The 55,516-nt window shown below is 66.3% G+C and carries 53 protein-coding genes (2 of these 53 only partly in view); 17 read left to right on the forward strand and 36 right to left on the reverse strand.

Features of this window, described 5'->3' with window-relative positions:
• A protein-coding gene (locus tag BMY53_RS02700; protein ID WP_143073885.1) for a hypothetical protein crosses the window boundary here: on the reverse strand, positions 1–1,817 show its 5' portion. The gene continues 58 nt to the left of window position 1, outside the view; the window shows 1,817 of its 1,875 coding nt (coding positions 1–1,817); it begins with the start codon at positions 1,815–1,817; the stop codon falls past the left edge of the window.
• Between the two features lie 284 nt (positions 1,818–2,101).
• Positions 2,102–4,222: a hypothetical protein gene (locus BMY53_RS02705; protein WP_143073886.1), complete on the reverse strand. Its 2,121-nt coding sequence runs from the start codon at positions 4,220–4,222 to the stop codon at positions 2,102–2,104.
• Positions 4,223–4,392: 170 nt separating this feature from the next.
• Between BMY53_RS02705 and BMY53_RS02710 the strand changes: the two genes are divergently transcribed.
• On the forward strand, positions 4,393–6,210 hold the full coding sequence (locus BMY53_RS02710) for an ATP-binding protein (protein WP_177200685.1): 1,818 nt from the start codon (positions 4,393–4,395) through the stop codon (positions 6,208–6,210).
• Here BMY53_RS02710 and BMY53_RS25300 read toward each other — a convergent pair.
• The gene (locus tag BMY53_RS25300) at positions 6,131–7,270 is read right to left on the reverse strand and encodes a hypothetical protein (protein ID WP_143073887.1); all 1,140 of its coding nucleotides are present in this window, start codon (positions 7,268–7,270) and stop codon (positions 6,131–6,133) included. The two genes, BMY53_RS02710 and BMY53_RS25300, sit on opposite strands and share 80 nt — an antisense overlap.
• Before the next feature lie 333 nt (positions 7,271–7,603).
• On the opposite strand from BMY53_RS25300, the gene BMY53_RS02715 reads away from it, so the two are divergent.
• Positions 7,604–8,659, forward strand: coding sequence for a bifunctional riboflavin kinase/FAD synthetase (locus tag BMY53_RS02715; RefSeq protein ID WP_092943319.1), 1,056 nt, complete (start codon positions 7,604–7,606; stop codon positions 8,657–8,659).
• A gap of 139 nt (positions 8,660–8,798) precedes the next feature.
• Complete coding sequence (ileS, locus tag BMY53_RS02720; RefSeq protein ID WP_092943321.1) at positions 8,799–11,678, forward strand: isoleucine--tRNA ligase; 2,880 nt, start codon at positions 8,799–8,801, stop codon at positions 11,676–11,678.
• A gap of 83 nt (positions 11,679–11,761) precedes the next feature.
• On the opposite strand, the gene BMY53_RS25305 is transcribed toward ileS, so the two are convergent.
• From BMY53_RS25305 to BMY53_RS02745, 5 genes are all read right to left on the reverse strand, one after another.
• Positions 11,762–12,748, reverse strand: a complete 987-nt coding sequence (locus BMY53_RS25305; RefSeq protein WP_143073888.1) for a hypothetical protein — start codon at positions 12,746–12,748, stop codon at positions 11,762–11,764.
• Between the two features lie 1,732 nt (positions 12,749–14,480).
• Positions 14,481–14,687 carry a YbdD/YjiX family protein gene (locus BMY53_RS02730; RefSeq protein ID WP_092943325.1) on the reverse strand — a complete coding sequence of 69 codons (207 nt, stop codon included), beginning with the start codon at positions 14,685–14,687 and terminating at the stop codon, positions 14,481–14,483.
• A 12-nt stretch (positions 14,688–14,699) separates the two neighbouring features.
• Positions 14,700–16,778, reverse strand: a complete 2,079-nt coding sequence (locus BMY53_RS02735) for a carbon starvation CstA family protein (RefSeq protein ID WP_092943327.1) — start codon at positions 16,776–16,778, stop codon at positions 14,700–14,702.
• 152 nt (positions 16,779–16,930) lie between these two features.
• The gene (locus BMY53_RS02740) at positions 16,931–17,611 is read right to left on the reverse strand and encodes a response regulator transcription factor (protein WP_092943781.1); all 681 of its coding nucleotides are present in this window, start codon (positions 17,609–17,611) and stop codon (positions 16,931–16,933) included.
• 5 nt (positions 17,612–17,616) lie between these two features.
• The gene (locus BMY53_RS02745) at positions 17,617–19,032 is read right to left on the reverse strand and encodes a cache domain-containing protein (RefSeq protein ID WP_092943783.1); all 1,416 of its coding nucleotides are present in this window, start codon (positions 19,030–19,032) and stop codon (positions 17,617–17,619) included.
• A gap of 160 nt (positions 19,033–19,192) precedes the next feature.
• Between BMY53_RS02745 and lspA the strand changes: the two genes are divergently transcribed.
• Entirely contained in the window at positions 19,193–19,693 is a 501-nt protein-coding gene (gene lspA, locus BMY53_RS02750) for a signal peptidase II (protein ID WP_092943329.1), read from the forward strand.
• A 363-nt stretch (positions 19,694–20,056) separates the two neighbouring features.
• Positions 20,057–21,763, forward strand: coding sequence for a hybrid sensor histidine kinase/response regulator (locus BMY53_RS02755; RefSeq protein ID WP_092943331.1), 1,707 nt, complete (start codon positions 20,057–20,059; stop codon positions 21,761–21,763).
• A 35-nt stretch (positions 21,764–21,798) separates the two neighbouring features.
• On the opposite strand, the gene BMY53_RS02760 is transcribed toward BMY53_RS02755, so the two are convergent.
• The 3 genes from BMY53_RS02760 to BMY53_RS02770 form a co-directional block, all read right to left on the reverse strand.
• Positions 21,799–22,785: a quinone oxidoreductase family protein gene (locus BMY53_RS02760; protein ID WP_092943333.1), complete on the reverse strand. Its 987-nt coding sequence runs from the start codon at positions 22,783–22,785 to the stop codon at positions 21,799–21,801.
• 134 nt (positions 22,786–22,919) lie between these two features.
• Positions 22,920–23,708, reverse strand: a complete 789-nt coding sequence (locus BMY53_RS02765; RefSeq protein WP_092943335.1) for an SDR family oxidoreductase — start codon at positions 23,706–23,708, stop codon at positions 22,920–22,922.
• Positions 23,709–23,767: 59 nt separating this feature from the next.
• Complete coding sequence (locus BMY53_RS02770) at positions 23,768–24,700, reverse strand: DMT family transporter (protein WP_092943337.1); 933 nt, start codon at positions 24,698–24,700, stop codon at positions 23,768–23,770.
• A gap of 176 nt (positions 24,701–24,876) precedes the next feature.
• On the opposite strand from BMY53_RS02770, the gene BMY53_RS02775 reads away from it, so the two are divergent.
• Positions 24,877–26,433, forward strand: a complete 1,557-nt coding sequence (locus BMY53_RS02775) for a sensor histidine kinase (RefSeq protein WP_092943339.1) — start codon at positions 24,877–24,879, stop codon at positions 26,431–26,433.
• A gap of 1 nt (position 26,434) precedes the next feature.
• Here BMY53_RS02775 and BMY53_RS02780 read toward each other — a convergent pair whose 3' ends face one another.
• Positions 26,435–26,623: a hypothetical protein gene (locus tag BMY53_RS02780; protein ID WP_092943341.1), complete on the reverse strand. Its 189-nt coding sequence runs from the start codon at positions 26,621–26,623 to the stop codon at positions 26,435–26,437.
• Positions 26,624–26,800: 177 nt separating this feature from the next.
• Between BMY53_RS02780 and BMY53_RS02785 the strand changes: the two genes are divergently transcribed.
• A complete protein-coding gene (locus BMY53_RS02785) occupies positions 26,801–27,370 on the forward strand; it encodes a GNAT family N-acetyltransferase (protein ID WP_092943343.1) in 570 nt (189 codons plus the stop codon).
• A 420-nt stretch (positions 27,371–27,790) separates the two neighbouring features.
• Complete coding sequence (locus tag BMY53_RS02790) at positions 27,791–28,270, forward strand: universal stress protein (protein ID WP_092943345.1); 480 nt, start codon at positions 27,791–27,793, stop codon at positions 28,268–28,270.
• A 148-nt stretch (positions 28,271–28,418) separates the two neighbouring features.
• Here the strand turns inward: BMY53_RS02790 and BMY53_RS02795 are convergent, their stop codons facing one another.
• Positions 28,419–29,177, reverse strand: coding sequence for a Crp/Fnr family transcriptional regulator (locus BMY53_RS02795; protein ID WP_177200686.1), 759 nt, complete (start codon positions 29,175–29,177; stop codon positions 28,419–28,421).
• A gap of 413 nt (positions 29,178–29,590) precedes the next feature.
• Between BMY53_RS02795 and BMY53_RS02800 the strand changes: the two genes are divergently transcribed.
• Together BMY53_RS02800 and BMY53_RS02805 are read left to right on the forward strand one after the other, a co-directional pair.
• On the forward strand, positions 29,591–30,046 hold the full coding sequence (locus BMY53_RS02800; RefSeq protein ID WP_177200687.1) for a universal stress protein: 456 nt from the start codon (positions 29,591–29,593) through the stop codon (positions 30,044–30,046).
• Positions 30,043–30,888: a universal stress protein gene (locus BMY53_RS02805; protein WP_092943351.1), complete on the forward strand. Its 846-nt coding sequence runs from the start codon at positions 30,043–30,045 to the stop codon at positions 30,886–30,888. The genes BMY53_RS02800 and BMY53_RS02805 overlap by 4 nt, the downstream gene beginning before the upstream one ends.
• 35 nt (positions 30,889–30,923) lie before the next feature.
• Here BMY53_RS02805 and BMY53_RS02810 read toward each other — a convergent pair whose 3' ends face one another.
• Both BMY53_RS02810 and adhP read right to left on the reverse strand, forming a co-directional pair.
• Positions 30,924–31,760 (reverse strand): universal stress protein, encoded by an 837-nt coding sequence (locus tag BMY53_RS02810; protein ID WP_092943353.1) that lies wholly within the window; start codon positions 31,758–31,760, stop codon positions 30,924–30,926.
• Positions 31,761–31,792: 32 nt separating this feature from the next.
• A complete protein-coding gene (gene adhP, locus BMY53_RS02815; RefSeq protein ID WP_255370002.1) occupies positions 31,793–32,815 on the reverse strand; it encodes an alcohol dehydrogenase AdhP in 1,023 nt (340 codons plus the stop codon).
• A 607-nt stretch (positions 32,816–33,422) separates the two neighbouring features.
• Here adhP and BMY53_RS25310 point away from each other — a divergent pair.
• Positions 33,423–33,770, forward strand: a complete 348-nt coding sequence (locus BMY53_RS25310; protein ID WP_143073889.1) for a hypothetical protein — start codon at positions 33,423–33,425, stop codon at positions 33,768–33,770.
• An 80-nt stretch (positions 33,771–33,850) separates the two neighbouring features.
• Here the strand turns inward: BMY53_RS25310 and BMY53_RS02820 are convergent, their stop codons facing one another.
• The 4 genes from BMY53_RS02820 to BMY53_RS02835 all read right to left on the reverse strand — a co-directional run bounded on the left by BMY53_RS02820 (position 33,851) and on the right by BMY53_RS02835 (position 37,233).
• Positions 33,851–35,533 carry an MFS transporter gene (locus tag BMY53_RS02820; RefSeq protein ID WP_218151161.1) on the reverse strand — a complete coding sequence of 561 codons (1,683 nt, stop codon included), beginning with the start codon at positions 35,531–35,533 and terminating at the stop codon, positions 33,851–33,853.
• 194 nt (positions 35,534–35,727) lie between these two features.
• A complete protein-coding gene (locus tag BMY53_RS02825) occupies positions 35,728–36,384 on the reverse strand; it encodes a 2-hydroxychromene-2-carboxylate isomerase (protein ID WP_092943357.1) in 657 nt (218 codons plus the stop codon).
• A gap of 76 nt (positions 36,385–36,460) precedes the next feature.
• Positions 36,461–36,706, reverse strand: coding sequence for a DUF1289 domain-containing protein (locus BMY53_RS02830; RefSeq protein ID WP_092943359.1), 246 nt, complete (start codon positions 36,704–36,706; stop codon positions 36,461–36,463).
• Complete coding sequence (locus BMY53_RS02835) at positions 36,703–37,233, reverse strand: YbaK/EbsC family protein (protein ID WP_092943361.1); 531 nt, start codon at positions 37,231–37,233, stop codon at positions 36,703–36,705. The genes BMY53_RS02830 and BMY53_RS02835 overlap by 4 nt, the downstream gene beginning before the upstream one ends.
• Positions 37,234–37,393: 160 nt before the next feature.
• Between BMY53_RS02835 and BMY53_RS02840 the strand changes: the two genes are divergently transcribed.
• On the forward strand, positions 37,394–37,867 hold the full coding sequence (locus BMY53_RS02840) for a thioesterase family protein (protein ID WP_092943363.1): 474 nt from the start codon (positions 37,394–37,396) through the stop codon (positions 37,865–37,867).
• On the opposite strand, the gene BMY53_RS02845 is transcribed toward BMY53_RS02840, so the two are convergent.
• The 3 genes from BMY53_RS02845 to BMY53_RS02855 are packed head-to-tail and all read right to left on the reverse strand — an operon-like array spanning position 37,852 to position 40,324.
• Positions 37,852–38,604, reverse strand: coding sequence for a helix-turn-helix transcriptional regulator (locus BMY53_RS02845; protein ID WP_092943365.1), 753 nt, complete (start codon positions 38,602–38,604; stop codon positions 37,852–37,854). The two genes, BMY53_RS02840 and BMY53_RS02845, sit on opposite strands and share 16 nt — an antisense overlap.
• Positions 38,601–39,872 (reverse strand): MFS transporter, encoded by a 1,272-nt coding sequence (locus BMY53_RS02850; protein WP_092943367.1) that lies wholly within the window; start codon positions 39,870–39,872, stop codon positions 38,601–38,603. Before BMY53_RS02850 ends, BMY53_RS02845 begins: the two co-directional genes overlap by 4 nt.
• Entirely contained in the window at positions 39,869–40,324 is a 456-nt protein-coding gene (locus tag BMY53_RS02855) for a VOC family protein (RefSeq protein ID WP_092943369.1), read from the reverse strand. The genes BMY53_RS02850 and BMY53_RS02855 overlap by 4 nt, the downstream gene beginning before the upstream one ends.
• 167 nt (positions 40,325–40,491) lie before the next feature.
• Here BMY53_RS02855 and BMY53_RS02860 point away from each other — a divergent pair, with 167 nt between their 5' ends.
• The gene (locus BMY53_RS02860; protein WP_255370003.1) at positions 40,492–40,908 is read left to right on the forward strand and encodes a protein-tyrosine phosphatase family protein; all 417 of its coding nucleotides are present in this window, start codon (positions 40,492–40,494) and stop codon (positions 40,906–40,908) included.
• Between the two features lie 131 nt (positions 40,909–41,039).
• On the opposite strand, the gene BMY53_RS02865 is transcribed toward BMY53_RS02860, so the two are convergent.
• On the reverse strand, positions 41,040–42,479 hold the full coding sequence (locus BMY53_RS02865; RefSeq protein ID WP_218151162.1) for a Gfo/Idh/MocA family protein: 1,440 nt from the start codon (positions 42,477–42,479) through the stop codon (positions 41,040–41,042).
• 49 nt (positions 42,480–42,528) lie between these two features.
• On the opposite strand from BMY53_RS02865, the gene BMY53_RS02870 reads away from it, so the two are divergent.
• Both BMY53_RS02870 and BMY53_RS02875 read left to right on the forward strand, forming a co-directional pair.
• Positions 42,529–43,317: a pseudouridine synthase gene (locus BMY53_RS02870; protein ID WP_092943375.1), complete on the forward strand. Its 789-nt coding sequence runs from the start codon at positions 42,529–42,531 to the stop codon at positions 43,315–43,317.
• A gap of 9 nt (positions 43,318–43,326) precedes the next feature.
• Positions 43,327–44,172, forward strand: a complete 846-nt coding sequence (locus tag BMY53_RS02875) for an SDR family NAD(P)-dependent oxidoreductase (protein ID WP_092943377.1) — start codon at positions 43,327–43,329, stop codon at positions 44,170–44,172.
• A gap of 84 nt (positions 44,173–44,256) precedes the next feature.
• Here the strand turns inward: BMY53_RS02875 and BMY53_RS02880 are convergent, their stop codons facing one another.
• From BMY53_RS02880 to rpsP, 6 genes are all read right to left on the reverse strand, one after another.
• Positions 44,257–45,246 (reverse strand): CobD/CbiB family protein, encoded by a 990-nt coding sequence (locus BMY53_RS02880; protein WP_092943379.1) that lies wholly within the window; start codon positions 45,244–45,246, stop codon positions 44,257–44,259.
• A gap of 41 nt (positions 45,247–45,287) precedes the next feature.
• Positions 45,288–46,016 carry an NUDIX hydrolase gene (locus BMY53_RS02885; RefSeq protein ID WP_092943381.1) on the reverse strand — a complete coding sequence of 243 codons (729 nt, stop codon included), beginning with the start codon at positions 46,014–46,016 and terminating at the stop codon, positions 45,288–45,290.
• A gap of 126 nt (positions 46,017–46,142) precedes the next feature.
• Positions 46,143–46,496, reverse strand: coding sequence for a 50S ribosomal protein L19 (gene rplS, locus BMY53_RS02890; RefSeq protein ID WP_092943383.1), 354 nt, complete (start codon positions 46,494–46,496; stop codon positions 46,143–46,145).
• 233 nt (positions 46,497–46,729) lie between these two features.
• Positions 46,730–47,575, reverse strand: a complete 846-nt coding sequence (gene trmD / locus BMY53_RS02895; RefSeq protein WP_092943385.1) for a tRNA (guanosine(37)-N1)-methyltransferase TrmD — start codon at positions 47,573–47,575, stop codon at positions 46,730–46,732.
• A 60-nt stretch (positions 47,576–47,635) separates the two neighbouring features.
• A complete protein-coding gene (gene rimM / locus BMY53_RS02900) occupies positions 47,636–48,253 on the reverse strand; it encodes a ribosome maturation factor RimM (RefSeq protein ID WP_177200688.1) in 618 nt (205 codons plus the stop codon).
• 17 nt (positions 48,254–48,270) lie between these two features.
• Complete coding sequence (rpsP, locus tag BMY53_RS02905; RefSeq protein ID WP_092943789.1) at positions 48,271–48,540, reverse strand: 30S ribosomal protein S16; 270 nt, start codon at positions 48,538–48,540, stop codon at positions 48,271–48,273.
• A gap of 287 nt (positions 48,541–48,827) precedes the next feature.
• Between rpsP and BMY53_RS02910 the strand changes: the two genes are divergently transcribed.
• Together BMY53_RS02910 and BMY53_RS02915 are read left to right on the forward strand one after the other, a co-directional pair.
• A complete protein-coding gene (locus tag BMY53_RS02910) occupies positions 48,828–49,451 on the forward strand; it encodes a GNAT family N-acetyltransferase (RefSeq protein WP_092943387.1) in 624 nt (207 codons plus the stop codon).
• Positions 49,448–49,921 (forward strand): TM2 domain-containing protein, encoded by a 474-nt coding sequence (locus BMY53_RS02915; RefSeq protein WP_092943389.1) that lies wholly within the window; start codon positions 49,448–49,450, stop codon positions 49,919–49,921. Before BMY53_RS02910 ends, BMY53_RS02915 begins: the two co-directional genes overlap by 4 nt.
• A 65-nt stretch (positions 49,922–49,986) precedes the next feature.
• Here BMY53_RS02915 and BMY53_RS02920 read toward each other — a convergent pair whose 3' ends face one another.
• The 7 genes from BMY53_RS02920 to hda form a co-directional block, all read right to left on the reverse strand.
• Complete coding sequence (locus BMY53_RS02920) at positions 49,987–50,997, reverse strand: inorganic phosphate transporter (protein ID WP_092943391.1); 1,011 nt, start codon at positions 50,995–50,997, stop codon at positions 49,987–49,989.
• A gap of 12 nt (positions 50,998–51,009) precedes the next feature.
• Positions 51,010–51,657, reverse strand: coding sequence for a DUF47 domain-containing protein (locus BMY53_RS02925; protein WP_092943393.1), 648 nt, complete (start codon positions 51,655–51,657; stop codon positions 51,010–51,012).
• A 180-nt stretch (positions 51,658–51,837) separates the two neighbouring features.
• Positions 51,838–52,191, reverse strand: a complete 354-nt coding sequence (locus tag BMY53_RS02930) for a DMT family protein (protein WP_092943395.1) — start codon at positions 52,189–52,191, stop codon at positions 51,838–51,840.
• 3 nt (positions 52,192–52,194) lie between these two features.
• Complete coding sequence (gene folK, locus BMY53_RS02935; RefSeq protein WP_092943397.1) at positions 52,195–52,794, reverse strand: 2-amino-4-hydroxy-6-hydroxymethyldihydropteridine diphosphokinase; 600 nt, start codon at positions 52,792–52,794, stop codon at positions 52,195–52,197.
• 33 nt (positions 52,795–52,827) lie between these two features.
• Positions 52,828–54,507, reverse strand: a complete 1,680-nt coding sequence (gene pcnB, locus BMY53_RS02940; RefSeq protein ID WP_092943399.1) for a polynucleotide adenylyltransferase PcnB — start codon at positions 54,505–54,507, stop codon at positions 52,828–52,830.
• The gene (locus BMY53_RS02945) at positions 54,504–55,172 is read right to left on the reverse strand and encodes a histidinol-phosphatase (RefSeq protein ID WP_092943401.1); all 669 of its coding nucleotides are present in this window, start codon (positions 55,170–55,172) and stop codon (positions 54,504–54,506) included. The genes pcnB and BMY53_RS02945 overlap by 4 nt, the downstream gene beginning before the upstream one ends.
• A gap of 20 nt (positions 55,173–55,192) precedes the next feature.
• Positions 55,193–55,516 carry the 3' end of a DnaA regulatory inactivator Hda gene (gene hda / locus BMY53_RS02950; protein WP_092943791.1) on the reverse strand. It continues 354 nt past the right edge of the window, so 324 of the gene's 678 nt are visible here — the last part of the coding sequence; the start codon falls outside the window, past its right edge — the gene reads right to left on this strand; it ends in the stop codon at positions 55,193–55,195.

A 55,516-nucleotide genomic window follows, 5' to 3' on the forward strand; every position in this document is an offset into this window, starting at 1 on the left:
GTCAGATGGTCGGGCTGGCCCTTCAGGTCGAGGCTGTACTCCCGCATCAGGCGAGCCCATTCCGTCCTGACCGCATCGACGAGGTCCTTCGGTTCAAGCCCGCCAGTCTGGAAGCGCGTGTGGATCGCGTCCGCCGCCACCACCACGGCCGCACGGGCATCCACCGGCGGGCATTGCAACGCCACCACCTCCCGAGTGCCGCTGTCCCGGTAGAGCTCGATCAGCCTGGCGATGGCCAACAGCTTGGAAGGCGGAATGGCCCGGCGCGGCTCCAAGGGCACACGGACAAATTCCAAGCGGTTTTCCGTGTCGAGCGTGCTCTGTTCGAAGGCCGGTTCATCGTCCCTGCGCCGCGTCTCAGCCGCACCAGCAATCGTGGCGGACACCATCATGGCGCGCACAGACGCATCGGCCTTGTCAGCCCCCAGCGGTTCATCCGGGCCCAGCCACCAATCGAAGCAGGACTGTGTATCGGTGCCGTGGCGGTGAACCCCTTTCCCCATCGCATCGGGCGACACCCTGCGTTCAGCGTTCGAGGACAGGTCCACCACGGCGGTGATGTTGTGCTGCAGGCAGGCCTGTGCCCATGCCAGGTTCTGGGATGGCCCCATGCGTTCGAGGATCAGCGTCCTCGGCGCGGCCCAGGCGCCATGCAGCGGCGCTGCATGGATCGCCTGGAGACGAGGGTCTGGCGCCAACACCGCCTCCCGCTTGATCCCGTAATGGCCCACGCCACCAGGAATCGGCGCGTAGAGCTCTGGCGACGCCTCGGCAGCCCAAGCGACCGTCTCGGCAGCCAGGCGCGCACCTTCACCCGCATGGCGTCCCATCGCCCGGGTGTCACCCGGCCTGGGCCCCTTCGGCAGCACCTTCAAGCGGTCGTCAGGCCAAAACTCGCGCCTCCCGCCCGCGTTGCGGACTTCGACGATCTGTGTCCGCGAAGGCCGGGACAGCAGCAGCTCACCGAGGGACAGCAGCGAAGCGATGTGCTCGGGATGCCCGATCAGGCTGGAACTGCGGTTGATCCGCAGGGCCATACAGGCGTCTTGTACCGCATTGGCCACGTCTGCCATGTCGAACGGCTTGCGCTCATTCTCGGCGCGTTTAAACGCCTGATGCAGCCGCCAGCCAGCCGCAAGGACCGCAGAGCGGTCGTCACCGTTCGGCGACTGGAAGGCGGCGGTACGACCCGGTTCCGGCGGATGACTGGCCATCTTGTCGAACAGTTCCAGCATCGCGAGCGGAGAGATCGCCCACCCCGGCGCTGCAGCCACGTCCCAGGTACGCGGGGCGGCCAAGCGGTCCGCCTGCTTCAAGGCGCTCCGCAGCGGCCCACCCGACACGGGATCAAAACCGTCGAGCCCGATGCTCTGAGCCTCTGCGGGTGTCCCGATGCGGACCACGTGTGTCACGCCATGCGCCGCAGCCTGGGAGCGCCAGTCTCCGGCCTCCTCCGCTCGCGGCATGGCCATCACCACAACGCCGGACCCCACATGGTTAGCATGCAGTTGGCATTGGACTCGCTGATCCGAGCCCACCCCCGGCTCCAGCAGCGTGTGCGCAAACACCGGCATGTCGGGACCGGCACCGATCTGCTGTTCGCGCGTGGAAGCCGCATCACTGGCCGTATCGCGCTGCAACTCGGCCCAAAGTATCTTGGCTGGGCCCATGTGCTGAGACCAGAGCGCCTGCTCGTCCTTCTCGTCCTGTGAGGTGGCCGGGGGCAGGCGCAAGCTGCGGGTGGGGGCCGGCTCAACTGGGGGGGCGCAACCGGTGTCTTGATGAAGCCCCTGAGAAACTCGGTTGAGAAATCCCATGTTGTGAATTCCTGTTTTCTGTCGGTTGATGGTCAAAAAACACCCCACCCAAACAAACAACTTTCATGGCTCGACTGGAGGTGTCATGCCTGCGTTTGTGGCTCCCAACAGGTTTTCGGTTGGTAATTTGCTCGTGATCCCATCGCGGAATTGACCAAGTCGGCCCCCGGCGTTTTCCACGCGGGGGATCGGGGCTGGACGATGAAGGGCGCCGCCAGGCACTCGCAGCCGCAGAGGACGAGCCCTCGGCTGGCTGATCCCTCCGGGCATGCGGCCCCTGCTGGTTACCAGCGCATGGTTCCCTTGTTTTCCACCAGCATCAGCTCCGTCATGCCCAGCAGGCTGGTCAGATGGCTGGGATGGTTGGCCAGACCGGGGCTGTAATCCCGTACCAGGCGAGCCCATTCCGCCCTGGCCGCATTAACGAGATCCTTCGGTCCCAGCTTGCCAGCCTGGAAGCGCGTGTGGATCGCGTCCGCCGCCGCCACCACGGCCGCGCGGGCATCCACCTGCGGGCATTGCAAGGCCACCACCTCCCGGGTGCTGCTGCCCCGGTGGTCCGAGATCATCCTGGCGATGGCCAGGAGCTTGGAAGGCGGAATGGCCCGACGCGGCTCCAAGGGCACCCGGATGAATTCCAAGATGCGTTCTGTGTCGCGGGCGCGTCGATCAAACACCGGTTCGTCGCTCATATCCCGCTTCTCAGCCGCGCCGGCAATCGTGGCGGACACGATCATGCCGCGCACATGCGCATTGGCCCTGTCCGCCCCCAGCAGGTGCTCCGGACCCGGCCGCCAGTCGAAGCGGCAATGCGTATCGGCGCCGTGGTGGTGAACCCCTTTACCCATCGCATCGGGCGACTGCCGGCGTTCCGCGTTGGTGGACAGGTCCACCACGGCGGTGATGTTGTGCCGCAGGCACGCTTGTGCCCACGCCAGGTTCTGGGATGGCCCCATCCGTTCGAGGATGAGGGTTTCCGGCGCGGCCCAGGCGCCCTGAAGGGGGGCGGCCTTGATCGCCTGGAGTCGAGGGTCTGGCGCAAGCATCGCCTCTTGCTTGACCCTGTAATGGCCGACGCCACCGGGAATCGGCGTGTAGAGTTCTGGCGGCTCCCCGGCAGCCCGCCAGGCCATCACGGCGGCCGCCCGTTTGCCAATACGCGAATGTCGTGCCATGGCCCAACGGTCGATCTGCGAGGAATGCTGCGGCAACTCCTTCATGCGCGCGCCTACGACATAGGGGCGTAGCTTGCCGACATAGTGGAATTGGACGCGCTGCTGCTGCTGCGGACCCCGGGACATCAGCAGCTTACCAAGGGTCAGCAACGAGGCGATGTGCTCGGGATGTCCGATCTGGCTCGAACTGCGATTGCACCGCAACGCCATGCAGGAGGCCTGCACCACCTGGGCCACGTCCTCCATGCCGAACGTCGCCTTCTCGTCCCCCGCCTGCTTCGCGTTTTCCGCGCGCATGAACGCCTGGTAGAGCTGCCATCCCGCCGCAAACACCGCTGAGCGGTCGTCACCGTCCGGCGACTGGAACGCGACGATACGACCCGGTTCCGGCGGATGACTGGCCAACTTGTTAAACAGCCTCAGCATCTCGCGCGGACAGATCGCCGACTCTGGTGATACAGCCACGTCCCAGGTGCGTGGGGCGTCCGTGCGGTCCGCCTGCTTCAAGGCACTTCGCAGCGGCCCCCCCGACACGGGATCGAAACCGTCCATCCCCATGCACTGGGTCTCCTTGGTTGTCCCGATGCGGACCACGTGCGTCACACCATGCGCGGCAGACTGAGAGCGCCATGCGCCAGCCTCATCCGCGCGCGGCATGGCCATCACGACGACACCGGGGCCCACATGGTTCGCGTGCAGTTGGCGCGGGACTTTTTCATGTCGGCCACGAACCGGCGCCAGCAGCGTGTGCGGAACCACGGCCATCTTCGGACCACCTGCAAGCCGCTGCTCCCGGGCGGACGCGGCAGCATTGGCAGTGTCGCGATGCAGTTCGGCCCACATTGTCTTGGCCTCGGCCATCTGGTGAGACCAGAGCGACAGGTCATACCGCGGGGTGGCCGCGGGCAGCTGCAAGGTAGGGTCAGGTACCTGTGCCTCGGCGTGGGTGCCATAGCCGATGTCGCGCTGACGCCCGTGAATGATTCGGCTGAGAAATCCCATGATGTATTCCTGTCGTTGAACCTCAGAAACACCCCAACCGGAAAAAGCCACTTTCACGACTTGATTGAGGGTGTCACGCGCTCTTTTGTGGAGCGCAAAGGGTTTTCGGTTGGCAACGTGTTCGAGATCCCATCGCGGAATTGACCAAGTCGCCCCCAGTTCGCCCGTGGAACGTCCGGCGAGGAAACGCCAGTTACCGCCCACACAAACCAGCAGACGCACAAACAAGCCACAACGGTGCATGTACACGACGCTTCGAGGGAAGTCACCGAGTCATTTCGTCACGGGTTTTCGGTAGAAAGGCGTCACAAACGCGGCGCTCTGCACGAGCGCACGCAACACGCCGAAAAACGGCAACACACGGCTGCCCTCAGCGGCCGAGTCGTATGGGAAAGAGCTTGAACGTTTCTTGGCCGGAAGACGGCGAGACGCCTGTGGCCCTGGAGGTCCGGGCGGAGCGCTTGTCCGCGCTGCAGTCGCTGGTGCGACTGCCTGCGGCCGTGGGCGCGTTGTTCAGCGTCTTGCCGGTGCTGTTGCTCTGGCGTCACCTGGACCCCGCCGAACTGCTGTGCTGGCTGGCGGCGCGCTGGGCCATCTCCGCCTGGCGCGGGCTGGAGGCGCGGCGATATCTGAACGCGCCCGGCACCTTGCACGAGTTGCCGCGCTGGGAGCGCCGCTACCTCGCGGCGCTGCTGCTGGATGGACTGGCCTGGGGCATGGTGGGCGCGCTCTTCGCCACCCCCAACCTGCCAGAGATCGACGGCGCAGTGATGACCATCCTGGTCGGGCTGGCGGCCTTCACCCAAGTCACGCTGAACGCCTGGACGCGCGCGCAGGCACTGTTCTCTTCCCTGGTGCTGGCGCCGCTGATCGTGCGGCTGTGCCTGCAGGGCGGCACGGTGGCATGGCTGAGTGCCGGCGCCCTGGCGATGTTCTGGTTGCTGATGACGCTGGAGTCGCGCCGGGTGGAGTCACGCTCGCTGGAACTCCTGCGTCTGCGCTTCGAGCAGGCCCGGCTGGCGCAGCAAAGCCAGCTGGCCCTGCATGCGGCCGAGGAAACCAGCAGCAGCAAGAGCCGCTTCGTGGCCGTGATGAGCCACGAGATCCGCACCCCCCTCAACGGCATCCTGGGCATGGCCCAGTTGCTGGAGGGCGGAGAGCTGTCGGACCAGCAGCGCCAGCAGGTGGACATCGTGCGCCGCTCGGGACGCCATCTGCTGAGCCTGGTCAACGACATCCTGGATCTGGCGCGCATCGAGTCTGGCAAGCTGGTGGTGGATGCTCACCCGGTAGACCTGCGCGAGGTGGTGGGCGATGTGTGCCGTTTGCTGGGCGAGACTGCCCGGGCCAAAGGCTTGGGCTTTGATTGGCGCGTCACGGAGCAACTGCCTGCGCGGGTCATGGGGGACGCCTCCCGCATCCAGCAGATCCTGCACAACCTGGTGGGCAACGCCATCAAGTTCACCGATGTGGGCGGTGTCAGCGTGGACCTTTCCACCGTGCAGGACAACCGGTCCGGCGCCCTGTTGCGCTGTGCGGTGCAGGACTCCGGCGAGGGCATCCCGGCCGACCAGCTGGAACGCATCTTTGCGCCCTTTGAACAGGTGGTGGCCCACAAGGTGCGCCGCCACGACGGCACCGGACTGGGCCTGACCATCGCCCGCGAACTGGCACGGGCCATGGGCGGTGACCTGCGCTGTGTGTCCACCCCCGGCCTGGGTTCGGTCTTCGAGTTCACCCTGCCCCTGCAGGCTTGCGAGGCGCCCGCCGTGACGGAGCCGGCTCGTCCGCCTGGCGTCGCGGCTCAACCGCCCCGGCTCTCCGGCCGCGTCCTCCTGGTGGACGACAGCATGGTGAACCTGCTGGTGGCCACCACCATGCTGCAGCGCTGCGGCCTGGAAGTGACCACCGCCGAGCACGGGCTGGAAGCACTGGAACAACTGCGCGGCAGGCGTTTCGACCTGGTCCTGATGGACTGCCAGATGCCGGAACTGGACGGGTTCAGCGCCACGCGGGCCTGGCGTGAGGAGGAGGCCCGCCGCCTGCTGCCCCGCACGCCGGTCGTGGCGTTGACTGCCAGCGCCGTCAATGACGACCGGGACCGCTGCACCACCGCCGGTATGGATGACTTCCTGCTCAAGCCTTTTGAGATGGAAGACCTGCTGGCGGTGGTGGGGCGGCATCTGCGTCCTCGCCCGGCGGCGCGGGCGGCATGAGCGCAGGCAGCCGCCCGGGGCGCACCCGGGGCGTGCCTTCCACCATAGCGCGATGTTTCCGTACCTCGTTCAACTGGCCGGCATAAGACGGCGCCTTAGTCTTACTCGGGGGCGTATTCGATTTCGCGGAGGGCGGAAAGGCGCGGGACGGTTGCCTCATTGCTGGCGGGTGGCGTCCCCAGGCTTCCGCCAGCGCCAGTAAAGGCGCCAGCATCGGTGCCGTCCACACCATGGAAGGTCCACGCCGAGCGCGCAGATCCATGGCCAATTCCTTCACAAGAGCCGGCGTGTTTTGAGTGGGGTAGTTGGAATTCTGCAGGAGCCGACGCAATTGCATGGCAAGCAGCGTGGGCGCCGCACGGTCCAGGCCCTGCGCGCTCTGGACAACCACCGAGCACGCTGGCGGCGCCTGGGGGTCCTGTTGGTCGCTCCGTGCCTTGGTGAGCGGCGTCATGACCTTCGCGGCTAACGAGGCCGCCCAGGCCAGAAAGGCGGTTGTCGGCGCCAGTTCAGCGGGCTGTGGCACCCGCATGACGTGCATGGCATGGTGCCAAGTAGCGCCTCTCGCATCCGTTATATGCGCATTCAGGGTGCTGCGCTGCAGCGGTTCTGTCAAGCCCAGGGGCCATTCGACGCTTTCCGGCCGGGACAGTGTGGCACGTATCTGTGTGCCTTCTGCCCGGACCAAGCGGCCATCCAGGATGCTGCCGGCAACGCCGTCCCTCGCTCGTTCCTCGTCGGACCGCACATCAAGAACCAGGCCCGCCTTCGCTTCCCCCAGCGCCACCAGCCAGTCGCGTACCAGGTCGGGATGGTTCCCCGGCGGGGTGCCGCTCATGATCATGCCCGGCCAGATCTCCGTCGCATTGACGATGCGTCGCGAGTTCCCGGAGGGGTACTCGCCAGAAAAGCAGGGGAAACAGTGATGAAATAAAGCGCCCGCCGCGCTATACGGCTCCAAGGCCATGGTGTGCCCGAGCAGGGGCGAGGCAACCTCCAGGGCCTGCCCATTTCCCAGGACGGAAGGCAATGTGCAGACCGAGCCGTCGCCTGGCGGCATGCTCTCATGGCTGCCCGCCGAGGGACTGAGTGCATGCCGACTGGATAGAGACCATGGGTACTCGCCATTGACAGCTCCAACCATCCCCTCGGCCAGCGCCAGGAAACTTCGCATGCGCACAGGGCCATCCGCAGGCCACGGCGAGGCCGCTGGCGCTTGGGCGTTGAGCTGCGCACCAGGAGCATCGGCCACACCCTCCGCATGGAAGGAAGGATAGGTCGGCATCTCCAGCCGTGCCAAGTGCCATCGCATGGGGGATCCTCAAAGTCGGCAATGCGGGCTCAGTCCCCCTGCCGCCCCGCAAGTTCCCCACCCGGCAGATAATCACCCCCCATGCAGGTGTTTCGTGGCTTTCATCATCCAGGCATCGCGCCGCAGTGCGCGCTGACCATCGGCAACTTCGACGGCGTCCATCGCGGCCACCAGGCGATGCTCGCCCTGCTGCTGTCGGAAGCCCGCCACCGGGGCCTGCCCACCTGCGTGCTCACCTTCGAGCCGCATCCGCGTGACTTCTTCGCCCGCAAGCTGGGCAAGCCGGAACTGGCGCCCACCCGCATCGCCACCCTGCGGGACAAGCTCTCCGAACTGGAGCGCTGCGGCGTGGACCAGGTGGTGGTACTGCGTTTCGACGAGGCGCTGGCCAGCCTGCCGGCGCAGGACTTCATCCAGCAGGTGCTGATGGATGGGCTGGGGGCCCGGTATGTGCTGGTGGGAGACGACTTCCGCTTCGGCGCCAAGCGCCAGGGCGATTACGCCACCCTGGACGCTGCCGGCCAGCGCCTGGGCTTCGACGTGGCCCGGATGATGAGCTACGAGGTGCACGGCCTGCGGGTCTCCAGCTCCGCCGTGCGGGAAGCGCTGCAGCGCGGTGACATGGATGGCGCCGCCCGGCTGCTGGGCCGCCCCTATTCCATCTCCGGCCACGTGGTGCATGGGCAGAAGCTGGGCCGGCAACTGGCCGAGACCCGACCGGGTGCGGGAGATGGTTTTCGCACGCTGAACCTGCGTTTCGACCACGACAAACCCGCCGCCCACGGCATCTTCGCCGTGCTGATACGCGGGCTGGAAGGCCCGGACGGCCTGCCGCTCACCGGCGTGGCGTCCCTGGGCGTACGCCCCACCGTGGAAGACGCCGGCCGTGTGCTGCTGGAGGTCCACGCGCTGGACTGGCCCCGCGAACTGGCCGAACGGCTGGGGCCAGGCGAGGCCTACGGTAAACTCGTGCGCGTGGAACTGCTGCACAAACTGCGTGACGAAGCCCGTTTCGACGGCCTGGACGCCCTCACCGCCGCGATCCGGGAGGACGTCCATCAGGCACGCGCGTACTTCGCCCAACAGGTGAACACGCATGCGGCGATGCGCCGTCAGACCACGCGCGACCGAATTTGAACCGCTGAGCCCACCACCGGGCCAGCTGCCGGGGGCTCCAGCCCCACCCGACTCATTCCGCGCGCCACGGCCGTTGCTGCCGCGCCTCCCCTGCTTCCGCGGTGCCTCCGGGCACCGCCTCCTGATTGCCTCGCACCCTATGACCGACGCTGCCGACGCCTCCTCCAACGGTTCTACCGGTTCCAACGGTTCCCCGACCGATTACCGCGCCACCCTCAACCTGCCCGACACCACCTTCCCCATGCGCGGCGACCTGCCCAAGCGCGAGCCGGGCTGGGTGAAGGAATGGGAAGACCAGGGCATCTACAAGAAGCTGCGCGACGCGCGCTGCGGCAAGCCCAAGTTCGTACTGCACGACGGCCCGCCCTATGCCAACGGCCAGATCCACATGGGCCACGCGGTCAACAAGATCCTGAAGGACATGATCGTCAAGGCGCGCCAGCTCGAAGGCTTCGACGCGGCCTACATCCCGGGCTGGGATTGCCACGGCCTGCCGATCGAGAACCAGATCGAGAAGACGTTTGGCCGCGGCCTGCCGCGTGACGAGGTGCAGGCCAAGAGCCGCGCCTACGCCACCGAGCAGATCGACCAGCAGCGTGTGGACTTCAAGCGCCTGGGTGTGCTTGGCGACTGGGACCATCCCTACCGCACCATGGACTTCAAGAACGAAGCCGGTGAGCTGCGGGTGCTCAAGCGCCTGTTCGAGCGCGGTTTTGTCTACCGTGGCCTGAAGCCGGTGTACTGGTGCTTCGACTGCGGCTCCTCGCTGGCCGAATTCGAGATCGAATACGCGGACAAGCAGTCGCCCGCCGTGGACGTGGCCTTCCTGAGCGCCGAACCGCAAAAGCTCGCCGCCGCGTTTGGCCTGCCGTCGCTGGACAAGGAGGCGTTCACCGTCATCTGGACCACCACGCCCTGGACCATCCCGGCCAATCAGGCGCTCAATCTCAACCCCGAGCTGCCTTACGCGCTGGTGGACACCGAGCGCGGTTACTTCCTGGTGGCCGAGGCCCTGGTCGAGAAGTGCCTGGCCCGCTGGGGGATCGAAGGCAAGACGGTGGCCGTCACTGAAGGGCGCAAGCTGGAGATGCTGAAGTTCAAGCACCCGCTGGCTCATGTGGACCCCGGCTTCGACCGTGAAAGCCCGGTCTACCTGGCCGACTACGCCACCGCCGACGACGGTACCGGCGTGGTGCACTCGGCGCCCGCCTACGGCCTGGACGACTTCAACTCCTGTATCGCCCACGGCCTGGCCTTCAAGGACATCCTGAACCCGGTGCAGGGCAACGGCGTCTACGACCCCGCCCTGCCCTTGTTCGGCGGCCTGCATATCTGGAAGGCCAGCCCGGTGGTGGCCGAGGCATTGCAGAACGCCGGCCGCCTGATGGCGCACAGCAAGATCACCCACAGCTACCCGCACTGCTGGCGCCACAAGTCGCCAGTGATCTACCGCGCGGCGGCACAGTGGTTCGTGCGTATGGATGAAGGCGAAGGTGTCTTCACGGTGGACAAGGCGCCCAAGACGCTGCGCCAGTTGGCGCTCGATGCCATCGACGTGACCAGCTTCTATCCCGAAAACGGCCGGGCGCGCCTGCATGACATGATCGCCGGGCGGCCGGACTGGTGCATCTCGCGCCAGCGCAGCTGGGGCGTGCCGCTGCCCATCTTCCTGCACAAGGACAGCGGCCAACCGCACCCCCAGACGCTGGAGTTCATCGAACGCGCCGCGCAACTGGTGGAGGCCGGTGGCATCGAGGCCTGGTCCAAGCTGGACCCGACCGAATGGCTGGGCGCGCAAGCCGAGCTCTACACCAAGGGCCAGGACATCCTGGACGTCTGGTTCGACTCTGGGTCCACCTTCCAGCATGTACTCAAGGGCAGCCATGCCGGCGCAGCGCATGAGACCGGCCCGGAAGCCGACCTCTACCTGGAAGGCCATGACCAGCATCGCGGCTGGTTCCATTCCTCGCTGCTGATCTCCTGCGCCATCAACGACCGCGCGCCCTATCGCGGCCTGCTGACCCACGGCTTCACCGTGGACAGCAAGGGCCGCAAGATGAGCAAGTCACTGGGCAATGGCGTGGACCCGCAGGAGACCAGCAAGAAGCTCGGTGCCGAGATCATCCGCCTGTGGGTGGCCGCCTCGGACTACTCGGGCGACATCGCCGGCGATCAGAAGATCCTGGACCGCGTGGTGGACGGTTACCGCCGCATCCGCAACACCCTGCGCTTCGCGCTGGCCAATGTGTCGGACTTCGACGCCACGCAGGACGCCGTGCCGCTGGACCAGTTGCTGGAAGCGGATCGCTACGCCCTGGCCCGTGCCGCCCAGTTCCAGGAGGAAATCCTGGCGCACTTCCAGCGTTATGAATTCCACCCGGTGGTGGCCAAGCTGCAGGTGTATTGCTCGGAAGACCTCGGCGCGTTCTACCTGGATGTGCTGAAGGACCGCCTCTACACCACCGCGCCCAAGAGCCTGGCCCGCCGGTCGGCACAGACGGCCTTGTGGCACATCACAAACGCCATGCTGCGCTGGATGGCGCCCTTCCTCAGCTTCACTGCCGAGGAAGCCTGGAAGGTGTTTGCACACAAGCAGGCTGGCGACACCATCTTCACCGAGACCTTCTGGCGCTTCGACGCTCCGGCCACCGAACTGATCGCCAAGTGGAGCCGCATCCACGAGATCCGCGATGCAGTGAACAAGGCCATCGAGGACATTCGCACCACCGGGGCCATTGGTGCTTCGTTGCAGGCGGAAGTGACGCTGGGTGTGAGCCCGGACGACCTGGCGCTGCTGCAGAGCCTGGGAGACGACCTGAAGTTCGTGCTGATCACCTCCGGTGCGACGGTGGTGGCCGGCGACGAACTGGCCGTCACGGTCACCCCGTCAGCCCACCAAAAGTGCGAGCGTTGCTGGCACTATCGGGCCGACGTCGGCAGCAACCCGACCCACCCGACGCTTTGCGGACGTTGCGAGAGCAACCTGTACGGCGAGGGTGAAGCCCGCTTCATCGCCTGAACTCGTTGCTGGTCGCACTCGGGGTGGGGAACCGCGCCGGGGTGCTGGCTCGGGGGACCCCAGCAGAAAGAACTGGGGGGATCTCACCGAACCTCGGGCGGCGGGTCTTCAGGGTTTCGCGGTGCCTCACCTGAGGCAGGCCCCTGCAGGAAAGCCTGCTCGACGTAACGGCTCATCCAGTCGGCCACCTTCGTGTTGTGCCCGGAACTCGGGCTGCTCTTTGGCGTCTGGGCCTCCGGTGGAACATCCGTCAATAACCGAAACAACCTTGGCGAGGCTTCGACGGGCGATGGCGCCGCGCCACGGGATGGACCGCTGTCCGCAACGGTCATGCGGCGTTGAGTCATGGGGATATGCGAATCCGGGCGTGAGTACGGATGCGTCGTCGACAGGGAACGCTGAATGGTGGCGCCTGGCCTGTAAGCGTTCGGTCTGGCAGGCGGGCCAGATGCCAGGTCGCTGCCGAGTTCGTACCCACCTGCATCAATGGCCATGCCCCTCCCACGCATGACCTCGCTGGCGGGGACAAGGGCGGGCGACTCCCAGGGTCGGTGCAACGGGGGCCTGGCGGCAGTGCTTGTCGGGACAGTCGCGGCTGGTCTGGAAAGACGCCGATCGGGAGAACGCCCAAATGCCGGATCGCTTCTCAGAAGCTTCACGTCAGCAGCCAGCTGCTCGCACAGCTGTGGAGACTGAGTCGCGAGCTGGTCAACCAGCAGCTGTCGCAACATGATCCCTGGAAGGGTCGGCCTCACCGAATTCCATTTAAACAGGTTGGCCAGGTGCCCGTCCTCAAACAGAAGCCGGGTCAATCCAATGAAGAAGTGTTCCCCGGAAGCTTCGAGTAGCCCTTGGTAGGTCTTGATGACGCCGTCGGGATAAAGGGAAAACGCCTGCAACTTGTCGGTGGGCTGCCTATCTGGCCCATTCGCACCAATTACAACGGTGAAGTGTGGAACGTTACGTGACAGTTTATCCTGAGCCCAACGTTCTCTGATGTCCCCCGCGATGACGCCGTGCCCCGCCGGGAAGCCGGGCGTGCGCGCGAGGGTCGAACCCAGCGCACGCATCAGACGGGGCGCCTGCGATGGTTCGCACCACGTGTTGGGACGGCGCAATTCCGACAGCCAGTGGTGCGCGCGGGGAGACAAGGCGAGTGGTTCGGTCCGAAGCGACGCGCTGCCAATGGCCTCAGCCTGCCCCGGGACAGCCGAAGACCCTGGGGGATCAGAGAAAGCGAATGAGCCCATCGATCCGGGCAAGCTGGGGTAAGGGTGCAAGACAAGCCTCCATAGACGACGCAATGGCCCTTGGTGGGCGCTGCGAATGGCTTCGTTCGACACCCCTCGCGCATCCCCTCGACTGACCGGTGACTGCCTGCGCAAGACCGACGGCGTTGCCCGCCCTCTGGTCAGCGAAAGCAGCCGGCACGTCCTGGGCGCGGCGTGCGCTCACCGACGTGCGCTCACCGACCCGGTTCCAGGGTCCGGAGACCCCTGTTCCGAAGCTAGCCCTTCCCGAAATAAGTGCTCGGCTCGTTGGCTCAGCCAATCGCCAAGCGCCACGTATCCCTCGGGTAGCGGGCTGCTGGCCGCCGCCAGCCTCGGTGATGGGGTCAATAACCGCACCTCCTCTGTCGGCGATGCGGCAGGCGAGGTCGTCACGACCGCGCGTGCACCGCCGGCCGCCCCCATCATGCGGCGTGAGGTGGCCGGGCTGCGTGCGTCCGGGGACGTGAACGGAAACGTCGGCGACACGGAACCCTGACTTGAGGGGCCCGGCCGGTACGCTGTCGGCGCGACAGACCACGGGACAGGTCGGCCAACTTCCAGCTCACCCGCGTCTTCGTCCACATCGTCGTCGATGTCCATGGGGCCAGCATCCAAGATGTTGCTGGTGGGGACGAGGGGCTCCCAGGGGCGGTGGAACTGCGGCCTGGGGGCCGTACTCGTCGAGACAGTCGAGGTGGAGCTGCAGGCGCCCCGAGGCTCCTCGCGCCGGAAAAGCGTCAGCCTGGCGGCCAGGTCTTCGCATGTCCGTGGAGACTGAATGGCCAGTTGGTCAGCAAGGAGACGGCGCCACATCTGCGCTGAGTCGGCCGCCGGCACTCGATTCAGTGCAAACATAATGTTCTCAAGCCCGTTCGGATACAGGAGCGAGGACAAGCCACGGAAGAAGTTGTCCCCGGTTGCTTCGCAAGGCTCTTGGCGCGCCTCCATGATGCCTTCGGGACGATAGATGAAAACATGCATCGCATCGGTGGTCCGCCCATCTTGCCCCTTCATGCCCGTCACGAGGGTGAACTGTGGAACCTCGCTCAGCAGGCCATGCAGAGCGCCAGCGTCTCTCAGGTCCCCCGCGACGACAGCGCGATCCGCCGGGAAGCCTGGCGTGCGGCTGAGGGCCGAACCCAGCGCACACATCAGGCGGGGCGCCTCCGATGGTTCGCACCACATGCCGGGACGACGCAAGTCCTCCACCAGTTGGTGCGCACGCGGTGACAAGGCGTGTGGTGACGCGCCTCCAAGGGACGCAGACTCCGCTGCAGTAGGTGAAGAAGCGGTGAGCTGGGGGAAAGCGAATCCGCCCACCGATCCGGTCGAGTTGGGGTAGTAGTGCAAAACGGGCCTCCATAGCCGAGGTAACGGCCCTTGGTGGTCCCCGCGAATGGCTTCGTTCGACACCCCCCCGCTCACACGCTCACCCGCTCACCCCCCTCGCCCGCCATTGGTCAGTCACTGATGGCGATGACCGACGACCTTGCCCCGCCCTTCGGTCAGCAACAAGGGCCGGCAGACGGCATCAGCAGCACCTCCCGGTGCTGCTGTTGAAGCGCGCCTCCTGCCGCTCCCGGAAAAAGGCTTCGTAGTTCAACGGGGCCTGGTCCGGATGGGTGCGCTGCATGTGTGCCAGGTAGGCGCCGTAGTCGGCGCCCACCATCTGCTGGTGCACACCGCGCGCCATGTAGCGTCCGGCTTGCAGCAATTGGGCGGCGGCTTGCTTGATCATGGCTTCGCCTGATCAGGCATGGCCGGTGGCCGTGGCCCCCGCCGGCAGCGGCTCGAACGGTGTTTCCGTCGTGCTCGGGCGGCGCTCCGCACGAGCGGCCAGGATGGCTTTCACGCTGTAGACCAGCACGCTCAGCACCACGAACATGAACACCCCGCACAGGGCCGCATCGAGGCGGTCGTTGAAGATCACGCGCTCCATCGCCTCCAGGCTCTTGGCCGGGGCCAGCACCTGGCCAGCAGCGAGGGAATCCGCATACTTCTGCGCATGAGCCAGGAAGCCCACCTTGGTGTCCTCGCTGAAGATCTTCAACCAGCCGGCGGTCATCGTGCACACCAGCAACCAGCCGGCCGGCAGGATGGTGGTCCAGGCATAACGGTCCTTCTTCATCTTGAAGAGCACGACCGTGCCCAGCAGCAGCGCCACGGCGGCCAGCATCTGATTGGCAATGCCGAACAGCGGCCACAGCGTGTTGATGCCCCCCAGCGGATCCACCACGCCCTGGTAGAGGAAATAGCCCCATGCCGCCACGCACAAGGCGGTGGCAATCAGGTTGGCCGGCAGGGAATCGGTGCGCTTGAGGGCCGGCACAAAGGTACCCAGCAAGTCCTGCAGCATGAAGCGGCCGGCCCGGGTGCCGGCGTCCACGGCAGTGAGGATGAACAGCGCCTCGAAGAGGATGGCGAAGTGGTACCAGAAGGCCATCATCGCCTTGCCGCCCACCACCTGATGCAGGATGTGGGCCATGCCCACGGCCAGTGTGGGTGCGCCACCGGCACGGGCGAGGATGGTGTTCTCACCCACGTCCTTGGCGGTCTGGATCAGCATCTCCGGCGTGACGACAAAACCCCAGGTGGACAGCGTGGCCGCCACGGTCTCCGGTGTCTTGCCCACCAGCGCGGCCGGGCTGTTCATCGCGAAGTACACACCCGGCTCGATGCACGAGGCCGCCACCAGGGCCATCACGGCCACGAAGGATTCGGCCAGCATGCCGCCATAACCGATGAAGCGCGCATTGACCTCGTTGTCCAGCATCTTGGGCGTGGTGCCCGAAGAAATCAGCGCATGGAAGCCGGACACCGCGCCACAGGCGATGGTGATGAACAGGAAGGGGAACAGGTTGCCCGCCCAGACCGGCCCGTTGCCCGCTGCGAAGCGGGTGAAGGCCGGCATCTGCAGCGGCGGTGCCACCACGACGATGCCGATGGCCAGCGCGATGATGGTGCCGATCTTGAGGAAGGTCGACAAGTAGTCACGCGGGGCCAGCAGCAGCCACACCGGGATGGAGGCCGCTACGAAGCCATAACCGATCAGCATCCAGGTCAGCGCCTTGCCGTCGTAGGTGAACAGCGGCGCCAGCGCCGGGCTCTCATGCACCCACTGGCCGCCCATGATGGCCAGCATCAGCAGCACGAAGCCAATGATGGAGATCTCGCCGATGCGGCCCGGACGGATGTAGCGCAGGTAGATGCCCATGAAGAGCGCCACCGGAATGGTGGCCGCCACGGTGAAGGTGCCCCACGGCGAATCGGCCAGGGCCTTCACCACGATCAGGGCCAGCACCGCCAGGATGATGATCATGATCATGAAGGCGCCGAAGAGCGCAATCACGCCGGGCACGATGCCCATCTCCTGCTTGACCAGGTCGCCCAGCGAGCGGCCGTCACGGCGTGTGGAGATGAACAGCACGATGAAGTCCTGCACCGCACCGGCGAAGATCACGCCCGCCAGGATCCACAGCAGCCCCGGCAGGTAGCCCATCTGCGCGGCCAGCACCGGACCGACCAGCGGCCCCGCGCCAGCAATGGCGGCAAAGTGGTGGCCATACAGCACGTAGCGATGGGTGGGCACGTAGTCCAGGCCGTCGTTGTGCTTCCAGGCAGGCGTCTGGCGGGTGGGATCCAGGCCCATCACCTTGGTGGCCAGGAAGAGGCTGTAGTAGCGGTAGCCGATGAGATAGACGCACAACGAGGCCACGACGACCCACAGAGCGCTGACCGCCTCGCCGCGCGCCAGCGCAACGGTGGCCAGGGCGAACGCGCCGAGAACAGCCACGCCCGCCCAGGCGAGGTGACGACTCCAGTTGGACATGATGTCTCCTTATTGAGTGCGGCCGTGGAGGGACGGCGCGCACGCTGTATGCCAAGGCGGCAGTGTCCGTGCCCGGCGGGGCCACGGCATCCGTCCATTGGACTAGCCCGAGGGCGTAGGACCACGTAAGGGTCGACCCGGACTGTGCGGCCTCAGGCGCCGTCCCGATGCAGCCCGCGGGCGTGTTCCACCGCATAGCGGATCAGCTCGGCCTGCCCTTCCAGCTCCAGCTTGCGCTTGATGTTCTGGCGGTGGGTCTCCACCGTGCGGACGGAGAGGTTCAGCGTCTTGGCGATCTGCTTGCTGGATTCACCGCGGCCGAGCGCGGTCAGGATCTCGCTCTCCCGCGGGGACAGCAGGGGACGCGGCTGCTGGCTGCGAAACATGCGTTTGGCCACGCCCGGGCTGAGGAAGGTGCCGCCTGCAGCCACCGCATCGATGGCCGCCACGATCTCGCCAGCGGGGGCGTCCTTCAGCACATAACCCCGTGCGCCGGCTTGCAGGGCGCGTTGCACGTATTCGGGGTTGTCATACATGCTGTACATCAACACCTGCAGGTCGTGCCGGCGCTCCAGCATGGTCTGCGCCAGCTGGATGCCGTTGTGGCCCTTGAGCCCCACGTCCAGCAGCACCACCTGCGGCTGGGTGGAGACCATCATCACCATGGCCTCCTCCGCCGAACCGGCCTCACCCACCACCAGGTAGCGCGATTCGCCTTGCAGGCGTGAGCGCAGCCCCTCACGCACCAGCGGGTGGTCATCCACCAGGAGAATGCGTACCGGGCCCAGACCGGCGGTCGTGGTGGCGGCCGTGGTGGCAGTGGCGGAAGGCATGTCGTTCATCCCAAGGGATTGTCGCGCGCCAGGCGGCGGATCGCAGCATCGCGCACCAGCGCCTCCAGCTGCGTGCCATGGCCCGGGCTGGACTGCAGGTCAAGCTGCCCGCCCACGGAGGCCATGCGCTCGCGCATGTTGCGCAGGCCGATGCCTTGGTGCGGGTCGCCACGCTCGGCGGCCACCGGGTCGAAACCGACCCCGTCGTCCAGGATGCGCAGCAGCACGGCCCATGAGTCGGAACGATCAGGGGCCGGTTCGAACTCCAGCGTGATTTCCACGCGACGAGCCGCGGCATGCTTGACCACATTGGTCAGCGCTTCCTGGGCGACCCGGAAAAGCACCGTGTTGAGCAGTTCGGGCAGCTCACGCGGCATCCCCACCACCTGCACGCCCACCCGTGGAGGCCCGGCCTCGTCGAATTCGCGGGCCAGGTGGGCCAGCGCGGCGGGCAGGCCCAGGGTGTCCAGCAAGGCAGGCCGCAGGCGGTGCGACAGGCGCCGCACCTCGACCAGGCTGTCGTTGAGCCGCTCGAGCGCACGGGGCAGCAGCAAGGTGTCGCCGTTTTGCTGGGCGGATTCGATGAGCAGCTTGGTGGACACCAGCGTCTGGCTCACCCCGTCATGCAGTTCGCGGGAGAGGTGGGCGCGTTCATCTTCCTGGGAGCGCACCACCTGATGGGCCAGTGCGCGCAGCTTGGTCTCTGCCACGCGATGCTCGCTGAGGTTGAGGGCCAGGGCGCTGGCACTGATCAGCGCCACACCGAAGACGGCGATGGCGGCAATCCACCACATGGTCTGCGCGATGTTGGCCTGCGCCTCGTGGTCCAGCTGCTGCAGCGTGGCGCGCATGCCATCCAGGTAGAGACCGGTGCCGACCATCCAGTTCCAATGCTCCATGGCCACCACATAGCCCAACTTGGGCGCCGTGTCCCGCGAGGAGGGTTTGCGCCACAGGTATTCCACATAGCCCCCGCCCGCCCGGGCCTGGCCGATGAGCTGCTGGATGGTGGGGCGGCCCAGAGGGTCCCGCAGCTCCCAGAGATTGCGCCCGACGAGGTCTGGCTGGCGGGAGTGCATCAACACCTTGCCCTGCAGGTCGTAGACGAAGAAATAACCGTCCTCGCCGTAGTCCAGGGCGGAGAGCAGGCGCAGCGCCTCGCGCTTGTCGGCTTCCACCCGATCGGGCGGGTTCTGCGCCGGCACCGACCCATGCGCATACAGCGGCTGCAGGGTGCTGACCGCCAGCTCCACGTAATGGCGTAGTTCGTCCCGGCGCGCGTCCATGTAGGTGCGCTCCATGGCGGCATGCTCCTGGGCGAGCAGTTGCCGCTCCTGCTGACGGACCGCCACCGCGATCAGCAGCAGCGAGGCCACCAGGGGCAGGATGGCCAACAGCAGGATTTTCAGTCGAAGTCTCATGGCAGACGCACTGTAGCGGCAGGCGCTGTCCGGGCCGGCGGTACAGTTACGGGTTTGGCCGGCGCCGATGGGGTGCGGGCCGTACCGTGCCACGCCCGGCGCTCCCTGCCTGGCCACGCGCATCCCGTTCATTTTCAGCGGTCGCCCGCCCGCATCTGTCATGGCCAAGTCTTCGTCCGCTGCCCCCTCTTCCGCCCGCCTCGTCCAGTGGCTGGGTCTGGCCCTGCTGGTGATCATGGCGGACCAGTTCACCAAGGTACTGATCCTCAACAGCTTCCAATACGGGGACAGCCGCTACGTCACCAGCTTCTTCAACCTGGTCCGCATGCACAACACCGGAGCGGCCTTCAGTTTCCTGGCCGGGGCCTCGGGCTGGCAGCGCTGGTTCTTCGTCGTGCTGGGCCTCGCGGCCACGGTGTTCATCGTGTGGCTGCTGCGCCGCCACGGCCACCAGACCCTCTTTGCCACGGCACTGAGCCTGATCCTGGGCGGCGCCATCGGCAATGTGGTGGACCGGTTGCTGCACGGCTACGTGGTGGACTTCCTGCAGTTCCACTGGAGCCAGTGGTACTACCCGTCGTTCAACGTGGCGGACAGCGCCATCACCGTGGGCGCTGTCCTGCTGGTATGGGACGAGCTGCGGCGGGTCAAGCGCAACTGAGGCCATCGCCCCGGGGACACACCTGGCCCGCATGAGCGCCCTGGGCAGCCTCCTTGCGGGGCGCCTTCAGATGTAACCAAAACAGGGCCGATCGAGCGATAGACGCCCTCGCCGTGCGAGGTGCGCCAGCCCGCCGGATGGACACAGAAGCGGCCGATCTGACAAAGAAGATAAAAAGCTCATCGCAAACCGGCAACACCGGGGAAGCCCGCCGTGACGGGCATCGCGCTCTTGGCCACACTCGCGAACAGGCACCCCGGCCGCGTGACGGAATAGGCATGATGAAGGATGGACAGTCGGCCCGGGGCAGCGACAATGCCTGCGACCCGAATGTAACCACGCGGCCACGTCCCCACCGCCCCCATGCTCGACTTCTCTTGTCTGACCCACTACGACTGGCTGGATGTGCCAATGTGGGTCTATGACCAGGAGCGCCTTCGCAACCTTTGGGCGAATGCCGCCGCCCTGAGCTTCTGGCGCGCCGACAGCGCCGAGGAATTTCTCTCCCGCGACCTGACCGACACCAGCCCCGCCGTGGCCGAACGCCTGGCCGTGGCCGCCGCGGACCATGCCCAAGGCAAGGTGGTCCGCGAGCAGTGGACGCTTTACCCGAAGGGGCAGCCCACCACGGTGATGCTGGTCTCCCGTGGCATCCGCACCCCCGACAAGCGCCAGGTGATGCTGTTTGCCGCGGATTCGCTGGTCAGCGGTGTGGACAAGAGCCTGCTGCGTGGCGTCGAGGCGCTGCAACACACCTCCGTGCGCATCGCCGTGTTCTCGCTGCGCGATGGCAGTGTGCTGATGCGCAACCCGGCGGCGGCCATGTGCTTCAACGGCCTGCGCAAGACCATCGGCGCCACCGATTTCAGCGCCATGTTCCCCGACCCGGAACTGGCTCGGCGCATCGTGGCCCAGGCTCGCGCCGGCCAGACCTTCAGCGCTGAGCTGGAACTGCACACCGCCAACGGGCGGCGCTGGCACGCGGTAGATGCCCGCCCCATGCGCGACCCGGTGAGCGGCGACGTGGTGCTGCAGCTCAACGCCCGCGACATCAGCGATTTCAAGACCACGCAGGCCCAGCTGGAGGCGGCGCGCGAAGCGGCAGAAGCTGCCAGCCAGGCCAAGAGCTCCTTCCTGGCCAACATGAGCCACGAGATCCGTACGCCGATGAACGGCGTGCTGGGCCTCACTGAGCTCGTGCTGCAGACGGAACTGAACGAACGCCAGCGCAAGTTCATCGAGCTGGCGCACAGTTCGGCCAAGGGCCTGATGGTCATCATCAACGACCTGCTGGACATCGCCAAGATCGAAGCCGGCCGCGTGATCATCGACCAGGCACCATTCAGCCTGCAGGACTGCCTGCGTGAAGCCCTGCACCCCATGCTGCTGCAGGCACATGAAAAGGGCCTGCAGCTGCATGCCCGCATCCAGCCGGGCGTCCCGCAGCATCTGCTGGGTGATGCGCTGCGGTTGCGTCAGATCCTGGTGAACCTGGTGGGCAACGCACTCAAGTTCACCGAGACCGGTGAGGTGCGGGTGGAAATTGCACGCGCCACCGCCGCCGACGACGAGACGGCCGGTGTGGGTGGCCCGCTGCGCCTGCGCATCGCGGTGCACGACACCGGCATTGGCATGACGCCGGAGCAGATTGCCCAGATCTTCAGCCCCTTCACCCAGGCGGATGGCAGCATCACCCGCCGCTACGGCGGCACCGGACTGGGCCTGACCATCGTCAAGCGTCTGGTGGAGCTGATGGGGGGCGAGGTGCAGGTGGAGAGCCAGCACGGCTCGGGCTCCTGCTTCAGCTTCGAAGTGAAACTGGCGCAGCCGGTGGTGCTGGACGAGGTGCTGCGCACCGAAACCGTGGATCTGCCGGTGGACACCGACGACACCGACAGCGACGGGCTGGCGCCCACCGTGCCGGCCGGGCTGGATGAACTGCCCTCAACGGTGGGCATGGGCATCACCCGCATCAGCACGCCGCCCTCGGCCGTGGATGATCCGATGTCCGCGGACACGGTGGCGGCCGACTTCGACCAGCTGCCGCCGGCCCAGCAACAGCACGCCTGAGGGACAGCAGGCCTCAGCAGGCGCCGCCGCCGGGGTCAGTTCAACAGCAGGATGCTGGCACCCGTGGTGCTGCGACTTTCCATGTCCCGATGGGCCTGCTGCACATCGTCCAGCGCATAACGCTGTTCCACCTCGATCTTCACGCTTCCGTTGTGAACCATGCTGAACAGCTCGTCTGCCATGGCCTGCGTGGCCTCGCGAGAGCTGAGATGCTGGAACAGCGACGGACGGGTGAGGTACAGGCCCTTGGCCGCCAGTGCGCCGATGGGCACCGGTGGCACCACACCGGAGGCGTTGCCGAAGCTGACCATCAAGCCAAAGGCACGCAGGCAGGCCAACGAGCCCTCGAAGGTGGAGGCGCCCACGGAGTCGTACACCACCTTCACGCCCTCCCCGCCGGTGATCTCCTTGACCCGGTCGGCGAAGTTGTCTCGCTGGTAGTTGATGGCGACGGCTGCGCCGTGCCGCAGGGCCAGTTCGCACTTGGCGTCGCTGCCGGCGGTGGCAATCAGGCGCAACCCCAGCGCCTTGGCCCATTGGCACGCAATCAGGCCCACGCCACCGGCGGCGGCGTGAAACAACACAAAATCCCCAGCCTGCAGGCCCCCCTGCGGCAGCGTCTTGCGCAACAGGTACTGCACGGTCAGGCCCTTGAGCATCATGGCGGCCCCCTGCTCGAAACTGAGACTTTCCGGCAGCCTCACGACGCAGCGCGCGGGCAGGACGCGGGCGGTGGCATAAGCCCCGATGGGATTGCTCGCGTAGGCCACGCGGTAGCCGGGCTTGAGGTGGGTCACGCCCTCCCCCACCGCCTCCACGATGCCGGCGCCTTCCATGCCCAAGCCGGAGGGCATGGGCAGGTTGTAGACACCGCTGCGCTGGTAGATGTCGATGAAGTTCAGGCCAGCGGCCCGCTGACGGATGCGGACCTCGCCGGGGCCCGGGTCACCGACCTCCACCGCCTGGATCTGCATCACTTCCGGTCCACCGGCCTGGGCCAAGCGCACGGCACGTTCGCTCATGAAGTCTCTCCTCTGCGTCACTCGGGGATGGCGTATCCTGCCAGGGTCCCGGAGAAGCTGCAGGAGTGGCCGCGGACAGCCCCTGCCTGGTGGATCAGCCGGCCGAAGCGGTGGCTGAGTCAGAAGCTCCCGGGTCAGAAGCTCCCGGGATACGCGCCACCATCCAGCAGGATGTTCTGCCCCGTCAGGTAACCGGCATGGGCGCTGCAGAGCATGGCGCAGAGGGCGCCGAACTCGCTGGCAGAGCCGAAGCGCCGGCTCGGGATGCCGGCCATGCGGGTCTCACGCACCTTGTCCAAGGGCTGGCCGGATTTCTCCGCACCGGCCACCAGCGTCTTCTGGAGCCGTTCAGTGTCGAAGGCGCCCGGCAGCAGGTTGTTGATGGTGACGTTGCGGCTGGCCAGTTGCGGTTGGCGGGCCAGCCCGGCCACAAAGCCGGTGAGGCCGCTGCGTGCGCCGTTGGAGAGCCCGAGCACATCGATGGGCGCCTTCACCGCGCCCGAGGTGATGTTGACGATGCGGCCAAAGCCGCGCTGCGCCATGCCGTCCACCGTGGCCTTGATCAGCTCGATGGGAGTGAGCATGTTGGCATCCAGCGCTGCGAGCCATTGCTCACGGCCCCAGTGGCGGAAGTCCCCGGGCGGGGGCCCGCCGGCGTTGTTCACCAGGATGTCCACCTGCGGGCAGGCCTGCAGCGCGGCGGCACGGCCGGCTTCGGTGGTGATGTCCCCCGCCACGGCCACGACCTGGACGGCGGGGTTGAGGCTGCGCAGCCGTGCGGCCTGCGCCCGAAGGGCTTCCTCACCGCGCGCGGTGATCACCACGTTCACACCTTCGGCCACCAAGGCCTCGGCGCACCCTGCGCCCAGGCCCTTGGAGGCCGCGCACACCAGGGCCCAGCGGCCCGACAGTCCCAGATCCATCGTTGTTCTCCTGCACTCGTCGCTTGCACTTGGCTTTTGGGGCGGTGCGGGCCGGAACTTCAGGCCTGGCGCCAACGCGCCAGCAACCACACCCCGCCCAGCACCAGTGCTGTCCCGGCCACCACCCATCCGGTGAGCGGTTCGTCCAGGATCAGCACGCCCATGAGTATCGTGGACATGGGACCGACCATGCCGGTCTGTGCGGCGACACCCGCCCCGACGCGCTCGATGGCCATCATCACCATCAGCACCGGAGCAAAGGTGCAGGCCAGCGCGTTCACCACGGAGAGGCTCCAGACGGCCGTGGGCAATTCCGCCAGCAGGCCGACCGGGCGCAGCAGCAGGAACTGCCCGATGCACAAGACGCAGGCCACGGAGGTCGCCAGCCCGGTCAGCCGCAACGCCCCCAGGCGCCGAACCAGCTCGCCGCCGTAGACCAGGTACACGGCGTAGGCCACGGCGCTGCCAAAGACCAGCGCGGCTCCCAGGCCGATGTTGCTGCCCTGCACCTTCAGCTCATGGCCAAAGACCAGCAGCACACCGGCATAACTGACCGACAGGGCCAGGGCTTGCCGCAGCCCGACCCGGCGGCCGAACAGCAGCCAGCCCAGCAGCAGCACCAGGGTCGGGTTGAGATAGAGCACCAGGCGTTCGAAGCTGGCGCTGACATAAGCCAGGCCGGCAAAGTCCAGGAAGCTGGCCAAGTAGTAGCCACTGAAGCCCAGCCCCAGAACGGCCAGCTTGTCCCGCCCGGTGAGCGCCGGGCGCCCCCGGCCGGCCCACCAGGCCAGCGCCAGGAACAAGGGCAGCGCCAGCAGCATGCGCAGCATCAGCAGAGTGACGGCATCCACCCCGTGGCGATAAGCCAGCTTGACGATGATGGCCTTGCCGGAAAAACCGATGGCGCCACCGACGGCCAGCAGCCAGCCGGACCAGGACGGGTGAGGGTTGGGCGCAGCGGCATCGTCGGCCACACGGGGGGAACTGCTCATGCCGGGGATTCTAGGAAGCCGCCGGGCAAGGGTATTCGCCAAGGGGCAAGGCATGCTTGCCCACGCGAGCGCGACGCTCGCACGGCCGCAGGTGCGCGTTTCGCCGCATCAACAGCGTCCATCGGGCACGTGATAATCCGTGACACCCCACCCATCGGCAACCCTGAAAGGTCGTAGTGGCCCTGATCAGAAGTTCACTGCGCAACGCCGTGATGCTGGCCTTGCTGGTCGGCCTGCTGCTGCCCACGGCAGCGGTGCTGTTGTATGAACAGCAGCTCAGCCGGCAGACCGTCATGGATGACCTGCGGCGTGACCTCACCCGGGCGACCGAGGTGCTGGCGCTGTCACTGGCCGAGCCGATCTGGCAGGTGTCCCCAGACCTGGCCGAGCCGATGGTGAAGGCCCAGGTGGATGACCCGCGCTTCGTGTCCGTCGTCGTGACCGAAAGCGCGGCGCAGCAGGCCTTCATCGAATTCCATCGTGCCGGCGGCGATGAGCGCCTGACGCTCAGCGATACACGCTCGGTGCTGCGCGACGGCCGGGAGATCGCCCGGCTGACGGTGGTGATGAGCGCAGAGCCGCTGATGGCGCGCAAACGGGCCGACCTCTGGAACATGCTGTGGCGCAGCCTGCTGACGCTGACCCTCTCGCTGGGCCTGATCCTGATGGTGCTGCAGCGGCGCGTGCTTCACCCGATGGCCCGGCTCTCGCTCGCGGCCGACGAACTCGCCGCCGGCCAGTTGGACAAACCATTGGAGCTGGGTGGCGAGGATGAGATTGCCCGTGTGGGCAAGGCCATGGAGCGCATGCGGCTGGCCCTGCTCAAGGCCTTTGACGACTTGCGCGGCCATGCCTCCACGCTGGAGGAACAGGTGGCGCAACGCACCTATGAACTGACACAGGCCAATGCCGAGGTGACGCAGGCGCTGGCCAATCTCAAGACCGCGCAGCGCGAGCTGGTGGAATCGGAAAAGCTGGCCTCCCTGGGCCGGCTGGTGGCCGGCGTGGCGCATGAGCTCAACACGCCGCTGGGTAACGCCTTGACGGTGGTTTCCGCGCTGGAAGACCGCTGGGCCAAGCTCGACCGCATGCTGACGGACAACACACCGATGCGTCGCAGCCAGCTGGAAGACCTGGTGAAGGACACGCGCCGGGGCCAGGACATCCTGCACCGCAATGTGCAGAAGGCCGCCGACCTGGTGCGTGACTTCAAGCAGGTGGCCATCGACCAGACGAGCGACACCCGGCGTGAGTTCGAGCTGGCCCAGGTCGTGGAAGACGTGCTGGTGATGGTGGAGCCGAGCTTCAAGCACACGCCCTACCGGATCGAGACCGAGCTGGCACCGGCCTTGCGGATGAGCAGCTACCCGGGTGCGTTGGGCCAGGTGTTGACCAACCTGCTCATGAACACGCTGGTGCACGCCTTCGAGGGGCGCGACCACGGCCAGGTACTGGTGCGCTGCCACGGCGTGAGCGACACCGAGGTGGCGCTGTTGGTGCAGGACGATGGCCGTGGGATGGATGCCTCGGTGGTGCGGCGCATCTTCGACCCTTTTTTCACCACCAAGCTGGGCAAGGGCGGATCGGGCCTGGGCATGCACATCGTGCACAACATCGTGACCAACGTGTTGGGCGGGCAGATTGAGGTGACCAGCACGCCGGGCGAAGGCACCCGCATGCTGATGCGCCTGCCGGTGCAGGCACCGCTGCGTGAGCCGCAGCCGCTGCCCTGAACTATTGCGACGCGCTGGAAGCCGCCTCCGAGGCTGCAGGGCTCAGGGGCGCGGCGCTGGCCGAGGTGTCGGCATGCCCCCCCGTCACGTCATGCTTCTCGCCGGTCATGTCGATGTTGCCGCCGCTGCGCATCAACACAAACAGCGCCAGGCCGGCAAAAACGATGAAGCCAAGGACGAGTTTCCACATGGTGCGTAAGTCTCCGGAATACGTTGATTGATCTGCCCATTCTTCAGGGGCTGGCTGACACCAGCCTGAGTAAGGGGATGTGCCACCCCGGATGTGCGACGATGTGGCGCCCTGCCTGCCACCCCATGCCTCTGGCTACCTCGCCGCCCCCGGTGCAGTGCATCGCCTCGCCATCCCATGAACCTTCAGACCGAGCTTCCTCTTTGCCAGTTGCGCCCCTGGTGCGACGCTGACATTCAGCCGCTGGCCGCCCTGGCCAATGACCGGATGATCTGGCGCAACCTGACGCATCTGTTCCCGCACCCCTACGGCGAGCAGGACGCGCGGGATTGGGTGGCCATTGCAAACCGTGAGGATCCACCGATGCATGTGGCCATCACACTGGATAGCGAGATCGTCGGCGGCATCGGCGTTGAATTGGGCACGGGCATTCACGCGCTCACGGCCGACGTGGGGTACTGGGTCGCCCGGGATCATTGGGGACGGGGCATTGCCACGGCCGCCCTGCGCGCCTGGGCCCAGCATCTGCTGGCCACCACGCAGCTGGAGCGGCTGCAGGCCGCCGTGTTTGCCTGGAACCCCGCCTCGGCCCGCGTGCTGGAACGCGGCGGATTTACCCAGGAAGCGGTGTGCCGCAACAGCGTGTTCAAGGACGGCGAGGTCATCGACAGCCTGCTGTATGCCAGGACCCGATCCAGCCCCCTCGCCCTGCCCCCTATCGGGGGATCGCAAGGGACCGGGGCATAGGCAACTGCCTGCTGGCGCAACCGGCCTGCCGGGTCTACGCCCTTCGTTTCGGAGAGCTGGAGCGGCAGCGCACCGGTCCGTTCCTGCTGGACTTCCTGAACTTCGGTCGAACCACGGTGACCACCGGCTGGACATTCGAAGGTCTGTTGCTCATTCGCGGCGACACGGTGTTGTTCCGAAACTTCGGGGAGCACCTGCGTTTGCTCAATCGGCAACGGCCACGCACTTTCCAGAATCAGTGAGCTCATCGTCGGCGGCCCGGCGTGAGCCCGTGTTCCCGGGCCGCGGGAGTACCGCATGTACAAGAGAATCCTCCTACCCATCGACGGCAGCGTCACCGCCAATAAGGGCCCCGTGCCGGTGATGCTGGTTCGCCGGCCTCCGCCAGAAGCCTTGTCCAACTGAACCGAGGAGCCGCAGATGTACCACTCTCTCCTGGTTCCCCTGGACGGCAGCGCGACCGCCGCTAGAGGTCTGCGCGAGGCTATCGCGCTCGCAGCGCCTCTTAACGCCCGCATCACGCTGCTGCACGTGCTGGATGTCTACCCGTTCTTCGGCTATGCCGGGCTCACCGGACAGCTGGAACTTGAGCTGGCGCCACGGCGCGAGGCCGCCAACGACCTCCTTGCCGCCGCGGCCCTCGAAGTCCAGGACGCCCAACTACCTGTCTCCATCGTGCTGAAGGAATCGCTCGACGCCCACGCCGGTGCGGAGATCGTCCGGCAGGCCCGTGAGCTGGAATGCGACCTGATCGTCATGGGCACGCATGGGCGGCGCGGCTTGTCCCGCATGCTGCTTGGAAGCGACGCGCTGGTGGTGCTGCGCGACAGCCCCCTGCCGGTCCTGCTCGTCGGCCCGCTGGACAAGGACACGCCCGCCGCCGGGGGGGCTGTCCGATGAGCTGGCGTGCGCTTGTGGTGGTGGGCTTGGCGGTGCTGGCAGTGCTGGGGTTGCTCAGCCGCCTGTATGTCTTCCTCGTGACGCGGGACTGACGAAAAAGAAGGGGCGGTCCGCCCGGGCCGCCCGCCACCGTCACCGCCCCTTCCCTTCAATGCGCCGTCAGTCGAGGTGCATCGCGCTCCGGACGGGTCGTGCTCTGGCGAGCGACCAGCCCGCCCTCGTCCACGAGGTCCACCTCCCTGTGGTTCACACGGATCAGGCCCTCCGTCGCCAGGATGCCCAGCGAGCGGCTGACCGACTCGTGCGACACGCCCAGCAGGCTTGCGATGTCGCGCCGGCTCATGCGCAGCCGCAGCTTGCACGGCGAAAACTCGAGCAGGGCCTGTCGGGCCGACAGCTGAAGAAGGAACCGCGCCAGCCGCACTTCCGCCGCGACGGCCGCCATGTTGTGCAAGGTGGCGCCGCGCCGCGCCAGCTCCAGGCTCGCCGCTCGGGCCTGCAGGCGCGCCAGCAACGGATGCTCCCGGGTCGCGCGTTGCCACTCCCGCAGCGCCAGCACGGCCACGGAAGACGGCTCCAGCGCCGTCGCGGCCGTGGCATGGCGCTCGTCGTGCAGACCATCCAGCGCGAGGATGTCGCCCTTCAGCGCGAACGCATGGACCTGCTCATAGCCGTCACACTCGGTCTGGAACACCTTCAGTGTGCCTGAGCGCACGAAATACAGGCTCTCCAGCGGCGCCCCCTCCAGCACCAACAATTGCCCTGCGGACAGCCACTTCACGGGGAAACTCACGTCCCGCAATGAAGTCGCTTCTTCGATCGGCATGCCACCCCAGCGCAGCAGATCCATTCCTGTGCAACGCACGGCGTCGCCTTCCTGCGAACCGGCCGTCCCTGTTGTCGTCATCACGTCGCTCCTTGATTGGCCCGACGACCCAGCGCCCGTCAAAGGACGCCTCACACATCGCAGACCATGGCGCCTTCGAAGCGCGCTGGGCAACGTTAGAGCCACCATATCTCGCGCACAAGCAGACCAATTGACATACATCAGAGAACAATGCGGATGCCCCCCGAACCAGGGCATCCGATGCCGGGTTGCGCAAACGCAATTGGCCTGCCGAACGCCTCACCAGAATGGTCCTCATCAAGTCCGTATCCGCATCCGCATCCGCATCCGCATCCGCATCCGCATCCGCATCCGTATCCGTATCCGTATCCGTGTCCGCGAGCCGCACGCCATCGATCTGTGGGCGGACGGCATCTGCACGGGGCCGGGCCTTCCACACAGGCCCTTCAACACATCGTTCGCTGAGGTCGACCATGTACCGCAAAGTGCTACTTGCCTATGACGGCAGCCCACCCGCAAACGCTGCGCTGGCCGCCGCCGCCGTACTGCTGCACGGACAACCTGCCGAGCTGGAACTGGTCTACGTGATGTACGACCTGCCGCTCAACGTGGAGTTTTCTGACGGTGCCATGCTCGAGGCATCGCGCTCATCGCAACGTTCTGCGGCTGAGGCAATTCTGTCGCAGGCAACCCGACACTTGGCAGAGGACGCCCTGCCCGCCCAGCGCACGATCCTGGACGCGGGTGGACGTCGCACGGCTGAAGCGATCGTGGAGCACGCCGTGAGGGAGCACGCCGGCCTCATCGTGATCGGATCCCACGGTCGCCGCGGCGTCAGCCGCGCACTGCTCGGCAGCGATGCGGAACTGGTGGCGCGGCTGTCGCCGGTGCCGGTGATGATCGTCAAGGAATCCGGTCACGCGCCATGAACGCTGACGCCGGCGGATGGCGGTCCATCGCCGTACATGTCGGCCGGGGTGCCGCGGCGCAGCGAAGCATCAATGCTGCGCTGTTGCTGGCCCGGTGGTTCGACGCCCGCGTGACGGGCGTGATCGTCAGTGCGAATGCCCCCGACATCGAGACCGGCACGCCCTCCTCGCTGCGCTGGAGATCGTCCATGGACGCCGGGTCGGGTGATCGCGCCACCATGCACCAGCGCCTCCGCGTCCAGTGCGATGCTGCGGGGGTCCGTTGCGGCGATATCGCACCCTGCGCCGGACAAACCTCGGCGGCCCTCGTGCTGGCGAGTCACGCCGCGGACCTGCTGGTCGTCACGCAGCCAGTGGTGAGCCCGCACGGAGGGCCACTCACCATCGACGACCTTGAGGTGGTGCTTCGCCTGGCGGCTCGTCCGCTGCTCATCCTCCCCGCTACGAGGAGGGGGCCGCTATCTGTTCAGAACGTGTTGATCGCATGGGATGGCAGCGGCGCCTGCGCGCGGGCGGTTGCCGATGCGCTGCCCCTTCTCCGCCGCGCGGTCGAGGTACAGGTGGTACAGCTCATCTGCCGAGAAGCCGTTTGCACCGCCCTGACGGATTGGTGGCCGCCGTTGCGCGACTGGCTGCGCCGGCAAGGCGTTGCTGCGCAGAACCGCCCGGTCACCCTCACGACACGACCCGGGCTGCAGCTCCGGCGCCTGGCGGAACTGCTCGATCCGAACCTCGTCGTCATGGGCGCCTACGGCCAGGAAACCTGGCGCGCTCCCTGGATCGGCCGAACCACGCGTTTCATGCTCGAAACCTCGCCCGCGCCGCTGCTGGTCTCGCACTGAGCCTCGGGCCGGCGCGGGACCATGCCAGAAGCTGGTCAATGCGACATGAGCACAGGGACCGTCATCGCGCCCAGCAAGGTTCTCGACGTGCCCCCGAACAGGAACTCGGACCAGCGAGGATGACCATAGGCCCCCATCACGATCAGGTCGGTGTTCAGGTCGCAGGCGGCTGACAGCATGGCCTCGCCGATCGGCCGTGTGGTCACCAGATCTTGAGGCTGCGCGTCCACCCCCTGGAAGGCCAACCACTGATGCATGCTGTGCAGGCGCTGCAGTGCTCGGCCGCCGTCTGGGTCGTGCCGCCAATGGGCGAGCTGCACCTGCTGGGCCTGTCGGAGCAAGGGCAGCGCATCGGTCATTGCGCGTACGGCTTCCCGGCTCTCGTCCCAACCGATGAGCATACGCCGCATGCGCACCGGCCCGTGATGCGTGTGGGGCACCAGCAAGTTGGGCCGCGCGCCATGCAGCAGCACCTGCTCCAGGGTGGACAGTTCGTACCGGTAATCGGCCCGCGCGGGATCCGGCTGGCTCATCACCAACAGGTCGGTGCAATGGGCGCGGCCGGCCAGGGAGGTCGCGACGGGACCCTCGTCGGTGATGGCCTCGAACGACGGCAGCCTTGCGGCCTCGCAGCGCGCGCGAAAGTCACCTGCCGCCGTCTCCGCCCTCTCGATCAGCAGCGGCCAGGCGGACGTCGCGTCATCCCCGAGCAGCGCGGCCGCGCCTGGCCAAGCCGGCAGGTCCACCATGCCCGTAGGCGCGACGCCGATCAGATGGGCATCGAAGTCCTGGGCCAGGTGGATCGCCACCTCGGTGCGTGCGGCGCAGGTTGGGGCCCCATCCAAGCCCACCATCACCGTTCTGTAGGTCATCCCTTGCTCCTTGACCGGTTCCTACCAGCACTTCACTCGAAGCTCAGGACGGCGCGGCCTTCGATGCGACCTTGCCTGAGCGCGTCGAAGATGACGTTGACGTCTTCCAGCGCATGCCGAGTCGTCTCGGCATGGACCTTCCCCTCCGCGGCGAACTGCAGCGCCTCGTTGAGATCCTGGCGTGTGCCGACGATAGAGCCACGCACCGTCTTCGCGTTGAGCACGACATCGAATATAGGCAGCGCGAAGTCGCCCGGCGGCAGCCCGACCATCGACATGGTGCCGCGCTTGCGCAGCATGGCCAGCGACTGGCTGAACGACTGCCGCGACACGGCGGTGACCAACGCCCCATGCACGCCCTGCAGCTCCCGATGCAAGACGTCGGCGGGATCGCCTTCGAGTGCGTTGACGCAAAGCTCCGCCCCCAGCGCCGCGGCCAGGCCAAGCTTGGTGGCGTCCACATCCACCGCGGCGACATGGAAGCCCATCGCCCGGGCATACTGGATGGCCAGGTGGCCCAGCCCCCCTGCGCCCACGACAGCGACCCACTGGCCGGGTCGGGCGTCGAGCACTTTCAATCCCTTGTAGACCGTGAGACCCGCACAAAGGATCGGCGCGAGCGCCTCGAACGAGCCCTGCGCCGGAAGGTGGCCGACGTAGTTGGGGTCCGCGAGAACGTATTCGGCAAAGCCGCCGTTGACGCTGTAGCCGGTCATCTGTTGGTGATCGCAGAGGGTCTCCCACCCCGTGAGGCAATGCTCGCAATGGCCGCAGGCCGTGTGCAGCCACGGCACGCCGACGCGGTCACCCTCGCGAACATGCTTGACCCCAGCGCCGACGGCCGCGACGGTGCCCACGCCCTCGTGTCCCGGGATGAAGGGCAGGCGCGGCTTGACCGGCCAGTCGCCATCGGCAGCATGCAGGTCCGTGTGGCAGACGCCACAGGCGGCGAGCTTGACGAGGATCTGGCCGGCCCGAACTTCGGGAATGGGCAGGTCCTCGATGATGAGCGGCTCACGGAAAGCGTGGACCACGGCGGCTTTCATGGTGCGCATGGGGACTCCTTGTTGGTTGGAGAAGGCGGCTTTGGCGCGGCCTGCCGATCAAAGCGCCAGCGGCCAGGCCACGGTGTCGAGGTGCTCCGGACGGAGGCGGACCAACCGAAGCGCTCTTCGATCGCCTGACGCAGCGCGTCGGACGATTCCGGCTCGCCGTGGGCCATCGCGGCCTCCTCGGCACCACCAAGACTCTGACCGACTCAGCGTAGGTGCGACTCAGCCCGGAGCGATTGCGTTGGATCAATTGCCTGGCCCCAGATTTGCGCCTGGCATCGAAGTTGACACCTGTCACGCAAGGGTAAGTCCCGACAAATTTGATTCAACTGGTGCGTCCCAGTGGGTACTGAGGGGTATCGGAACCATCACTCGGTTCGAACTCGGGAGAGGGCCATGGGAAGCCAGCAAGATGCGCCATCGCGAGAGCGGGCGCAAGCAAATCGTTCGAGTCCGCTAGGGGATGCCCTGCTAAGAGGACTCTATGTGGGGGCAGCCTTGTACGTGTCGTGCTTCCTGACGCTTGCCGAGCCTGACCATTTGACCGTTACTCTTCTAGGCTTGCTGTTTCCAGCAGCCTTCATTCTTTGTGCATGGGTGAAGCGGGAGCTTGACCGTCGTCATCTCCAGGGAGATGGCGGCCAGTACCCGGAAAGGGTCGGCGCCAATGAAAGAAAACGAAATGACAGAGCTTGAACTTGACGAGATTGCCGCGGTCAGCGGTGGGATGGGCAGATCCGCCAATGGAGCAACCGGCACTACACCGGTCAACAAAGGCAGCGGTTCAAACAGCTGCACCGATGGAATCGTTGGCGGGATGGTCGGAGGATTTTTCGGGGGCTTGGCAACCGGGAACCCCATCGGTCTGTTTGGCGTGTTTGCTGGAGCAACTTTGGCCGGCGCAATCGCTGGCGGATGCTTCAACTACGCTGGTAACAGGCCCATCATGGCCAAGTAGCAGCCACCAACCAATGCATGCGCCATGAAGATCGGCCCCTCACGGGGCCGATCTTATTTTTGGCTAAATCGCCTCTGCACTCAGTCGCGAGCGTAGATATCCACGTCCTTGGTCTCACGCACGAACAGCAGCCCGATCACCAGGGTGAGCGCGGCGATGCCGATGGGATACCACAGGCCGTGATAGATGTTGCCGTTCTGCGCCACCATCGCAAAGCTGATGGACGGCAGCAGGCCGCCGAACCAGCCGTTGCCGATGTGATACGGCAGGCTCATCGAGGTGTAGCGAATGCGGGTGGGAAACAGCTCCACCAGCATGGCCGCGATCGGGCCATAGACCATGGTGACGTACAGCACCAGCAGCGTCAGGATGGCAACGGTGAGCACGGTGTTGATCTTTGCCGGATCCGCCTTGGCCGGGTAGCCGGCGGCCTTCATCGCGTCTGCCACTTCCTTCTTGAAGGCGGCAATCTTCTTGGCACTGTCTTCGTCAAACTTGTGCCCGCCCGCCGTCAACGTGGCCGACGGAGACGTGATGACACGGTCCCCGATCTTCACCAGCCCCGTGCCAGCCGGACCATCCACCGTCTCATAGGTGGCAGATGCCTGCGCCAGCGCACGCTTGGCGATGTCGCACGGCGTCACGAAGTCAACATCACGCGCCACCGGGCTGCCCTGGAACGAGCACTGGCCCGGGTCGGTCGTCAGCGTGATCTGCGCGGTGGCCTGGGCACGCGCCAGGTCAGGATTGGCCGCGTTGGTCAGCGCCTTGAACAGCGGGAAGTAAGTCAGGATGGCCAGCAGCAGGCCCGCCATGATGATGGGCTTGCGACCGATCCTGTCTGACAGCGTCCCGAAAATCACGAAGAACGGTGTGCCGATCAGCAGGGCCACCGCCACCATGATGTTGGCCGCTGCGGGGTCCACCTTCAGCACACTGGTCATGAAGAACAGCGCGTAGAACTGGCCCGTGTACCAGACCACCCCCTGACCGGCGACAAGGCCGAACAGCGCCAGCAGCACGATCTTGAGGTTCTTCCACTGGCCGAAGGATTCGGACAGCGGCGCCTTGGAGGTCTTGCCCTCGGACTTCATCTTCTGGAAGGCAGGCGATTCATTCATCGACAGTCGGATCCAGACGCTGATGCCCAGCAGCAGGATGGAGACGATGAACGGAATGCGCCAGCCCCAGGCGGCGAAGGTCGCCTCACCCAGCAGGGTGCGGGTGGAGAGGATGACAATCAGCGACAGGAACAGGCCCAGGGTCGCCGTGGTCTGGATCCACGAGGTGTAGGCGCCACGCTTGCCGTGCGGCGCATGCTCCGCCACATAGGTGGCTGCGCCGCCGTATTCACCGCCCAGTGCCAGGCCTTGCAGCAGGCGCAGCCCGACGAGGATGACCGCCGCCGCGGGGCCGATGGTGTCGTAGGTTGGCAGCACACCCACGATGAAGGTGGACAGGCCCATGATCAGGATGGTCACCAGGAAGGTGTACTTGCGACCGATCATGTCGCCCAGGCGGCCGAACACCAGCGCGCCGAAGGGGCGCACGATGAAGCCGGCCGCGAAGGCCATCAGCGAGGCGATAAATTGGGCCGTAGGATCCAGGCCGGTGAAGAACTGCTTGCCGATGATGGCGGCCAGGGAGCCGTAGAGATAGAAGTCGTACCACTCGAATACGGTGCCCAGCGACGAGGCGAAGATGACTTTCTTCTCCTCGGCGGTCATCGGTGCACTGGTGGTCACTGCACTTGCAGTTGCCATGGGGTTGTCTCCTCGATGTCACGAAGAATCACCGACCGGGGATTCTTGGTGGGCGACTATCGGGGGCGGCTCTGACCTCTGTCTGACGCGATACTTTCCGGGGGCTGACAAACCCGGTGGGAACCCTGAGGGGTTTTTTCTTGATGCGGAATTTGGGGGTGTGTGCGGTGCAGCAGAGGGTATGTCCTAGCCCGTCAACCTGCCTTGCGCGCCAGGCGCGTCATGCCCGTGGGCATAGCGGCCGCTTGCGCCCAGGCGGGGCCCTCAAACCACGCATCCCCATCCAGACAGGCCACCGCCATGTCCAGCGCATCCAGGCCCCAGAAGAGGCGGTCGCCCACAGCTACCGTCGGCACACCAAAAACGCCTCGCGCCAGCGCGTCATCCGTGGCTTGCCGCAACGCCTGTTTGACGGCATCGCTGTTGGGGTCCTGGGGCGGCGCCAGGACTGCGGTCAAGCCCTGCAACCGCTCAGGATCAACAGCATCCAGCCCGCCCTGCCAGACATGGCGGAAGACGGTCTCCACGGCGTAGCGGTTCGGCGTCTGGCTGGGTTGTGCCGTGGCCCACAACAGACGCAGGAGCGGCAGCGGATTGAAGGGATGCTCGGCCGGTAGGTCCAGCGCAATGTTGAGCTTGTGACTCAGCCACAGCACCTGCCGATAGGTCCAGTCACGCTTGTGTGGCAACTCCGCCGGGCCCTTGTGGTCCATGGCCTTGAGCACCGCGCCAAAGAGGATAGGCACATAACGGACCGCCACGCTCCGGCCGGCCAGCACCTCCGGCAGACGTTCGAAAGCCAACGCGGCGTAGGGGGAGATGGGGTCGAAATAGAAGTCGATGGTGTTCATGACAGACCTTGCCTCAGTCGTTCAGCATAGAACTACGCCGGGGCCGCAAGGCTCAGGCATCAGGGCGGCGAGAGCGTCAGCCAGCCGGCTGCGAAGCCTCGGTGACCCCATGGGTGCGCAGCAGGGTGCGACGCTCAGGCAGCAGCGCCAGGATGCGAATGCGCTCGTCGTCCCCCGCCTGGCTCCATCCAGCAATCTCCGTGATGGTCCGGGCACAGCCCCTGCACAAGCCGGTGGCGTCATGCATCTTGCAGATGTTGATGCAAGGCGAAGCCACGCGCCCTTCCGGCGTGCGAGGGATGTCCGCCAGCGGCAGGCTCATGACTGCATGACCTCCACCACGGGCGCCCCGGTCAACGCCACCAACTGCTGCGGCGTCATCTGGAAGACACCATTGGGATGACCCGCCGCGGCCCAGATGGTGTCAAAACGGAACAACGTCTCGTCAATGAACAGTTGCGGTGCGGACCAGCCCTGTGCCGGGGCAAAGCCCAAGGGCGAGACGCCCCCAATGGAGAATCCCGTGCGGGCCTTCACGAAGTCGGCATCAGCGCGGCCCAGCGGGCCGGTGTGGACCTGCAGCTTGCGCTCGTCCACGCGGCGGTCTCCAGCGGCAATGACCAGCACCGCCCCATCATCCGACTTGCGACGGAAGACCACACTCTTGGCAATCTGGCCCAAGGCCACGCCCAGGACATCCGCCGCCTCCTGCGCGCTGCGCGCGGAACTGGTCAGCCACAGCGGGTCATGCCCGTGCGCCAGGGTCTGGAGGACGGCGCGTACACGTTCAAAGCCTTCCGACCTGGGCTCGGCGATGGAAGCGGGCGAGGCTGCCGTCGTGGCACCCATCGAAGCAGTGGAAGAGGAGGAGACATTCATGCCGTGCATTGTGCCGCGATTGCCCGCAAGGCCTGCCACAGGGGCCCTCGCCACCGGTGTCGCCAAGGCGTCAGGCTCTCAGGGCCTTTCGCTATCGCGCCAGGGCCGCCGCTGCGTTAAGGTCTACGCGATGAGCGAAGTGACCAGCCCTTTTGAACCCGAATTCACCGAGAAGCTCTGCGAGATCTTCGAGCAGCTGATCAGCTTCAATCAGGTGCTGGGCCTGAAGGTGGATGCGCTGACCGAGTCCACCGCCCGGGCCCATATCCGCATGCGGCCCGAGTTGATCGGCCATTACGCCCACCAACGCATGCACGGAGGCGTGATCAGTGCGGCGCTGGACGCCATGGGCGGCCTGGCCGTGATGGCAGCCACCGGCGCGCGCCACATGAATGAGGCGCCCCAGCAGCGCCTGCAACGCTTCGGCAAGCTGGGCACCATCGATCTGCGGGTGGATTACCTGCGCCCCGCCGTCGGCGCCCTCTTCCACTGCGAAGCCGAGATCCTGCGGCTGGGCAGCCGCGTGGCCAACACCCGCATGGCCTTCACGGACGAACAGGGTCGGCTGCTGGCGGCCGGGGCGGCCGCCTACATCGTGTCCTGAACCGGCTCGCCCACCGCGCTTTCCTTGACCGAGGAGATGCGATACACACAGCGGCGAGCCCCCGCCAACAGATGCTCGCCGCGCTCCACCGTGACCGCCGGCCCCAGGCATTGGCGGAACAATGAAAGCTCCGAGCGGCAGAACCCCTGGCAACTGGTTGCGGCCGCGCAGATGGGGCAATGGTCCTCGATGAGCAACCAGTCCCGTCCCGCGCGCTCCGCACGCGCCATGTAGCCTTCCTCCGCCCGCAGCCGCGCCAGCTCGCGTACCCGTTCAGCCAGCGTGTGGCAACGCGACAGCCGGGCTTCGTAGCGACGTTCACAGTCTCGCTCACGCGCGGTGATGAGCTGGTCCAGCGCCGCATCGCCGAAGACGGCGCGCGCTTGCTGAATGAGCTGCAACGTCAGGTCGGCATGGCGGTCCGGGAAGCGGCCGTGGCCCGCCGCAGTGAGCGACCAGAGCTTTCGCGGCCGGCCCACCCGAGGCGAGGCCGGAACGTCACCGGCCCCGGGGCCCGTTGCCGGTCCGGCCGCCAGACCGGCGTCGTCATGCGTGTCGTCCCGCCCTTCTCCCCGCGCCTCCACCAGCCCCTGCAATGTCAGCCGGGCCAGCAGCTTGTGTGCGCCCATCGGTGTGATGGCACAGGCCGCTGCCAGGGTAGCCGCCGGCTGGGGCCCACGGCTCTTGAGCTCGAACAGGAGCCGGTCCTCGTTGCCGTCAGGCTGTTCGCCGCTCATGAATGTTGCCTGGCAAAGCGGATGAAACCGATGGCCGCCATCAAGCACATGCAGCCGCCCAGCAACATGATCCATCTTGCGGAGAGCATGCCCAGGCCACCGCCAATCAAGGCGATGAGCGTGTTGGAGAGGCAGAAGACCGTGGTCAGCAAACCCATCACCCGCCCCTGACCGTACGCCGCAAACCGTTCGGACATCCAGGCTGGCATCAGCGCGTTGTAGAAGGACAGCGGCACGCCCAGCAAGGGGATCAGCGCCAGCCCCGCCCACGACGGCGCAAAGCTCAACGCCAACAGCCCGAAGGCGGCCACCACGGCAAAACGGGCGGCGCGGCGCAGCGGCGTAGGCCCGGAGCCGATGCGCGCGGCCAGCATGCTGGCGGCGGTCATCGCGCCGCACTGCACCGCCGTGACGAGTGCAATGCCGCGGCTGTCCAGCCCCGCCTGCTGCAGCATCCACAGCGGCGCGAATTCATACAGCGCATTAACGCCCAGGGTGTAGGCCATCTGCAGGGCCGCCAGGTGACGCAGCACCGGGTCCGTCACCAGCAGCCCCAGCGACTGCTGGCGACGCATGGCCACGAACAGCGGCACTGGGTGGGCCAGATCGGTCTCCTCTGCATGGCGCATGGGCTTGTCGTCCGGCAGGCCCATCAGTAGCAGCACCAGACAAGGCACGAGAATGGCCGCCGAGACCACAAAGGGCACGGCCTCGCCCAGCGGCAAGGTGAGCCCGCCCAGCAAGGGGCCCACCAGCCAGCCGATGTAGAGGCTGGCGTTGAGCCAGGCGAAGCTGCGGGTGCGATCCAGCTGCGGATGCCAATCGGCCAGCAAGGCACGCACCACGGCCACATTGCCCTCCGTCAGGCCCGTGACGAAGCGGGACAACACGAACAGCGGGTAATTGCGCTGTGCCAATGCCACAGCGCTGAGGCCGTAGCTGATCAGCGTGGCGGTCAGCGTGATGCTGAGGACCCGGCGGCGGCCATAACGGTCAGACATCGGGCCCACGAACAGGCTGCCAATGAGGATGCCGGCCGGGTTCACCGCCAGCGCCAGGCCCATCAGCAACTCCGGCGGCAGGCCGGCGAAGTGGGTGAAGCTGTCCACCGGGCCACCCACGAAGATCGGCGCCAGGATGGGATAGGGCAAGGCCACGCCAGCCGTGCTCATCATCGACAAGGCGCAGACAGCCCACAGGAGCAGTTGGGGATGGCGCAGGGGCGCCTGCGGCGCGGGAGTGGAAGTCGGGGTCAGCACGGCGCTCATGGCACCTCTCGCCGCTGAGACGGGGTCATGGCGAGTGCATGCCCCGGCGGCCAGGGCGGCCCCTTGAGTTCCAGCTCATTGCCATCGGGGTCGAACAGATAGAGCGAGGGCCCTTCGCCTTCAGCGCCGTAACGTGACCCATAGCTATCCACCGTCACGCCCTGGCTCACCAACCAGTGCCGCAGCGAGGTTTCGTCCAGCGATTCCACGCGCAGGCAGAAGTGATCCACATTGCGGCCTTCCTTGCCGGGCCCCTCACCGCCCGAACGACCGATACGGCCCTCCAGCGTAACGAGGTCGATCAACTGTTCACCCGCACGCAATTGCACCAGCCCGATCTCATCCTGCCGCCGCTCGACGGTGCAACCCAGCAGGTCCACATAGAAGTGCAAGGCCGCCTGCAGGTCGCGCACGCGCAGCACCAAATGGTCGATGCCCCGGATCTTGATCATGGATGGCTCCTCGCTGTCTTGACGGCGCATCTTCTCCGAGCATCGGCAATAAATAAACAAACGGTTTATTAACACTGCGCATGGCAGGGAGACCTGACAATGGCGGCATGACCTTCCGAGCACTTCCTCTTCCCGATGACGTAAGCGGCCGGCTTTGGCTGCAATCGATGCCGGGCCGCCGAGAGTCCTGGAGCGATTTCCTGGACGAGGCGCGTCTGCGCCAACTGAATCTGGTGGTGTGCCTGAATCCGCTGGATGAGGTGGCGTTGCTCTCCCCGGCGTACCACAAGGCCATTGTGGAGGGCCGGCTGCCGTTCCGATGGATGCATGTGCCGATGTTGAATTTCGGGCTGGCATCCGAGGCGGCGGCGTTCCGGCAAGGTGTGGAGCAACTGGCGCAGGGCCTGCGACTGGGCGACCGCGCGTTGGTGCATTGCGCGGCCGGCATGGGCCGCACCGGCACGATGGGTGCTTGTGTGCTGAAGCGGCTGGGGCAGAGCGCAGAAGACGCCGTGGAGGCAGTGCGCATCGCCGGATCGAATCCGCAGTCGGCCGTGCAGTCGGGGTGGATTCAGCAGTTCTAGGGAACCTCTGCATCACTCCCGCGAGCCGAGGTGGCCCTGATTCGGGATGGGACGCAAGGCGAAAACCGCAGCCATAGCGGGCGCTATGGCGAGGATTTGCAATGCCGCGGACCGCCCGAAGCGGGGTCACATCACTCCCTTTTCCAACGACCGCGCGTGAAGTCCGGAAAGTCTTTCGCATTGCCCCGGTCCGCCACCGACTCACAGCTCAGCGGCAACACGGCCGACCACGTGGCCGCATCGTAGACATCCTGGTCCATCGGCTGGCCCTGGCGCAGGTTGTAGATCACCCGCCACAGCATCACGAAGTCCATGCCGGCGGAGCCCCCTTGCTGCGCCTGCGTGCCCAGTTGCTTCCACACGGGATGATCGAAGCGGGCAAACCAGGGATCCATCTGCGTGTCCCATTCACGGAAGGCCTCGCGGCTGCCGTTGCTCGACTGCATGATCTTCTTGCCGTCCAGCATCTCCACGGCCATGCGGTCCGGGAACCCACTGAACATGCCGTTGGTGCCCACCACCGTGCTCAGGCGCGAATAGGGGCGCGGCGTGCTGGTGTCATGCTGCAACAGGACCGTTCGGCCGGAGGCGCACTTGATCACGCTGGTGTTCACATCGCCGGTGATAAAGCGCAGGCGGCTGTGCGGGTGATTGGCCGGCAACTCGCGGTTGGCATACGCCGCCAGACCGCGCGCGTTGGAACTCTGCGAATTCAGATACTCGAAACGGTCGCCCCGGTGAATGCCGAAGTATTGGGCAATCGGCCCCAGGCCATGCGTGGGATAGAGGTTGCCGTTGTGCTGCGTATAGCGCAACGTGCGCCAGGAGCCCGGCCCGCGCTCCAGGTCCTTGAGCTGCTGGCGCAGGTCATGAAAATACGCGCCCTCGGCATGCACCAGCTCACCAAACAGACCCTGGCGGATCATGTTCAGCAGCATCATCTCCTCACGCCCGTAACAGCAGCTCTCCAGCATCATGCAATGGCGCTGGGTGGCCTCCGCCGTGTCGACCAGCAACCATGCTTCGTTGATGGTCAGCGCCGCAGGCGTCTCGATGAAGACGTGCTTGCCGGACTTCATCGCGGCCACTGCCATCGGCGTGTGCAGCTCCCACGGCGTGGCAATGATCACGGCATCCACGTCGGTGCGTGCAATCAGGCGCTCCCAGGCGCCGGAGCTGCCTGTGATGACCTCCGGGCGCGGCGCCCGCGCCTGGTTGATCAGCGCCAGGGTCTTGTCCAGTGCCTGCGGGTCGATGTCGGCAATGGCCGTGATGCGCACCCCCTCCAGGCGGCAAAGCGTCTGCGCCAGTTCGGCCCCGCGCTGCCCCACCCCAATGAGACCCACGCGAACCTCGGCCAGCGGCAACGCCTTCAGGCCCATCGCGCTTTTGTTGCCCGTGGGCAGCGGCGCCAACGGCCCGCCCGAAGCGCAGCCCGCCGCCAATGCGGTGGCCGCGCCCGTGCCAAGCAATCCGCCCAGCAGGCGGCGACGATCAGGTTGGTCGGGCCGGTCGGGCTGGTCGGGTTGATTCCATGGGCTGGTCCGGTGCTGGTCATCCATCGTGCGCATCTCCGCATCTCGTGCGGCGCGATGATACGGGCGCTACGACAATGACTGGATGTCGAACGCACTCCCTCTGATGCATGTGGACGCACAGCGCATCGTCATCAACAAGCCCGCCGGCCTGCTGGCCGTGCCCGGCCGTGGTGAGGACAAGCAGGATTGCGCCTGGGCCCGTGTGCAGGCGGTGTATCCGGACGCGCTGGTGGTCCACCGGTTGGACCAGGCCACGTCCGGCCTGCTCGTGTTTGCGCGGGGCGAGGCCATGCAGCGTGCGCTGAGTGCGGCGTTTGCGCAGCGGCAGGTGGACAAGCGGTACGAGGCCGTTGTGCACGGCCTGGTGGCGCAGGAGCAGTTCGAGATCGACCTGCCGCTGATCGCGGACTGGCCCCATCGGCCACGCCAGAAGGTCGACCACGAACACGGCAAGCCGAGCCTGACGCGGGTCAGGGTGGTGTCCCGCCATCCGGGGCTCCGCGCGGGCCACCTCGCGGACCACACCGCGGAGCACATCGCGGACCACCACGCCGCTGGCGATGGTGTGTCTCCGATGGCGACTGTCGCTGACGGCCATGCGTCTGGAAACAGCGCCGCGAGCGCTTCCTCTGGCGCCCCTGCTGCATCCGCAGACCGCACGCGCCTGTGGCTGGAACCGGTCACCGGCCGATCCCACCAGTTGCGAGTGCATTTGCTGGCTGTGGGCCATCCGATCCTGGGCGATGCGCTGTATGCGCCGCCTGATGCCCTGTCCCAGGCGCCGCGCTTGCTGCTGCATGCGCGCGACCTGACACTGCCGCCCTTGCTGGGTGAGGCAGCACTCACCCTTCATTCACCCGCTGATTTCTGAGGAGCCTTCATGGACGCCACCCTCTCGCCTCCCTCGACCATCACCCCGAGCTCGCCGGCCTCCGCCACCGAGGCGCAAGCCTCCGCAGCAGGCCGCACGCTGACCTTCATCACCGGCAGCTCACGCGGGCTGGGCGAAGCGCTGGCGCGCGAATGCCTGCAGGCCGGCCACCAGGTGATCGGCATTGCCCGGGGCCGCAGCGATGCACTGGAGGCGTTCGCTCGCCAGCACGGGCATGCGCTGCAGCAGTGGCAGGCGGATCTGTCCGAGCCCCTGGTCATTGCCCGCCACGTGGGGGACTGGCTGCGCACGCAGCCCGGAGACTGGTCGGCCGTGAACCTGGTCAACAACGCAGGGGTGATCCCCACACCCGGGCCGGTGGAGGCCACCTCGCTGGAGACCCTGTCTGGCGCATTGCGCGTGGGCCTGGAGGCCACGCTGCTGATCAGCGCGGCCTTCCTGGACGCCACCCTCGCCTGGCCTGCGGACCGCCGCATCCTGAATATTTCCTCTGGCCTGGGCCGGCGCGCGATGGCGGGGTCCGCCGTGTATTGCGCCGCCAAGGCCGGCATGGACAACCTGAGCCGGGCCATGGCGCTGGACGAAGAGGTGAAGGCGGGCCAGGGCCGGCCGTTTGCACGCGTGGTCTCCCTGGCTCCCGGCATCATCGACACCGACATGCAGGCCACCATCCGGGGCGGCTCCGCCGAGCAGTTCCCGGACCGGGACCGCTTTGTGGCCTTCAAGACCGAAGGTCAGTTGGCCAGTGCCGAGGACACGGCCCGTAAGGTGCTGAGCTATCTGTCCAGAAAAGACTTCGGCCAGCAGGTGCTGGCCGATGTACGGGACGCTTGAGCGCCTGAAGGCGGAGACGGGGACGCGCCAGGCGATGGCGCCAGCGTCTGCTCAAGTGCCTAGCCAGTGACGCCTATCCAGCGCCTATCCCAGCATGTTGGCGGCGCGCAGCAGCCCCATCAGCAGCATCCACAGCACCACCGAGCGCCACACCAGGCCCACCACACTCTGCAGGTGGCCCAACTGGGGCGGCTGCCCGCCCGTGGAGCCTTCGGCCCGGGTGGCATCCATGTCACCACCGGCCTCGAAGGTCTTGCTGCGGTCCGGTGTCACCCCCGGGGCCGCGCTGCCCCCGAGCTGCACCCCCACCGCACCTGCGGCGGCCGCGAGGATGATGCCCTCGTTGCTGTGAGCCCAGAGCGCAGCATCCCGGCGCCAGCCGTTCACTGCCTCCTCGAAGTTGCCCACGATGGCAAAGCCGGTGGCGGTCAAACGCGCCGGCACGTGATCGATGAGGCCGAACAGGCGGCGCGACAGGTGCATCAGGCGTTCGTTGGTCGGGGCGTCCAGCGTGCGGCTCTTGAAAGCCCAATAACGGCCCGCGAACTCGGCCATCCGGTACAGCACCGCACCGGCCGGGCCCAGGCCCAGCGCCGAGAACAGCACAAACCAGAAGAACACCCCAAAGACGTGGCGATGCGCAGCCAGCAGGGAGTGCTCCAGCACATGACGCAACAGTTCGGTACGCGGAAGCTCACTGGCATCCAGGTGACGCCATTCCGCCAACAGGCGGCGGGCCTCCAGTTCGTCACCGCGCTCCAGCGCGTCCCGGATGTCGGTGAAGTAGTGGCTGAACTGGCGGAAACCCAGCGTCAGGTACAGCACCAGTACATCCAGCAACAGCGACAGCACCAGGCTGTAGCGGTTGAGCAGCATCGCCAGCAGGCCGACCATCAGCGCCGGGCCCACCACGGTGATGGCCCAGACGACCGAGGCGTGGTGCGACCGGCCGGCATCGAAATTGCGCCCCGTCCAGCGCACCCAGGCAATCATGCCCTGGTGGACAGGATTGCCGTGCGGCAGAGGCTTGAGTTGCTCGCAGATCAGTGCGAGCAAGACCGCTATGAGGTTCATGGCCCGGGATGATAGCGGCCTGACACCGGACCGCGCCCGAATCAGACCAGGAGGAAACGATACAGGTTGCGCAGCATGGCGGCAGTCGCCCCCCAGATGAAGAACTCTCGATGGGGTTCGGGGGGCTCACCGTTGCTGGTTGCAAGACCTGTCCCTGTCCACGGCATGGAGAGGAACTGGCGGTGGCCGCCGTCCCAATCGACGCGGTGGCGCTGGTGGTGGGCCGGGTTCATGAGGAAGGCCAGCGGCACCTCAAAAGCCTCGGCCACCTCGAAGGCATCCAGGCGCAGCACGGCGTCCGGCCGGACCAGGGCCACCACAGGGGTCACCTCGAAAGCGGTGACGGTGCGGTAGACCGGCATCTGCCCCAGGATCTCGACGAAGGGTTCATCCAGCCCGATTTCCTCTTGCGCCTCGCGCAGCGCCGTGCGCTCGGGGGAGCCGTCTTCGGGTTCGGCGCGGCCGCCTGGGAAGCTCACCTGGCCTGCATGTTCACGCAAATGGGCTGTGCGCTGAGTGAGCAGCACGGACAAACCACCCTCGCGCCGAACCAGCGGCACCAGCACGGCGGCCTGGGCAGGCGGGCGGTCGGTGATCAGGCTGCCGTCGCCCGGGATCTCGGGATCGAAAGGGGGCGGGCGCAGAAACCGTTCACGCAGCGCCTCGGCCGTCAACCGCGCGGCCGGCACGGCCGGCAGGTGGGCATCGGTGCCGGTGACGGGCACCAGCCAGGGTTCCTTGATGGCGGGACGGTTCGGAAGCGTGGGCATGAAGATGGCGTGCAGCTCGGCGCAGTATGCCGAGAATGAAAAAACCGCTCCCGGGCGAGGCCTTGGAGCGGTTTTTTGGTTGCACAGCCCGAAGGCTGTGCGAAGGATGCTGCCGGGATCCGAGGATCAGGCCAGCTTTTCCTTGATACGTGCCGACTTGCCCGAACGTTGGCGCAGGTAGTACAGCTTGGCACGACGGACATCGCCGCGGCGCTTCACTTCGATCGAAGCGATCAGGGGGCTGTAGGTCTGGAACGTACGCTCAACGCCTTCGCCGCTGGAGATCTTGCGGACGATGAAGTTGGAGTTCAGGCCACGGTTGCGCTTGGCAATGACCACGCCTTCGTAGGCCTGCACCCGCTTGCGGGTACCTTCCACCACGTTGACGTTGACGATCACGGTGTCGCCAGGAGCGAACGCGGGGATGGTCTTGTTCAGGCGAGCAATTTCTTCTTGCTCGAGGATCTGGATCAGGTTCACAAAAAACTCCTAGTGATCGTGCCCGCGCAAATGCGTTTTATGACTGGACGGCGCCTTGGCGGCACCGGTTCCGTGTCTGGAGCGGCATGCTGGGTTCACTAAGCTTTCACTGGGCTGTAACTCAGTGATTCAGCGACTCAACATGCCCGCTCGATGAGGCCCCGAGGAATTCGGGAAGCCGGCCGGACAGAGGATCGGGGAAACGCGGGATTATAGACAGGCTTTGGAAACCGTCAAACCCGGCGCAGGCTGGCCAGGAAGGCTTCGTCCTTGCGGCTGAGCTTTCCGTCACGGCGGGCGGCCTCGATCAGCTCCGGGCGCCGCTGCTGGGTCAGGGCCAGCGAGCGCTCACGGCGCCAGCGGGCGATTTCGGCATGGTGGCCGGAGAGCAGCACCGGGGGCACCGGTTGGGCGCCGTTGGCGATGTGCAGCACTTCGGGACGGCTGTAGTGCGGGCAGTCCAGCAGGCCGTCGGAGAAGCTGTCCTGCTGGTGGGAGGCTGCATCGTTGAGCACACCCTCCTGCAACCGGGTGACCGCATCCAGCAGGGCCAGGGCCGGCAACTCGCCCCCGGAGAGCACGAAGTCGCCCAGGCTGACTTCCATGGTCACATGGCGATCCAGGAAGCGCTGGTCGATGCCTTCGTAACGGCCGCAGAGCAGGATGGCCCCCGGGCCCGCGGCCAACTCCCGAACCAGCGACTGATCCAGGTGGCGGCCAGTGGGGCTGAAATGGATCACCACTGGCGGGGCGGAATCGGTCAAGCCTGCCTCGGTCAGGCCGCGCTCGGCCTGGATGGCTGCCACCGGCTCAGTCTCACCGGTACGGGCCCGGCCACCGGCCGCGCGGTCCGCACGGACCGCGGTCATGGCGCGTTCCAGCGGCTCCACCAGCATCACCATGCCGGGGCCACCGCCGTAGGGGCGGTCATCGACACGGCGGTAATTGTCTTCAGCGTAGTCGCGCAGCGGCCAGAGGCGGACATCCACCTGCCGGCTCTCGTATGCGCGCCGCGTCACCCCCACCCGCAGGAAGGGCTCGAAGAGCTCCGGGAACAGGGTGACGACGTCAAAACGCATGGGGGTGATACGCAACGGCTCGGGTTGGCGGCGTGTTCACGCCCATCCGGCCAGCGGCGCTCAGTAGTCCAGGCCCCAGTCCACCGTAATGCGGCGGGCCGGCATGTCCACGTCGTCCACATAGGCGGACACAAACGGGATCAGGATTTCCTGTTCGGGCTTGACCGGTGCGGTCAGACCGGGCGGCACGATGCGCAGCACGCAGTGTGGGCCGGTGTCGATCAGGTCTTGCACGTCTCCCAGCGTCTGGCCTTCCCGGTTCACGACGGTCAGACCGATGAGATCGATCCAGTAGTACTCGTCGTTGTCGGTCTTGGGGAAGGTGGAGCGGGAAACAAAGATGCGCGCCCCCTTGAGCGCTTCGGCCGAGCTACGGTCCGACACGCCTTCGGCCTGGGCGACGATGCCGTCGCTGTGGTCGCGCACCGAAAGAATCTTGAGCAGCGGCGGGACGGGAGGTCCTGCCGGTGCGCCGCCTGGGCGAGGCGCACCGTTCACCCATTCGCTGGGTTTCAGGAACCAGCGGCGGGAGTTGAACAGTGCGTCGGCATCGGCGGAATGGGACAGGATCTTCATCCAGCCCTTGATGCCCCAGGCGTCGAGCACGCGCCCGACCTCGATGGCGTCCTCCGGCATGGCCGTCGACGTGTCATCGAGGGTATCAGGCGCGTTTTTCATTGACGTTTGTCGTCAGTTCAGGCGGCAGCGGCGGGAGCCACGGCAGCCTTCTTGGCCACGTCAACCAGGCGGGCGACGGAGGGCGACAGTTGAGCGCCCACGCCGACCCAGTAGGCCACGCGGTCTTGCGCCACACGCAGCGTTTCGGCAGCGCCGGAAGCCACGGGGTTGTAGAAGCCAACGCGCTCGATGAAGCGGCCGTCACGACGGTTGCGGCTGTCGGTCACGACCAGGTTGTAGAACGGACGCTTCTTGGAGCCGCCGCGGGAGAGTCGAATCACGACCATGATCAATCCTTCAGTGTTTTCTAGCGTTCCACCGCACCAGGGAGACACACAGGGGCAAGCAGATCAAGGGTAAAGTGGACCGCACGGGACGCGTGTGTGGCGTCGGTTTCCGAACGGATACTCCAGACTGGCACTGTAGATACGCCGACAGCAGCCAAGAGCCTTCTCAAGCGGGCCGCCCAAACATGGACGACCTCAACCTGGACAACCCCTAGCCCCGCACCTGTCAGCCAGCGCCAAAACCGGGCATTATAAACTCGGGTTTGACGCTTTGTCCTCCTCCCCCAATGACCACATCCCCAAGCAGTACCGCTCCTCTCGTCATTCGCCCTAGTCTGGAGGGTGATCTTGTCGCCATTCAGCAGATTTACGAGCATGCGGTGCTTCATGGCACCGGCACTTTCGAGACGGACGTTCCCGACCGTGCCGAAATGGCGCGCCGGCGCACGGAAGTCCTGAGCCGCAGCCTCCCCTATCTGGTGGCGGAGCGGGATGGGCAGGTGCTGGGCTATGCCTATGCCAACTATTTCCGTCCTCGGCTGGCCTACCGCTATTTCGTCGAGGACTCCATCTACCTGTCCCCGCAGGCGCAAGGCCAGGGTGTGGGTCGGCTGCTGTTGGCCGAGCTCATTGCCCGCTGCGAGGCGGCGGGTGCGCGCCAGATGATCGCCGTCATTGGTGACTCGCAGAACCTGGGCTCTGTTGGGGTGCATCGGAGCCTCGGTTTTGAGCAGAACGGGCTGATGAAGTCTGCTGGCTGGAAATTCGGCCGTTGGCTGGACGTGGTGCTCATGCAGCGGCAGCTTGGCGCTGGTGACACTACTTCGCCGACGGTTGCGGCGGTGCCGGCGGCCGCGGCGCCTGCGGCACCGGACGCGGCCCCCACGCCGGACCCTGCCCCCGCCGCATGACCAGCGCCGCCGGGCCAGCGGCGGAACACGCCGCCTACCGCTCCAAGACCATCGCCACCTGGCTCAGCTTTGCGCTGGGCAGCCTGGGGGTGCATCGGCTTTATCTGTACGGCTGGGGCGACCGCTGGGCTTGGGCACACCCGCTCCCCACCCTGCTTGGCCTGTATGGGGTTCACCGCATGGATGTACTGGGCCAGGATGACCGGCTGGCCTGGGTGCTGATCCCTTTGCTAGGCCTGATGGTGGCTCAGGCCATGCTGGCCGGGATCCTGTCCGGGCTGACGCCGGACGAACGCTGGAACGCGCGTCACAACGCCGGGCTGCCGCCCCGCTCGACCGCCTGGGGTCCTATTCTGGGCGTGATTGCCTGCCTGATGGTGGGTGGCGCCTGCCTGATGGCGACCATTGCCTTCTCCGCCCAGCGCTACTTTGAGTCGCAAGTAGAGGCCGCGCGCGAACTCAGCCAGTAAGCCAGAACAGCATGGCCAGCATCCCGGCGCCCGCCAACAACCCGGCCCCTCCCCCCCAGCCCCACTCAAAACACCGTGAAGCTCAACCAGTAGAACACCCCACCGATGAAGGCTGATGCTGGAATCGTGAAGATCCAGGCCCACACGATGTTCCCGGCCACTCCCCAGCGCACGGAAGAAGCTCTCTGCGTAGACCCCACGCCCACGATGGCACCTGTGATGGTGTGAGTCGTGGACACTGGAACCCCCAGCGCGGTGGCCAGGAACAGTGTGATCGCCCCGCCCGTTTCCGCGCAGAACCCACCCACCGGCTTCAGTTTCGTGATTTTCTGGCCCATCGTCCGCACGATCCGCCAGCCACCGAACATGGTGCCCATCCCGATCGCCAGATAACAGGCGCCGATCACCCACATCGGTGGCGAATGGTCCGTCGTGGACGCATAACCCGACGCGATCAACAGCATCCAGATCAGACCGATGGTCTTTTGCGCATCGTTGCCGCCGTGCCCGAGGCTGTACAGGCCGGCTGACAGCAACTGCAGCCGTCGGAACCAGTTGTCCACCCGCAGCGGTGAGCTGCGGCGGAACAGCCAGGCGACCAGCACCATCAGCAGCGAGCCCAGCAGGAAGCCCAGCAGCGGCGACACGAAAATGAACAGCACCGTCTTGCCGATGCCGCTCATGATCAACCCCTTGGTGCCCGCCTTCGCGATCGCGGCCCCGACCAGCCCACCGATCAGCGCATGCGACGAGCTCGACGGAATCCCGTAGAACCAGGTGATCACGTTCCAGGAGATGGCGCCGATCAATGCGCCGAAGATCACATGGTGATCCACGATCCCCGGGTCAATGCTGCCCTTGCCGATGGTGGCCGCCACCTTCAGCTCGAAGAAGGCCACCGCCACCACATTGAAAAACGCCGCGAACAGCACCGCCTGCTGCGGCTTCAGCACCCCCGTGGAGACCACGGTGGCGATGGAGTTCGCTGCGTCGTGGAAGCCGTTCATGAAGTCGAACAGCACGGCCAGCACCACGAGCATGGCCACGACCCAGAAGGCCACCTGCATCGTTCCCATGCCGACCCCGGATCAGGAATTCTCGAGGACGATGCCCTCGATCAGGTTGGCCACATCTTCACAGCGGTCGGAAATCGATTCCAGTTGCTCGTAGATGGCCTTCAGCTTGATCAGCTCACGCACATCCGCCTGCTCTCGGAACAGCTTGGACATGGCCGCGCGCATCACCCGGTCCGCGTCGGATTCGAGTTTGTCGATCTCCTCGCAGGTCTTGATGGCGGCTTCGGCCGTCTGCGGCTCGCTCAGCTTGGGCAGCAGCGTCACGGCATGCTGCACACGCTCGCAGCACTTGGCGGACAGGTCACCCAGACGCAGCACTTCCTCGGGGATGGTGCGCACGTCATACAGCTGCATGGTCTCGGACGAGTCCTGCAGCAGGTCCAGGATGTCGTCCATCGCGTTGATCAGGCCGTGGATCTGCTCACGGTCGATCGGCGTGATGAAGGTGCGATGCAGCAGCCGGTTCACCTCCGCCGTGATGCGGTCAGCGTGATGCTCGGCCTTGTCGACTTCAGCGGCGTACTTCTCACGCAGCGTCACGTCGTTGTAGTTCTGGATCATCAGCATGAAGGCGCGCGCACCTTCGACGATCTGAGCGCCGTGCTGGTTGAAAAGCTCGAAAAAATTGCCCTCACGGGGCAGCAGCTTGCCGAAAAACATGGGTTCTCGTCACAAATAGGTCATCGCCGTGTCACACGGCAAGCCGGCAAGTGTAGCTGCGGAGGCACGAACAGGTTGTCGGGAGACCCGCCTATCTCCCGTATTCAACGGCTTTTTGCTCAATGAACCCGTCACGACCCGGGGCTTTGCACAGCCGGGCGGCCTGCGCCCAGCGGCGCATCAGCTGCGGAAGATGAAATACACCGCCCCCATCAGGCACAGGCCGGCCCAGACGTAGTCCAGCTTGAAGGATTGGCCCATCACCAGGATGGAGAACGGCACAAACACCGCCAGGGTGATCACTTCCTGCGTGATCTTGAGTTGCGCCAGGGTGAAGCCGTTGCTGTAGCCAATACGGTTGGCCGGCACCTGCAGCAGGTATTCAAACAGCGCGATGCCCCAGCTGACCAGGGCCGCTACATACCAGGGCTTGGCGGCCAGATCCTTGAGGTGGCCATACCAGGCCACGGTCATGAACACGTTGGACAGCAGCAGCAGTCCCACCGTCTGCCAGCCGGCGGCGGTTGCGAACATGGTTCAGCTCCTTGGGGCGAAATGTAGCGGGGCGGCCTCACGCGTGATGGCCTGGTCAAGCACACCCGCCTGGTACTGGCGCAGTGGGCCCAGGCCAGGCAACAGCAAATCCGGCGCCAGCTCCAGCAGCGGCAGAACGACAAACGCACGCTGGTGCAGGCGCGGGTGCGGCAGCGTCAGGCGATCGGTGTGCAGCTGCTGGTCTTCATAGAGCAGCAGATCCAGGTCAAGCGTGCGGGGGGCATGGCGAAAGGGGCGCTCCCGGCCATGGCGCTGCTCGATGGCCAGCAAGGCGTCCAGCAGCGCCTGCGGCGCCAGTGAGGTGGCCACCGCAGCCACTGCATTGAGAAAGTCCGGGCCTTCGCAACCCACCGGGGCGCTGTGCCAGGCGCTGGAGACGGCAGTGACGCGGATGCCGGGCCAGGCCGACAGGTCCGCCAAGGCCGTCTGCAAGGCGTCGCGCAGATCGCCGAGGTTGGCGCCGAGGGCGACGAAGGCGTGGTGATCGACATGGGGGCCGATCTGTGGGCCGACCTGAAGCCCGGCCTGGCGACTGGCCGGGCCGTCGCCCTGGCCATCGCCCTGAAGCAGCGGCTGGCTCATGACTGGGTGATCTTGGCGAAGGGTGGGACCCGCTCAGGCATCCGCGCCCGAAGGCCCCGACGGACCGGCATCACCGGATCCGCTGCCACCGGCCGCCTTGGGCTTGCGGCGGCGACGGCGCTTCCGCGCGGGGTGGGCACCACGGCCAGCGCCGCCCTCGAAGTCACCCCCGGTCTCGGTGTCATCACCCTCGTCGGTGTCATCGTCGCGCGCCGCATTCGCGCCGGAGGCGTCATGCGCCTCACCGGGCGTCTGGCTGACCGCCCCACGGGCCACTTGATGCACACGGCCGCCGCCCGGCTTGGACCGGCTCTTGGGCGTGGTCTGGCGTTGCGACTCGCGCGCCTGATCCAGCAAGGCACGACGATCATCTTCGCTGCCCAGGGCGAAGTCTTCCCACCAGTCCGCCAGGGTGGCGTCCATCTCACCGGCCTCGGCACGCAAGGCCAGGAAATCGAAGCCGGCACGGTAACGCGGCTGCTCGATCAGGCGGTGCGGGCCACTGCCGGTGCGGCGCTCGAAGCGCGGCTGCATCATCCAGATTTCGCGCATGTCCGCCGCCAGCTTGCCGCGGCCGGAGATGTCGCCCACGCGGGCGTCAAAGACCAGGTCGATGGCCTGCTGCAGGGCGGGCACCGCGCCCTCCCCGCCCGCCATCAGGCGCTTCCAGCGCTGCTGGACCTCACCCCAGAGCATGCAGGCCAGCATGAAACTGGGCGCCACCGAGCGGCCTTCGGCCACCCGCTTGTCGGTATCTTCCAGCGCCAGGCGCACAAAGCGACCGTGGACGTTGTCCGGCAGCGCGCCGGTCTCGTCCAGCACAGCGTCCAGAATGGGGAAGATGCCCCGCGCCAGGCCCTGCTTGCGCAGCTCCTCCAGGCTGGCCAGGGAATGGCCGGTCTGCAGCAGCTTGATCATTTCGTCGAACATGCGCGAGAGCGGCACATTGGCCAGCAGCGCGGACATGGTGGCGATGGGCGCACGGGTCTTGGGTTCGATGGTGAAACCCAGCTTGGCGGCAAAACGCACCGCACGCAGGATGCGCACCGGGTCCTCGCGGTAGCGGGTCTCCGGGTCACCGATCATGCGCAACACCTTCTTTCGGCTGTCCGCCAGGCCGCCGTGGTAATCGACAACCAGCTCGCGCTGGGGGTCGTAATACATGGCGTTGACGGTGAAATCGCGCCGTGCAGCGTCTTCGACCTGCGGGCCCCAGACGTTGTCCCGCAGCACGCGGCCGCTGGCGTCCACCACATGGGATTTGCCCGCCAGCGCGTCCCTGGAGGTCTTTTCGTTGCCCTGCACCTGCTCGGCATCGTCCTGCGTGAGCAATGCGCGGAAGGTGGAGACCTCGATCACTTCATGCTCGCGGCCGCGGCCAAACACCACGTGCACGATGCGGAAGCGCCGGCCAATGATGAAGGCGCGGCGGAACTGGCTCTTGACCTCTTCCGGCGTGGCTTCAGTGGCGACGTCGAAGTCCTTGGGGCGACGCCCCAGCAGCAGGTCGCGCACTGCGCCACCCACGATGTAGGCCTCGAACCCGGCGTCGGTCAGGCCCTTGACGACCTTGACACCACGCTCGTCCAGCAATTCCGGGTTGATGCGGTGCTCTTCGGCCGCGATCTCGACGCGACGGCCCAGGGGCGTTGCCTTGACGGCGCCAGGGCCCTCGGCCTTGCCCAGCAGCTTGTTGATCAGTTTTTTAATCATTCGAACAACTTCAGTATCGGCCAGCCGCGCTCGCGCGCCAGCGTGTCCAGCGCCGCGCTGGGGTTGGTTGCCACCGGATGGCTGACCTGCTCCAGCAACGGCAGATCATTCATCGAGTCGCTATAGAAATGCACGCGCTCGAAGTCCTCCCAGCGCCGGCCCTGCTGCTCCAGCCACTGGTGTACCCGCACCACCTTGCCGCCCTGGAAGGACGGCACGCCGTCGATCCGGCCCGTATAACGCCCTTCGGCGTCGCGGTCCAACTGCACGGCAATCAGGTGGTCGATGCCAAAGGCCTTGGGGATCAGCTCGGTCACGAATTCGTTGGTCGCCGTCACCACCACGACCAGGTCGCCCGCGTCCAGATGGCGCTGCACCAATGCGCGCGCATTGTCGCGCAACATCGGGGTGATGACCCGCGCCATGAATTCCGCCCGGGCGGCCAGGGCTTCGGCCAGGGGGCGGGCGCGCCAGACGGAGGTGGCGAACTCGATGTATTCGTCCAGGTCGAGGTTGCCGTTCTGGTACTGCTGATAGAAGGCGTCATTGCGGGCGGCCCAGGCCTGGCCGTCCGCCCAGCCGATGTCCACCATGTAGCCGCCGAAGGCATGGTCCGAATCCTGGGGGATCAGGGTGCCGTCCAGGTCGAACAGGGTCAGGTCCACGTTGTCAGCTCCTTGGGCTCTTAATAGGCATGTGCCCCCTGGTCCGCCAGCATCTGGCGTAGCAGGGGCACGGTGACGGCGCGTTTGCTGGCCATGGCGAATTCGTCCAGGCCCTCCAGCAGCGTCATCAGGTGTTTCAGGTCCCGCGCAAAGCGGGTCAGCAGGTAATCCATGACATCGTCGCTCAGCACGAGGCCGCGACGGTCCGCATCCCGACGCAGCACGGCGCGGATCTCGGCCTCGGACAGCGGCTGCAAGCCGAAGGTCGGGCCCCAGGCCAGGCGGGTGCGGAGGTCTTCGCGCAAGGCCAGGTCCACCGGCGGCTCGGTCCCGGTAGCCACCAC

This window comes from Roseateles sp. YR242 (assembly GCF_900109745.1).
Lineage (GTDB): Bacteria > Pseudomonadota > Gammaproteobacteria > Burkholderiales > Burkholderiaceae_C > Roseateles.

What these genes read in the sequence shown, in the direction of transcription:
- trmD (WP_092943385.1), bottom strand. Translation starts at nt 47,575, where the DNA reads ATGCGTTTTGACGTCGTCACCCTGTTCCCGGAGCTCTTCGAGCCCTTC.
- BMY53_RS02840 (WP_092943363.1), top strand. Translation starts at nt 37,394, where the DNA reads ATGAGCGAAGTGACCAGCCCTTTTGAACCCGAATTCACCGAGAAGCTC.
- BMY53_RS02805 (WP_092943351.1), top strand. Translation starts at nt 30,043, where the DNA reads ATGAACGCTGACGCCGGCGGATGGCGGTCCATCGCCGTACATGTCGGC.
- BMY53_RS02880 (WP_092943379.1), bottom strand. Translation starts at nt 45,246, where the DNA reads ATGAACCTCATAGCGGTCTTGCTCGCACTGATCTGCGAGCAACTCAAG.
- BMY53_RS02740 (WP_092943781.1), bottom strand. Translation starts at nt 17,611, where the DNA reads ATGCCTTCCGCCACTGCCACCACGGCCGCCACCACGACCGCCGGTCTG.
- BMY53_RS02820 (WP_218151161.1), bottom strand. Translation starts at nt 35,533, where the DNA reads ATGGCAACTGCAAGTGCAGTGACCACCAGTGCACCGATGACCGCCGAG.
- rpsP (WP_092943789.1), bottom strand. Translation starts at nt 48,540, where the DNA reads ATGGTCGTGATTCGACTCTCCCGCGGCGGCTCCAAGAAGCGTCCGTTC.
- rimM (WP_177200688.1), bottom strand. Translation starts at nt 48,253, where the DNA reads ATGAAAAACGCGCCTGATACCCTCGATGACACGTCGACGGCCATGCCG.
- BMY53_RS02855 (WP_092943369.1), bottom strand. Translation starts at nt 40,324, where the DNA reads ATGATCAAGATCCGGGGCATCGACCATTTGGTGCTGCGCGTGCGCGAC.
- BMY53_RS02785 (WP_092943343.1), top strand. Translation starts at nt 26,801, where the DNA reads ATGAACCTTCAGACCGAGCTTCCTCTTTGCCAGTTGCGCCCCTGGTGC.
- BMY53_RS02765 (WP_092943335.1), bottom strand. Translation starts at nt 23,708, where the DNA reads ATGGATCTGGGACTGTCGGGCCGCTGGGCCCTGGTGTGCGCGGCCTCC.
- BMY53_RS02745 (WP_092943783.1), bottom strand. Translation starts at nt 19,032, where the DNA reads ATGAGACTTCGACTGAAAATCCTGCTGTTGGCCATCCTGCCCCTGGTG.
- BMY53_RS02835 (WP_092943361.1), bottom strand. Translation starts at nt 37,233, where the DNA reads ATGGGTGCCACGACGGCAGCCTCGCCCGCTTCCATCGCCGAGCCCAGG.
- BMY53_RS02870 (WP_092943375.1), top strand. Translation starts at nt 42,529, where the DNA reads ATGTCGAACGCACTCCCTCTGATGCATGTGGACGCACAGCGCATCGTC.
- BMY53_RS02910 (WP_092943387.1), top strand. Translation starts at nt 48,828, where the DNA reads ATGACCACATCCCCAAGCAGTACCGCTCCTCTCGTCATTCGCCCTAGT.
- ileS (WP_092943321.1), top strand. Translation starts at nt 8,799, where the DNA reads ATGACCGACGCTGCCGACGCCTCCTCCAACGGTTCTACCGGTTCCAAC.
- BMY53_RS02865 (WP_218151162.1), bottom strand. Translation starts at nt 42,479, where the DNA reads ATGCGCACGATGGATGACCAGCACCGGACCAGCCCATGGAATCAACCC.
- BMY53_RS02735 (WP_092943327.1), bottom strand. Translation starts at nt 16,778, where the DNA reads ATGTCCAACTGGAGTCGTCACCTCGCCTGGGCGGGCGTGGCTGTTCTC.
- BMY53_RS02930 (WP_092943395.1), bottom strand. Translation starts at nt 52,191, where the DNA reads ATGTTCGCAACCGCCGCCGGCTGGCAGACGGTGGGACTGCTGCTGCTG.
- BMY53_RS02845 (WP_092943365.1), bottom strand. Translation starts at nt 38,604, where the DNA reads ATGAGCGGCGAACAGCCTGACGGCAACGAGGACCGGCTCCTGTTCGAG.
- BMY53_RS02770 (WP_092943337.1), bottom strand. Translation starts at nt 24,700, where the DNA reads ATGAGCAGTTCCCCCCGTGTGGCCGACGATGCCGCTGCGCCCAACCCT.
- BMY53_RS02915 (WP_092943389.1), top strand. Translation starts at nt 49,448, where the DNA reads ATGACCAGCGCCGCCGGGCCAGCGGCGGAACACGCCGCCTACCGCTCC.
- BMY53_RS02925 (WP_092943393.1), bottom strand. Translation starts at nt 51,657, where the DNA reads ATGTTTTTCGGCAAGCTGCTGCCCCGTGAGGGCAATTTTTTCGAGCTT.
- BMY53_RS02875 (WP_092943377.1), top strand. Translation starts at nt 43,327, where the DNA reads ATGGACGCCACCCTCTCGCCTCCCTCGACCATCACCCCGAGCTCGCCG.
- pcnB (WP_092943399.1), bottom strand. Translation starts at nt 54,507, where the DNA reads ATGATTAAAAAACTGATCAACAAGCTGCTGGGCAAGGCCGAGGGCCCT.
- BMY53_RS02790 (WP_092943345.1), top strand. Translation starts at nt 27,791, where the DNA reads ATGTACCACTCTCTCCTGGTTCCCCTGGACGGCAGCGCGACCGCCGCT.
- BMY53_RS02795 (WP_177200686.1), bottom strand. Translation starts at nt 29,177, where the DNA reads ATGACGACAACAGGGACGGCCGGTTCGCAGGAAGGCGACGCCGTGCGT.
- BMY53_RS02810 (WP_092943353.1), bottom strand. Translation starts at nt 31,760, where the DNA reads ATGACCTACAGAACGGTGATGGTGGGCTTGGATGGGGCCCCAACCTGC.
- BMY53_RS02800 (WP_177200687.1), top strand. Translation starts at nt 29,591, where the DNA reads ATGTACCGCAAAGTGCTACTTGCCTATGACGGCAGCCCACCCGCAAAC.
- adhP (WP_255370002.1), bottom strand. Translation starts at nt 32,815, where the DNA reads ATGCGCACCATGAAAGCCGCCGTGGTCCACGCTTTCCGTGAGCCGCTC.
- BMY53_RS02920 (WP_092943391.1), bottom strand. Translation starts at nt 50,997, where the DNA reads ATGGGAACGATGCAGGTGGCCTTCTGGGTCGTGGCCATGCTCGTGGTG.
- lspA (WP_092943329.1), top strand. Translation starts at nt 19,193, where the DNA reads ATGGCCAAGTCTTCGTCCGCTGCCCCCTCTTCCGCCCGCCTCGTCCAG.
- BMY53_RS25305 (WP_143073888.1), bottom strand. Translation starts at nt 12,748, where the DNA reads ATGCGTGCGCTGGGTTCGACCCTCGCGCGCACGCCCGGCTTCCCGGCG.
- BMY53_RS02830 (WP_092943359.1), bottom strand. Translation starts at nt 36,706, where the DNA reads ATGAGCCTGCCGCTGGCGGACATCCCTCGCACGCCGGAAGGGCGCGTG.
- BMY53_RS02755 (WP_092943331.1), top strand. Translation starts at nt 20,057, where the DNA reads ATGCTCGACTTCTCTTGTCTGACCCACTACGACTGGCTGGATGTGCCA.
- folK (WP_092943397.1), bottom strand. Translation starts at nt 52,794, where the DNA reads ATGAGCCAGCCGCTGCTTCAGGGCGATGGCCAGGGCGACGGCCCGGCC.
- BMY53_RS02885 (WP_092943381.1), bottom strand. Translation starts at nt 46,016, where the DNA reads ATGCCCACGCTTCCGAACCGTCCCGCCATCAAGGAACCCTGGCTGGTG.
- BMY53_RS02825 (WP_092943357.1), bottom strand. Translation starts at nt 36,384, where the DNA reads ATGAACACCATCGACTTCTATTTCGACCCCATCTCCCCCTACGCCGCG.
- BMY53_RS02760 (WP_092943333.1), bottom strand. Translation starts at nt 22,785, where the DNA reads ATGAGCGAACGTGCCGTGCGCTTGGCCCAGGCCGGTGGACCGGAAGTG.
- BMY53_RS02850 (WP_092943367.1), bottom strand. Translation starts at nt 39,872, where the DNA reads ATGAGCGCCGTGCTGACCCCGACTTCCACTCCCGCGCCGCAGGCGCCC.
- BMY53_RS02780 (WP_092943341.1), bottom strand. Translation starts at nt 26,623, where the DNA reads ATGTGGAAACTCGTCCTTGGCTTCATCGTTTTTGCCGGCCTGGCGCTG.
- BMY53_RS25300 (WP_143073887.1), bottom strand. Translation starts at nt 7,270, where the DNA reads ATGCCGCCAGGCGACGGCTCGGTCTGCACATTGCCTTCCGTCCTGGGA.
- BMY53_RS02860 (WP_255370003.1), top strand. Translation starts at nt 40,492, where the DNA reads ATGCCGGGCCGCCGAGAGTCCTGGAGCGATTTCCTGGACGAGGCGCGT.
- BMY53_RS02730 (WP_092943325.1), bottom strand. Translation starts at nt 14,687, where the DNA reads ATGATCAAGCAAGCCGCCGCCCAATTGCTGCAAGCCGGACGCTACATG.
- BMY53_RS02715 (WP_092943319.1), top strand. Translation starts at nt 7,604, where the DNA reads ATGCAGGTGTTTCGTGGCTTTCATCATCCAGGCATCGCGCCGCAGTGC.